Here is a 56,446-nt window from a genome sequence, read left to right as displayed (position 1 = left end):
CGAACCCCGCGATGGACAATGAGCTGAGCTTTGTTCCGATCGACCTTGTGCTGTCTCAGCTTTCGCTTCAGACGGGCTCCAACCACCACATCGAACTGAAAGCGGCACAGACTTCACCCGGTGCTCCGGTTCTGGTCCTGCGCACCGGGCACTGGACACTCGACATCCTTTCCAGGCAGCTGGAAGAGCTCGGCAAAGCCGGCGTCCTGTCAAGGGCGGGGCAGGTTTACAGAGCCAGTCTGCCGATTGTCATCTGGCACCAGGCCGAGCTGGCGGTTTCGGACGGACAGACCCTGATCCTTGACGGACAGTCCGGCGCCTTTCTGGTCAATTCGGGCCTGTTTACGCTGGAGCAATCGGTTCTCAAAGGCGCGGGCGGCAATGCCGAAGTCGAAGACTATCGCCCCTTTGTCCTGACCGCCCTTGGCGGGAGGACCCATGTCGCCCACAGCACGCTTTCGGATCTCGGGTTTGGCGATCGACCGCATTTGCGCGGGCTCAGCTTCGTTTCCAGCGATTTCTTTCCGCGAAAGAGCCGGGTGCTGATCCGCGACAACCGGATCGAGCGTGTGTTTTCCGTCGAACTGTCCGACATGGAAGGCGGACTGATCGAAAACAACCTGGTTCTGGGCGCCCGCGGCAGCGGCATCCGCATTCAGCGGTCCAGGAACACCGTGATCCGTGCCAATACGGTCGCAAGCAGCGAGGCGCACGGCATCGTGCTGGCCGCAGGGGCAAGCAAAGCGCTCGTTGCGGACAACCTTCTGGTGGGCAACGCACGCGCCGGTGTGTTTTCCGGTGGCGGTGTCGTTTCCAGCCAGGTTGCCGGGAATGTTGTCGTTGGAAACGACAAGTCGGGCATCTTTTTGAGAGGGACGGGCTGCGTCGACATCCGCAACAATCTCGTCGCACATAACGGGCTGTGGGGCATTGCGGCCAAACGCAGTTTCAGTGTCTCGGTGAAGGACAACCTGCTGGCGCGAAACACCGGACCGGGGCTGGTCATCGGCGAAAGCGTTGCTTCCAGGGATCGCCACAGGATTTCCGGGAACCGGTTCTTTGCCAACCGCTCGGGGTTTTCGGCGGATGCCTTCGTCACGATCGAAATGTCCGGAAACGATTTTTCCGGACAGCGGCCGATCCTTTTTTCCGGAGAACTCAAGGCTCACACCGCGCGCTATCTGCGCTGGTCCGAAGTGGAGCGGGAGGGAGATCTCGCCTCCGTGTTCCTGGCGCGCTCGGCGCACCCGACGGCTCCGGCGGACCGGGAACCGGGGGAGCTGGCGGTGTTTTCCGTCACCGAACTCGCCAATTGCAAACCCTGAGAGGCAGGCACCATGGTATTTTCTTCAGAGCAATTCCTGTTTCTCTTTCTGCCGCTGTTTTTGCTGGCCTATTACCTCACGCCGGTCAGCAAACGTTCGTGGACGATCGTTGCCGGCTCCTACGTATTTTACGCCTGGTGGCGTGTGGACTTCCTCCTGTTGCTGATCGCAACAACCGCATGGACCTATTTCTTCGGATTGAAAATCCAGCAGTTTGAAGGCCGTAAGGCGGCCAAGACCTTTTGCGCGATCGGCGTGGCAGGCTGCCTGGCGGTGCTCGGGGTCTTCAAGTATCTCAATTTCTTCATCGACAGCTTTGCCGCGCTGGTCGGCACCACGCCGGAAGCGCTGGGCGTCCACTGGCACCTGATCCTGCCGATCGGAATTTCCTTCTATGTGTTCCAGTCGATCAGCTACTTGGTCGACATCTACCGGAAGGATGCACCGGCCACCAGGAGCTTCATCGACTTTGCGGCCTTCATCGCATTGTTCCCGCAATTGATTGCCGGCCCGATCCTGAGGTTCAAGGACCTTGCGGACCAGATCGTCCAGCGCGAACACTCGCTGGACAAGTTCACCGGCGGCATGAGCCGATTTACGATCGGCCTTGCCAAGAAGGTGTTGCTGGCGGATGCGGTGGCGCCGATCGCGGACGCTTCCTTTGCGCTCAGCGACCCGACTTTCGCCGAAGCGTTTCTTGGCATGCTCGCCTATTCGCTGCAGCTCTATTTCGACTTTTCCGGCTATTCGGACATGGCGATCGGGCTGGGCATGATGATGGGCTTCAGGTTCATCGAGAATTTCAACCGGCCCTATATCAGCAAATCGATCACCGAGTTCTGGCGCCGCTGGCACATTTCCCTGTCGGTCTGGCTGCGTGACTATCTCTACATTCCGCTGGGCGGGAACCGCAAAGGCGTGCGCAGAACCTATGTCAACCTGATCGCGGTGATGATGCTGGGCGGCCTGTGGCACGGGGCCAGCTGGACCTTCGTTCTCTGGGGCGCCTGGCATGGTGTCTGGCTCGCCATCGAGCGGGCGACCGGCTGGAGCGCGGTCAGTTACAAATACTGGTTTGCCCTGCCTTTTACCTTCCTTCTGGTGATGATTGGCTGGGTCATGTTCCGCTCGGAAACCGTCGGCATCGCCTTCACCATGTATGGCGGTCTGATGGGTCTCAACGGGGTCTTGCTGCGGCCGGACTTCCTCGTGTCCCTGACACAGGACAGCTTCCTGTTCCTGCTGTTGAGCCTCGCAATCGTCGCCCTGGAGGGCCGGTTCGCACTGATGTTCCGCTCGGACGACCTGAGGGCGGAAGCGGCCGGCAACGGCGGCGCGGTGCTCGCCTCGCAATCCGGCCTGCATGTCTTTGCGAGCTCCATTTTGCTGTGTGTGCTGATGGTCATGACGGTGGCCAAGCTCGCGGAACAAAGCTTTTCACCTTTCCTCTATTTCCAGTTCTAGGGACCCGGCCATGTTGGACAGACTGACGAAAGCATCGCGATATCTGCTCCCCGTCTTGTTTTTCGGCTATGCGGCTGCCGCCAATACCAGCCTGGTCCTGTCGGGCAGTTGGCAGGGCATGCACTCCGATTTCGATGGCGTGCTGAAGGGATCGGTGACCCGTGAGGTTGAAGAGGTCTACAAGACCGAACTGCCCCATCGGGAACCGTCGATCGGCCTCCTGGGAGCATTGCGTTACCAGCTGCTGGGGATCGGCAAACCCGGTGTGGTGGTGGGTTCCAGGGAGTGGTTCTATACCAACGAGGAGTTTCTGCCGACCGTCAACAAGCCGGACCGGATCGAGCAATCCGTGCAGGAAATTCTGCGCGTGAAAGACCGGCTGGAAGAGCAGGGGACCTCGCTGCTGCTCGTGCCGCTGCCGCACAAATCGGACATCTATGCGGAAAACCTGGGAGGCATGTTCAGCAGCTCGGACGGCCGGGACGCCTATACCAGTTTCATTCAACGGGTGACCCAGGCTGGCATCGATACCGTCGACACGCGGCCGGTGCTGATGGACGGCAAATCAGAGGCACCGGTCTTTTTCAGGACCGACACCCACTGGACGCCTCATGGCGCCGACATCGTGGCGGAAGAGATCGCCCGGGCTGCCAAGGCTTACAGCAGCTGGGAAGCGGCTCCCTACGCGCTGGCCGAGGCCGACGAAGTGTCGTTCTGGGGCGACCTGATCAGCTTCATAACGGATGAGAATTATGGCCGGCTCGCGGGCCTCGACCAGGAACAGGTGCGGCTGTGGCAGGCCTCGGAAGCGGACACGGGCAGCATTGCCGATCTTTTCGGCGCGGACAGTACCTTTCCGGTGGTTCTAGTCGGATCCAGTTACAGCGCCAACCGGAACTGGTCCTTCGCCGAATTCCTCAAGGCGCATATGTCCGTGGATGTGCTCAACGTGGCCGAGGAAGGACAGGGACCGGGAACGCCCATGTTCACGTTTCTCGACAGCGACGAGTTCAAACAACAGCCGCCGCGTCTGGTCATCTGGGAATTTCCGACCCGATACATCGCACAAGACCTGCTCTGGGAAAACGCTCCGGCCCATGCCGATGCCCCGCAGCATATCAGCTTTGCTTCCACGCCGGCCGGGAGGGTCTTGAAGTGAGCCTTTCAATGCCGGCCCTGACCGTGCCCTGCGCGTTGTTGCTTGCGGTCACCAGTCTGCCCTTGCCGGCCGGGGCAATGTCCCCCGCTGCCCCGTTCCCGGTCCTGTCATCCCCGGGGCTGCAGCGCCCCGCAGGCGCACCGGTCTTGCCGGTGGCCTCGGTCAGTCCGGCCAACCCGGTGCTGCACGACATCCGCCGCCGGCTCGTTCACAAGCAAAGGGTGTCGTTCAGCGAACTCCGGCAGCTGGCCGATACGGGCGACGGCCTGGCCGCCTATCGGCTTGCCGAGCGGATACTGCGTCTGGAAAGACCCGACCTGCTGGTCGATGCGGCGCACTACTTTTCCATCGCGATCACGGATGGCCGCGTCTACGCCATCATGCCGCTGGTCGCCATTCTCACGAACCCCCGGGTCGAGATCAAACCATCGCGCCTCAAGCATATCGAGCGCGCTCTGGTGCAGCAGGCCCGCAGCGGGCAATTGCGGGCCATCGAGGCGCTTGTCCAGATGTACAAGGTCGGTGCGCCGTTCGGGGCGAAGCCCGAAGAGGCGACGACGCTCATGAAGATGGTCGTCGAGCGCAAATTCGATGGCGAGATCGCCCTTCAGCTCGCTGTCAATATTGCGGCCAACACACCCTTGTCGGCTGACGAAATTCAGGAAATCCGCCGTTACCTGCTGATTGCGGAAGCAAGCGACGTACTTGGAACGCGCGCTGCCGCACAGAACCTGCTGCGCAGCTACCCGGATCCGAACCCAACGAAGGAAGCGGGATGAGAAAGGCAAGAAAGATGACTGTTTCAAAGAGTGTTGCCGGCCTCCTGTTCGCCGCCGGCCTGCTGCCTGCACCGCTCATGGCGCAGGACGCCGCCGTGACCTCGGCCTTCGGCTGCAAACATCTCGAAACCCTGGCCGAGCCCCGGTCGATCGAGGGCAAGGACGGTTTCTTTTTCCGGATTTTCGCGGATCTGAGGCTTCAGCACACGTTTACCGACGAAACCGTCGGCCATCTGGCCAAATTGTCGGAGATCCTGAAACAGCACGGGACGACCCTGGTCTATGTGCCGGTTCCCACCAAGAGCCAGGCAATGCCGGAGCACGTGCCAGAGCGGGCCGCACTCTACGGTTATGACTTTGACGTTGCCAGCCACGTCTATCAGAACGTCATTGACCGGCTGCGCGCCTCCGGTGTTGTCGCGGTCGATCTGCAGTCGGCGCTCAGGAAGGCCGAGGCGGACGCTCCTCCATTCCACAAGGCGGACTTTCACTGGAACTCGGACGGTGCGCGTCTGGCCGGCCAGGCGATCGGAGACATGATCCGGTCGCTGCCGGAATACCAGGAAGCCGATCCGACGGAGTTCGAAACGACACGGCTCGAGCAGACCATCTCCTTTTCGGGCATGCGCAAAAGCCTTCAGACGGTTTGCACGGACAGCCTGCCGGCGGTGGAGAGCTATGCCTACGAAACCACAGCGGTTTCGACGGATCTGCTCGGGGGCGGCGCGGTCGACCTTTTTGGCGAAAACACAACGGTTCCGATTGCGCTGATCGGCACGAGTTTCTCCGATTCCGATGTCAACAATTTCGACGGTTTCATTCAGCAGTACAGTTCCCTGTCGGTGACCAACTACGCCATCACCGGCGGCAACCAGTTCGGTGCGATCCTGTCCTATGTGACCTCTAACGAGTTTCAGGAAAGCCGGCCGCGTTTTCTGGTGTGGGAGAACCCGATCTACAACAATCTGGGACAATACGGTCCCGCCCCCTGGATGGAACTCCTGGCCGCGGCGGCCGACAGCTGTTCGGCGGTTCAGTCCGCGGAAGCCGGCGCCAACACACTCGAATTCGAAGTCAATTTTAAGAGCAGAGAGATCCCGCGTGACACCGTAATCCTGGCGGACGCGCAGGACGAAGCCGTGCGCGCGGCCGCATTTTTCGCCAGCGACGCAAGCGGAAACCGGCGGGAGATCTCCATCAGGCGCAGCGACCGGCTGCGCGCCACCGGCCGTTTTTTTGTCCCTGTCCAGGCTTTCGGGGGATCGGAGATCGCCCGCCTGCGGGTGGTGCTCGACCGGCCTTCCGAAGGCCGGCCGGAAGTTCAGTTGTGTCAGTACTAGGAAAGGAATGCGGGATGACAAGACGTGGTTTGATGGCCTCCATCACATATCTGCTGCTGGCCTCGGCGGCCGCCGCTCAGGATGGCGGACTTTATGAAAAAGCGATCGATCCGAATTCGGCGTTCATCCGGGCGCTGCTTCCGGAGAATTCCGTTGCCCGCATCGAATCCAAGTCGTTTTCGAATGTCGAGTTCGGCCTGACGCCCTACGTGATCGTCGATCCGGGCGAGGTTGAAGTGTCCAGCGGTTCGGCAACGGAGAAGGTCTCCGCGTCATCCGGCAGGTTTTATACAGCAGCGTTTGATGCGAGCGGTGCGGTCAATGTTATCGAGGACAAGGTCACGACCAGTCCGTCCAAGGCCAACCTGACCTTCTACAACCTGACAAGCCACGGAACGGTCGACCTCTTTGTGCCTCAGGCCAAGGCAAACGCGCTGTCGGGCGTTCCGGCCGGGCAAGGCCAGACCGTGGCCCTGAAAGCGCCGCTGACACTCGATTTTGCGGTTGTCGCCGACGGCGAGACCAAAGCCACCGTGAAGACCGTCAAGCTGACCCGCGGTGGCGGAACCACGATTATCGCGGCGGAAGACGGAGGGGAAATCAGCCTCTGGTCCGTCGAGAGCACGATTTCGAGATAAACCATTTTTGGAGTGGATGTTATGCGTTTGATGAGATCAACCAAGACCCGCCTGGCAACCGGTTTGTCCGTCGGCACGGTTTGGCTGTGTCTGTCCGGAGTTGCCGCATATTCCACTCCAATTGCTCTTGAATTCCGGCCGCCGGAAATCGAGGCCACCAGGATCTGCACGCCGAAACGGCCGGATTCGGAGATCCTGCGCGAGTGGATCGACTGGGACCGCACGGCCCTGCCTTCCGGAAAGAACATAGACACGATCGCGCGGGATCTCGTGCGGTTGCGCGACATTGATGCCGCCGGCTATTTCGACACCATCATGGCGGGCCTCGAACAGCTGCGCCGGAGCGATCCCGGCTACAGCGACAGCCGGTACCTGATCGACCGGATCAATGTCTATATCAATGCCGGCCGTATCGCAGACCTGAAAAAGGCGCGGCTGATCGCGGAACTGCAGGCCAGCGGGTACATGGCGTCGCCGCGGGCGATCGACTTTCTGGCCGATCTGCATTTGAACGGGATTGTCGTTGAGAGGGATCCTGAACTGGGACTGAAGCTCAAGGTGCAGGCCGCTTATGGCGGCAACGCCAACGCGCTTTTGCACCTGGCGGCGCTGACAAGTTCCGGCGAAGAGGTGCCCGGATGGGATGTCGATGCGCCGGTGGCGGTCACGCTCGCTTTCGGGGCGTTGCTCGGCAAGCTCAATCCGACCATCTGCGACCGGATCGGACGTATTGCGCGGGAATACTCCAGCGGAGAGGTGGTGCAGAAAGACCATGGCCTCAGCGAGACCTGGTACCGTTTTGCCGCGGATCTCGGGGATACCAATGCGGCCTGGAAGGTCGCCGAATATCACCTCGACAGCGAATTCATCGAAAAGGACAATTCGGTCCTTCTGAAATACTTGAAGGAAGCCGCATCCGCCGGTGTCGTTTCCGCCAAGATCGAACTGGGCCGCATTTACGAAACGGGATCGCTCACCGAGCGCAATGCAGAAGCCGCTCTTGAGCTCTACAATTCGCTCGCGGCCTCCGGTCTGCGCGTGGGCTATATCCGCAGCATCCTGTTGCGGGAGAAGCTGGGCCAGACCGATGGCGCGGATTTCGACAGCTATTTCCAGTCGCTCGTGGAGTTGTCCGAACTGCCGGATGCGCCAGGCTGGGTCTTCACCAAGCTCGGCAAGCTGGCCCAGGACCAGGACGGCATCTGGGACAGCGCCGGGAAAGCGGAAGAGCTGTTCGCCCGGGCCGCAGCGCTTGACGATGTCGACGGCAAATACGAATTGGCACGGACCTATCTGCTCAAGGCGCAGGACCGGACCAGGTTCAATATGGCGCTGGACCTGCTTTATTCCGCGGTTTCCGACAACGGCAAGATTGAAGCTCTTTCGGAGCTCCGCCGGGCTCATCTGTGTCTGAACCCCGACGGCCCCGATGTCAGCTCAGAGCACTACTGGCGGGCTGCCGAGAGCGGTGCCGGCAACGAAACGATCAGCATCGGTGTGGCTGAGGTCGGCGACCTGCAGAATGATCTGCCGCCGATGCTGCTTGCCGAAGTGCAGACCCAGGCGCTCTACGGGCGTGCGGAGGCGCTCGGCAACTTCGCCAATCTTCTCGAGCGGGTGCTGGAGAACGTTCCGGAACCGACAAAGGCCTTCTGGCAGTCCTACGCCGCGCGCTACGACGGAGGTGAGGCATCCATAGTCGTGCGAAGCTTCGAAGCGGCGGAAACGGAAGAGGATCGTTCCGAGGCGATCGACAGCCTGCGCCAGCTGATCGACGACGGTGATCAATACGCCGCCCTGGAGCTTGCCGACATTTTCCTGCGCCATTACGCGGAGGATTTCGAACGCGTTGCCGAAGCGGAATATCTGCTGGCGGCCTTCAATGGCGGCACGCGCGGCAAGATCCTGCGCCTGCTGGAAAACATTCGCGGCGGCGGGCAGGGCGATCCGTTCCAACTGACCGCAGAGCAGGTCGACCACATCACGGCACATGGCGATGCGGACGCCTTGCTGTTCCTGGCGGCACACGAGGCAAACGGGGAACAGCGGCAACAGCTTTATTTTCAGGCACGCGGCATCATGCGGTGCAATTTCGACACCGTTTATCAGTTTGCCGAATTTGCCGCGGAAAACGATCTGAGAGATGAGCTGAACCACTGGCTACGCGTCTCCATGGCGCTTCTGGAGGGCAAAGCTTGGCAGCTTGTAAAAGTCGCCGATCTCTATGCGGGCATGGACACGGATGCGGGCCATGAGGCGGCGTTTAATCTCTATGTATCCGCCCATGACCTTGGCTACGACATAGCATCCTTCCGCCTGCTCGACCTCGTTTCGGAGCCGGAGCGCGCAACCTACGATCCGGTGCTGGGGACCGAAATCTTCTCCAAGCTGCTCGCCAAGGCAGACGGCAACCAGCTTTACGGCGTCATCAGGCGCGTGCAGAAAGCACCGGACGCCATTCGCAATCCGGTGCTGGCGCAGCATGACATCAAGGCCCTCTACCGGCGGGCGGCCGAAGCGGAATATCCCGCGGCCATGCGGGAACTGGCCAAGCTGATGCGCTCTTCCGATGCGTCCCATGAGGACATCCGGGAGGCCAGCGACTGGCTTAAGAAATCGGCAGCGGCCGAGGATGTCGAGGCCATGGTCCTGTTGGCCCAGTCCTATGCATTCGGAATTGGTCTCGAACCGTCGCGTTCGGACGCCTTGAAATGGCTGAAGGCGGCCTCCGAGGCGGGCGATGATTCCGCCACAAAGCTGCTGCAGATCATCCAACTTCAGTAAGACCGGCATTCACCGGGAAACCCGTTCCGAGAAAGGATCCACCATGTCCCGTATCGACCTCCTCAAAAGCCGGCTTGCAGGCTGCTGCGTTGCAGCCGCTGCGGCTCTGCCGCTGCTCGTGTCCGCGGAAGCTGCGCACGCCTTCACCTGCCCGGAATTTCCCGCCCCGACGGTCTCGCTCGAATTCGGCAGCCGTTACAAGGACGACAGCAAAACCAGATCGGAGAAGGATGTGCGCTCCGATGCCGAGGTCACTGCGGCCCTGAAGCCGTCCGACGACTTTGTGCGGCAGTTGACCGAAGTCAGCAACATGGCACTGGAGGACCCGGAACTGACGGAGGCCGCGACGCACTGCGTGGTGGAGGGGGTCAGGGCGTGGGCCGAGGCGGACGCGTTCAGCGACATGCGCACCATCACGGCGAAAATCTCCTACCCGGCCCGGGTCGGCGGCATTGCGGTTGCCTATCGGCAGGTGCGGCCATTTGCGGATGCCATGGCCGATGACCGGCAGCTGATCGAGAGCTGGCTGCGCGTCCGCGCCGACGAGATCGTGGAGTTCTGGGACACCGATGCGCCGACCAAGGCCAAACAGGCGAACCTGCGAGCCTGGGCGGCGCTGGCCATTACGCAGATCGGTCTCATTCTCGACGAGCCCGCTTATCTGGACTGGGGGCTGCTGAGCCAGCGAATAATCCTCGATACCGAAGACCCGGACGGAAGCCTGCCTCTGGAAATGCGCCGCGGCAAGTGGGGGCTGCACTACCAGCTTCATGCCATGGCTCCGATGAGTGTCACCACCGCGCTGCTGTGTCAGGCCGGTTACCGCAATTCGCCCTACTATGAAACGCTCCTGGAAAAAGCCGTCAGATTTTCGCTGAAAGGCATTGAGGATCCGGGCATCGTCGAAGCCATCAACGGCAAAAAACAGACGGTGGAACCGGGCCTGGACAACCAGAAGACCTTCGTTCTGGCCTGGCTGGAAGCCTATTTGAACTTTAACTATGACCCAGGGCTCGACGAACGTCTGGCAACGTTCCGTCCGTTGAACAATTCAAAGCTTGGCGGAAACCTCACCCTCCTGTTCCGGGACAATCTCGACCGCCCCCTCGGCTGCCGGGAGCGGGACAACTCCTAGGCCCGGGCAGAGTATTTTTGATTTATGACGTTTCAAAACGCTTGGAAACCACGCCATGACCTTGCTTGCCGACCCCTTCACAGAGATTGCCGTGAAACCCTTTCCGGATCAGAAGCCCGGCACGTCCGGCCTTCGCAAAAAGGTCGCCCGGTTTCAGGAGCCGCACTACATCGAGACCTTCGTCCAGGCGATCTTCGATACGGTGCCGGCGCTCAAAGGCGGGCGGCTTGTGCTGGGCGGTGACGGTCGGTACCTGAATGCCGAAGCGCTCCAGATCATCTTGCGCATGGCCGCTGCAAACGGGGTCAGGGACATTCTCATCGGCAGGGACGGTATCCTGTCGACGCCGGCAGCGTCTCATCTGATCCGGCTGCGTGGCGCCGATGCCGGAATTATCTTGTCGGCCAGCCACAATCCCGGCGGACCCGGTGGGGATTTCGGTATCAAGCTGAACATGGAAAACGGTGGTCCCGCTTCCGAAACGGTGACCCGGAGACTGTTTGAGCGCACACGCAGCCTGACAAGCTACAAGACTCTGCATCACTCGGATCTCGACCTGTCGTGTCCGGGCCAGGTGAAGATCGGGCCGGCGCGTGTCGAGATTGTGGATCCGGTCGCCGATTATGCGGACCTGATGGCAACGCAATTCGATTTTGAGGCGATCCGCCGTTATGCCGCGAGCGGTGCGGGCGTTGTCTTCGACGCGATGAACGCGGTCACCGGTCCTTACGCGAAGGAGATTTTCGAGCAGCGTCTCGGGTTCCCGGAAGGCACGGTCTGGAACGGCGAACCGCTGACGGATTTCGGAGGGTGTCATCCCGATCCGACGCCGGTTCATGCAAAGGCGCTATTAGAGTTCATGACGTCCTCCGACGGGCCCGCATTCGGCGCGGCCTCGGATGGGGATGGCGACCGCAACCTCGTGTTCGGCCGAGGGGGCCCGGTCAGCCCTTCGGATTCGCTTGCACTGCTCACCGAACACGCCCATCTCGTGCCGGCATTTCGCAACGGCCTGACGGGTGTCGCCCGGTCGATGCCGACCAGCAGCGCCGTTGACCGGGTTGCCGAGGCGCTCGAGCTGAGCGTCCATGAAACGCCGACCGGGTGGAAATTTTTCGGCAACCTTCTGGACGCCGGTCTTGTCGGCCTGTGCGGCGAGGAAAGCGCCGGCACGGGCGGCGCCCACATTCGCGAAAAGGACGGGCTTTGGGCGGTGTTGTTCTGGCTGAACATCCTGGCGGTAACCGGACAGACCGTTGAGGCCCTCTTGAAAGCTCACTGGAGCCGTTTCGGCAGGACATTCTATGTCCGGCACGATTACGAGGATCTGGACCAGTCCCTGGCTCAGGAAACCATTGACCATCTGGCTGCCTCCGTCAAAAGGTACGCGGGCGTTTCACTTGGCGGACTGCAGGTGAAGACTGCTGATGTGTTCGAATATCAGGACCCGGTCGCAGGCGAAGTTTCGAAAAACCAGGGATTGCGGTTCCAGTTCAGGAACAGCGAGCGTCTAATCCTGCGCCTGTCTGGAACCGGCACGAGCGGCGCGACGCTGCGCATTTATATGGAGCGCCACGAAACCGCCGCCAAGACTTTCGGGGCCCCGGTTGCCACTGTTCTGGCACCCTTGCGCCGCGCTTACAAAGATCTGTTGGCCTTGGAAGACCTTTTCGGCCGTTCCAAGCCTGACGCGGTAGTCTGACGGTTTCACGTGCTTGAAGCCTGAGACTGCCGAAGACACCCCTTGGCAACAAGGAAGCTGGAAGAGCAGCCCTGGATTCTCAGGCGCATTCCGTCTTCATTTTGAGGCCAGGAAACCATGATGGTCATGTGCGATATTACCGGCATTTTCAAGTGAAACTCGCTGTCCATCGACTTGGAGCAGAGAACACTACAGACAATTGACAACCCATTCGGCACGAGGTTGTAACCTATGTCTCCGGATCGGACACACTAGAAAATGGTAGCTGAGAAGGGACTCGAACCCCCGACACGCGCATTATGATCCCGCTGGTCATTGTGTGTGGTGTTTTGCTCGAGAGAGCCGACACCCACTAAAAATTGCAAGATTGCGCCGTTCTTCTTCAAGCAACAATCGTGCATCATCAGGCAGCATGTCCGCTTTTTTGATTTTCTCAGTCGTAAGCCGCCTGTCCCCTCCCGTGAAGAGTTTCGGGTGCCGTCAGGCGTACGAAAGTCCCCGAGGACCGAACCCGCGTGCCGCAGACACTTGGTTATGGGGATTTCTATTTCCGACCGGTCTTGTTCCCGGCGTTGGTCGCTTGAGGGAGCGTATCATCTGATACGTTTGCACTGCCAACTGCTGATTTGGTGTGTTGCCAGTGATGTGGCCACACGGTGCTGATGATCATCACAGCGCTTGGAATGGCTGCTTGGGCACAGCGGAGCCTTCGCCGAAGTGTAAAGGCTCCGGGATGGTGTCCAGTCTTTCCATGCCGGGTCATGGCGCGGTCTCCCGGGTCGAAGCGGCGCAATTTGGCGGAGCGCGGGGTTGTTGCCAGCGGGCGAAGGCCTCGATGATGATCATGTGGCCACCACAGCAAGGGCATGGCGGCCGTGCATCGGACACCTCTGGTTCGTCGTCCTCGGGCTGTGGGTCAACGTTCAGCAATTCTCGAGCGCGATCGAGGCTGGCCTTGCGAGAGGTGCCGGCAAGAAGGCCGTAGTGGCGAATGCGGTGAAAGCCGCGCGGCAGGACGTGAAGCAGGAATCGGCGGATGAACTCGTCTGCGGCGAGCGTCATAACCTGCTGCTGGTCGGCACCAGTGCGACGGTAGTCCTTGTAACGGAAGGTGACCTCGTTCTCGTCGAAGCGGATAAGACGGGGGTTGGAAATGGCGACCCTGTGGGTGTAGCGGGACAGATAGGAGAGCACTGCTTCGGGCCCGGCGAAGGGGGCCTTGGCGTAGACGGCCCACCGCTTTTTGTGCACCAGTGACAGATGCTTCAGGAAGGCCTGCCGCTCGGCCAATGGGGCCAAGGATCCGAAGAAGACGAGCCGTCCTGTGTCGTAAAGAGCGATCAGCCGGCTCAGGAACAGGCGGCGGAACAGCTTGCCCAGGGCGCGCACGGGCAGGAGGAAGGCGGGGCGTGACGATATCCAGCGCGTTCCGTCGAGCGAGATGCCGCCGCCCGGCACGATCATGTGCACATGGGGATGGTGCATCATCGCCGATCCCCAGGTGTGCAGCACAGCTGTGATGCCGATGCGGGCGCCGAGGTGCTTCGGGTCGGCGGCGATCGTCAGCATCGTCTCCGACGCGGCGCGGAACAACAGGTCGTAGACAAGCGCCTTGTTCTGGAAAGCGATGACGGCGACCTCGGCGGGCAGCGTGAAGACGACGTGGAAGTAGCCGACCGGCAAGAGGTCGGCCTCCCGCTCGGCGAGCCAGCCGCGCGCGGCGGCGCCCTGGCACTTCGGGCAGTGTCGGTTGCGGCAGCTGTTATAGGCGATGCGCCAGTGCCCGCAGTCCTCGCAGGCCTCGACGTGTCCGCCCAATGCAGCTGTGCGACAATGTTCGACCGCCGACATCACCTTGAGCTGGGCGAGGCTCAGGTGTCCTTGATGAGAGGCCCGATAGGCGGGCCCGGCAGCGCGGAAGATGTCGGCGACCTCAAGCGAGGCGGACACGCCTCAGCCATCGGGCGCTGTGTCCGCGACAGTGAAGATGCCGAGCTTGTCGAGGGGGCTGATGACGGTGCGCACCGTTCGTGTCGCGACCTTGGTATAAAAGGCGGTGTTCTCCAGCTTTGCATGCCCGAGCAGGACCTGGATCACCCGGATATCAATGCCGTCCTCCAGCAGATGGGTGGCGAAGCTGTGGCGCAAAGTGTGCGGACAGACCCGCTTGCCGATGCCGGCGGCTCGTGCCGCTTCAACGACGATACGGTGGAGCTGTCGCGTGCTGATCGGCTTCGAGTAATGCTGTCCCGGAAACAGCCAGCCGTCGCGATGCATGACGCCCGCTTGATGTCCGACTTTCCACCAGTGCCGCAGCAGGGTGAGCAGGTCTTTGGACAGCATGGCATTGCGATACTGTCCGCCCTTGCCGCGCTCGACCCGGATCAGCATGCGCTCGCTATCGATGTCGCGGACCTTGAGCATCGATATCTCCGCCACACGAAGGCCTGCGCCATAGCCGACCGACAGGGCCGCCTGGTGCTTGAGGCAGGTGGTCGCATTGAGCAGACGGGTCACTTCGTCCCGGCTCAGAACGACAGGGAGCTTGCGCATGCTCTTTACCCGAACGAGCTTGCGCGCCAGATCCGGCCGGTCGACCGTGTTGGTGAAGAAGAAGCGCAGCGCCGACACAATGCTGTTCATGGTCGGCACTGGAACGCCGGCTTCGCGCTGTTCGATCTGGAACCGGTGAAGATCTTCAGCCGTGGCCGTGTCGGGAGGGCGACCGAGATAGGTCGCGAAACGCCCGACATCGCGCGTGTAGTTGCGCTGCGTCTCCATGGAAAAATGGCGCAGGTTCATGTCTTCGATCAGCCGCTGGCGCAGCCGGCTGACAGGGATAGTGGAAATAACTTCGGTCATCGTCTGGTTCCTTCTGGTTGAAAGGAACCAAATGGTCCGCTCAGGACCGGCAACGCTCAATCAAAACACGACCGTCAAGGATTTGCCGAGACATTGCCACTTGCGCCCTCCCGCGCAGCGGGTTCGTTCTTCGGCCCCTTCTGGTCATTCGGTTTGCGTTGTCATCTGCTTGTAGCTGAAACAGGCTGACAAACCGGACTGAGCTGCTAACATGGCGTCGGCGGCGCTTTCACTGCTGTCGTTGCTATTCAACGGCTAACCGGGCACCACTTCCCGGGCCGCTACCTCGCCCCAAATGCTGCAAGAAAAGTGCGGTCGATGGCCCGTGCCAATCCAGAATTCGGGCGCCAGGGCTGTTCCTGCAAGGCCTGAATGGACTGTGCGACGCAGGGCGCAGGACCGACTATCTCTTGATCAAAGCCTGCGCTGTCGCCTTCAAGACATCTCTGCTCTCTGACGGTACCTGGCTGATAAGCTCGACCAGTTCCAAGTCCTCTTCGGGCGCTTCATTTCGATCCCACATGTCAAGTACCAGCTCGCACTGGCGGTCATCAGTGAGAGTGGCGTAATGCTCCATCGTCGTGCCGATGTCTTCATGGCCCAGGTTCTGGCTGAGAGCCTTCAGTTCTTCTGGTGATCGCGCCCAAGACAAACACATGCGGCCAAGAGTAGCCCTGACTGAATGAGGCCGAAAGTAGCGAATGCCTGCGGCGTCTGTGGCCTTCCTGATTATCTCTCGCACAGGAGAAGTGGTTTTCCAGAATTCATCCATGTGAAGCGGATGGCGAGCACGAACTCCGCTGGGGGCCCTTGGAAACAACGGATCATCGTCTTCAGCACCGGAGGCACGTCTCTCCCCGATCCAATCTGTCACGATCGTGGCGATGTCGTTTCCGACCGGGAACCAGCCAGTTCGCATGGTCTTGGAAAATTTCGTATTCACTTCCCGGGCATCCTGGTGAACGGATCTGCCCTCTATGTCCATATGCTTGAGGCGCAGGCTGACGAGAGCCCCATCCCGAACACCTGTAAGGAACAGGCAGGCAATCACCGCGCGATCCCTTCGTTCAAACGCTGTGTTCGTCGGCATGGCTTTCAGCGTGGCGACGATGTCCGCTGCTGATGGCACGTGTTTTGTCTTCGGTGCGTGGGCGATTGCGGTCAGGCGACGAGGCGGAGTGCAATAGTCCGCCAGGTCCCTCTGAAGGGACCGATAGCCAGATTGCTTGGGAAGCCACTCGAGGAAGGCCTTCAGATCGTTACAGGTCTGCACGATGGTCGGAGCCGCCAAACCTCTGTTTCCAGGGCTCTCTCCGTGATCCGTCGCATTCAGTGTCTTTTTGAAGTTTATGATGTCATCCTGCGTCAGTCTGGTGAGCTCCTTGTCTCCAAGGCTGGTCGCGAACTGCCCGAGGTGCCGCATCCTGGCGCTGATTGTCTTGGCATCCAGCCCACGGGCCTCTTTCATGTGCATTTGGTAAGAATAGAGCATCCGCGCCGTAGGGCCGTGCATGTGGTCGTCCTCCGATAGTCCTGATCCGATGAATTGCAGCGTGGAGAAGAGAGATTCCCTAATCGGGAGTCTGGGCGCTGCAATTGCGTTTCTGCAGGTCTCTCAATCGGCGCAGATCGCTCTCACGGACAAACTTTGTCGTCCTGCCGCCAGTCTCGGGGCATTGGACGGAGACAAGCGTAAAGAGCTTGCCTTTTTGCCCGACCGTGAAGGGTTCGATGAGAAAGGAGTGCTTTTGCTTGCAGCAGACGCAGTAGATTTCCTCAAAGGTGCAGGGCACCTTGGCTTCCTTGCGCCGCCGGGCATGGAATTCGTTCAGATCCTGCCCGAGAAACAGGGTCCTTTGAGCCTCAATGGCTTTCAATCCGTAGCGCATCCAGTTCCGGACGGTCTGCCTGGAAACCAGATAGAGTGCAATCACGTCTTCGATCGAATAGAGCCAGTGGGCACGCGCCAGCCGCGCGCTCTTGAGGGTCTGCCGCCTTGCCGGTTTTTCTGTCGTGGGCGCCCTCATGAGGTCACACCCCGCAGCTTCAGGCAGTACTCTTCAATCTCCACCCGATACCAACGGGTCGTTCCGGGGGACAGTTCATGGCCCTTCGGAAACTCCGGATTGTTTCTGTTCCACCGCCAAATGGTGGGCACACTCACGGCAAAGAAGGCGGCCACTTCTTGAACCGTCATCCAGGGGGAAGGGTAGCCAGTCTGTTTCGGGCTGCGTCTCTGGGCCGCGCAGGATTGCCTTGATTTTGTCTTCAGCCGAGCAGGGGCTGGCCGGGCCGGACGGGAAGCTCCGGCTGTCTGTTCGGATGGCGCTTCCGGGATGGAAGGATCAATGGCTGGAAAGAGATCAGTCTGCCGTGCCGCGCACATGCAAGCCTCCAAAGTCGCGCTCGGGTAAACGAGCGGTTTCGGTTGGCGAGCACGTCCTGCGCAAGCTGGTGATAAACCCGGATGACATGAATGAACCGAGTTACATATTGGGTAGGCCCTGCTGCGATGTCGTGCAAGAGCCTGCGGCGAAAAACCTTGATTGAACGCCAGGGCCGTGAATAAACCTTACGACTGATGGGCTAGGTGATGGGCCGAGAGAACAAATCGTAAATAAACTTCTAAAACTCAATAGCTTATCAAGAAAAATGGCGGACAGAGAGGGATTCGAACCCTCGATACGGTTGCCCGTATACACGCGTTCCAGGCGTGCGCCTTCAGCCACTCGGCCACCTGTCCGTTCCAAGCGTCACCCGCTGGAGTGGGCGCAATATACCCATGACGCGGGCAAGCGCAAGCGCCTGAAGAATTTTTTTTAGTCTTTCTGTTCGCTGTGGATTTCTGCTTAAATCCCGGCAGAATTGCATATCGGCCGAACCAAATTTTTGAAGTCCTGTTCAGCAAAAGTCACAGGAATGTGTTGCATATCAATTCTTGAAGGCCGGCGAGGCGCTATTACCCTAAAGGAATGCTCAAGATCCTGACACTATCCTTTTTCAGCCAACAGGACTGCGAGCTTTTCGAGTATTAGACAGACAAGGCGTGACGTGCAGCAATGTTTAGTGTCGTAAAATTTTTATTTCGTGTTCTGGGCTACGGCTTTCTTGCCATGGCGATTATTGCCGGCATCTCCGATGCAAGCTCGTCCATCGCGCTTTCAAAGGTCCATCTGGCGCCGCTCGGACAGATCTGGTCGGAGCTGTCTCCCCAAAGTTTCGAGGCGGCCGGCGCCTATCTGACGGCTCATGTTCATCCGGCGCTCTGGGGCAGTCTCGGTGAGACCCTCCTGGCATGGCCGGTCTGGGCCGTGCTGGCTCCGATGGGGCTGCTGCTGCTATGGCTCGGCGCAAAACGCCGCCGGCGGCGGGTGCAATACGCCTGAGCGTTCCTGAAAAAACACAGACCCGTGAAACCCCTTGGAATGCCCGGGCGCCTGCGCCACATTAGGGCCTGACAAAGTCCGACCTGCGGCGGCGCCGGCACTGACGGTTGCGCCCGGTCTTTCAAGGAGGCCCGCCATGTCGTTCATGACCATGTTGACCAAGAAATTCTCGCTTCCGGCCAAGGAAGAGGCGCTTCCAGGACGTGCTGACGCGATCCGGCCGGTGGAAACCCATTTCGTCAACGGCAATCCCCTGACCGGGCCTTATCCGGACGGACTGGAAACCGTTCTCTTCGGTATGGGCTGTTTCTGGGGCGCGGAGCGGCTTTTCTGGCAGCTGCCCGGCGTTCATGTCACTGCGGTCGGCTATGCGGGCGGCCACACGCCGAACCCGACCTATCACGAAACCTGCACCGGCCGCACCGGTCATACCGAGGCGGTGCTGGTGGTCTATGATCCGGTGATCGTGTCTCTGACGGACCTTCTGAAGGTGTTCTGGGAAAACCACGACCCGACCCAGGGCATGCGCCAGGGCAACGACACCGGCACGCAGTACCGGTCGGCAGTCTATGTCAAATCCGCCGAAGACCTTGCGCTCGCTGAGACCTCCCGAAAGACTTATCAGGAGGCGCTGAAGGCGGGTGGCGTCAACGCCTCCATCACGACGGAAATCCGTCAGCTGGAGGAATTCTTCTTTGCCGAGGACTACCATCAGCAATATCTGGCCAAGAACCCGGCCGGTTATTGCGGTATCGGCGGTACCGGCGTCTCCTGCCCGACAGGTCTCGACCAGGAGGCCTGACATCGGTTCCCATTGACCCTGGATTTCTGCCCGGCCTTTGCGGCAGCTGCCGCAAGGGCCGTTTTTTTGTTCAGGCAGGGCCGCCATTTCAGTGTTTGTTAAATCCGGCTTGAGACCCTGTTCCTCACGCGCACCCGCGTTGAGGACTGATTCGGTGACCCGTGCGGCAAAGATCTTCGGCTCGGCCTATTTCGTGGCCTGCTGCCTGCTGGTTCTGATGACCAGCGTGCTGCCGTCCGGTAAAGGTGGTCCGGTTGCGGTTTTCGCCAGCCCCTGGAGCGGGCCGGCGGTCGAGATCGTGGCCGAGGCGGACGGCCGGATTGTGCATGCCGGCAAGCTGTCCTGGATCGCGGTCACCGATCAGAGCGACCCGGATCTCATCGCCAGGCTCTATCGTGCGGGTGCGGTATTTGTTGCATCGGCCATTGTCGCGCAAGCCTGCGCGGCCTGGACCGGTGCCTCGCTGGAGAAGGCAAATGACTGACGTGGCAGTGCAAGAAACCGGATTGGACGCGTTCCGGGAGAAGTTTTCCAGGATGGTGATCCATTTCACCTGGTTCAACGTTTTCCTGGTCATGGCAACTGCCTTCTGGGTGGGGCACGTGTCGCTGGTGGCCATGTGCGGCGCGGCGCTTTTGCTCGGTGTCGCGGCAACCGCAACCTGGCTGAAATTCGGCGCGGGGCTTGAAACAAGGCTGGCGACGGCGATGTCTCTGGCGGGCCTGGTGGCGCTCTTCGTCGCGTCCTTGTCCGTGCCTGCGGGCCAACCCAGTTACCAGCTCGACGGGCACATGTATTTCTTTGCGGTTCTGGCCATTCTGGCCGGCTGGGTCGACTGGCGCGCGCTGGTCGGCTACGCGGCCGTGGTCGCCGTGCATCATCTGGTCCTGAATTTCACGCTGCCCTGGGCCGTGTTTCCGAATGGCGCGGATTTCAGCCGGGTGGTGTTCCACGCGGTGATCGTGGTGGCCGAGGTAGGCGCGCTTTGGTGGATGACCCACAATCTCGCCCAGGCTTTCTCAACCTCCGACCGCGCCCGCAAGGACGCGGAAGCGGCACGCGGCGAGGCGCTGCGCCTTCAAGCCCAGACGGTCGAGCTGGACGAAGAGAAGCTGGCGAAACAGCAGATTGTCAACGATCGGATCGCAGCGTTCCAGACAGAGATTTCGGCCAAGCTGGACAGCGTCGGCCAGAAGGTGCGCGAGATGCGCGGCGCCGCCGAGGAGCTGGGCTCGGTCGCGGAAAACACCACCGGACAAGCGGCCTCGGTTTCCGAAGCTTCCGAAACCGCCTCCTCCAATGTCCAGATGGTGGCCTCGGCCGCCGAGGAGCTGTCCTCGTCGATTGCCGAGATTTCGCGCCAGGTCGAACAGACGACCGGGATTGTCGACCAGGCCACCGCCAATGCCCAGACGTCCAACCAGAAGGTCGCCGGACTGGCCGAGGCCGCCAACCGGATCGGCGAAGTTGTGACGCTGATCCAGGCGATTGCCGAACAGACCAATCTTTTGGCGCTGAACGCTACCATCGAGGCGGCAAGGGCCGGCGAGGCGGGCCGTGGCTTCGCGGTGGTTGCCGCCGAGGTCAAGGAACTCGCGACCCAGACCTCCAAGGCAACGGAAGAGATTGGCGCGCAGATTTCGGCGATCCAGGCCGAAACCAAGGGGGCTGTGGAATCGATCGGCGCGATCGCCGCCATCATGGATGAGGTCAACAGCTACACGGCCGCCATTGCCGCGGCAGTTGGTGAGCAGGGCGCGGCAACCCAGGAGATCTCGCGCAATGTCGCCGAGGCGGCCAACGGCACCGGCCGTGTCGCGGCCAATGTCGGCGGTGTGCGCGAATCCGTCGAGCGCACCAACCGCTCCGTCGGCGAGATGTCCGGGGCCACCGAAACGCTCGAACACGAAGCCCAGGACATGCGCCGCGCGATCGACGCCTTCCTGAAGGATGTCGCCGCCTGACAACCCGCGCACAGAATGCTGAAGGACCGGCCGGAAACGGCCGGTCTTTTTGTGACCTATAACGTGTACTGAAGCTGCAGGCTTGACCTGATGTCGCATGAGTGCCATGAGCCGCTCCTTACAAGCCACACGAACTGATCGGTCCAGGGCATGATACGGACCTTCAGAACCTGAAAACTGTCAAAGGCAATGTCTGAGCGCGTGTTCCAGCCTGGATCGGTCCTGCTCCTTGATCTTTTGAAACAGCCCGAAGCGCTGCTGTTTCAAAAGCCGAGGGAGATCGTCACCTGCACGCGCCTGGACGACGTGGCGGCCTGCCTCACGCGCCTCGAAGCCGCGCAGGCCGAGGGGCTTTATGCCGCCGGTTATCTCGCCTATGAGCTCGGTTTCGCCTTTGAGGAAAAACTGCGCCGGCGCTTCCGGGAAACCGGAGAGCCGCTCCTCTGGTTCGGTCTTTACGGCGCGCCGGAACGGCTCAGTCCCGATGCGGCCCGGGCTCTTCTGTCGGACGCTGCGGGTGACGGAGTGGCCGTAACAGGTCCTCTCGACTTCGACATGGACCGAAGCGCCTATGATGCCGCCTTCGGCGAGGTCCGCGACCACCTTGCCAAGGGTGACATTTACCAGGTCAACCTGACCATGCGGGCCCGCTTCGGCCATGAAGGGGCACCGGAACGCCTGTTCCTGGATCTGCTGCGCCGCCAGCCGGTCGAATTCGCCGCCTTTATGCGCCTGGAGGACCGGACGGTGCTGTCCCTGTCTCCGGAGCTGTTCCTGGAGCGGCGGGGTACGCGCCTGACCACCCGGCCGATGAAGGGCACCGCGCCACGTGGCCGCTATCCGTCCGAGGACGGGCGTCTCTCGCGCGAACTGGCGAGCGATCCGAAACAGCGCTCTGAAAACATCATGATCGTCGACCTCATGCGCAACGACCTGTCGCGCATAGCCGAGACCGGCTCGGTTCAAGTCACGAGCCTGTGCGAGGTCGAGCGCTATCAGAGCCTGCACCAGATGACGTCGACGGTCGAGGCAACGGTTCCTGCCGATCAGGGCTTTGCCACGGTGATCGAAAATCTCTTTCCCTGCGGCTCAATCACCGGTGCGCCGAAACTGAGCGCCATGCAGATCGCCCATGATCTGGAGACCGGTCCGCGCGGGGTCTATACCGGCTCGATAGGCTATCTTGCGCCCGGCGGCGACTTCCGCTTCAACGTCGCCATCCGCACGCTGGTTCTGCGCAGGGACGGCAGCGGCGAGGCCGGGGCCGGGTCCGGCGTCGTCTTCGACAGCGGCGCGGCGCCCGAATATGACGAATGCGCGCTGAAGCTGAAATTCCTCTCCGAAGCAGTGCCCGAATTCGAGCTGATCGAGACGATGGCGCACGACCCGGTGGACGGCTATCTGCTGCTGGACCGGCATCTGCGCCGCCTGCAGCAATCTGCGGACTACTTCGGGTTCTCCTTTGACGAGGACGCCATCCGGTCGGCGCTGTGCAATGCGGCGGCCACCTTTACCGGCGCGCAGCGGGTTCGGCTTCTGTTGAACGCCGAAGGCAAGGTTTCCGTAACGGCGACGGATCTGGGTCCTGTCGACCGCACGACCGTTTTCAATCTGGTGATGGCGTCCGAGACAACGCATTCCGGCGACCGGTTCCTTTATCACAAGACCACCAACCGGGCGTTCTACGATGACACCAGGATGCGCTATCAGGCGGAGACGGGCTGCCAGGAGGTGCTGTTTGAAAACGAGAACGGATTCCTGACAGAGGGCAGCTACATGACGCTGTTCCTGAAAAAAGACGGCCGGTTGCTGACCCCGGCGCTGCGGCACGGCCTGCTGCCGGGCACATTCCGGTCGGGTCTGCTGGAACGCGGTCTTGCCGTCGAGGCGGATCTGACACAGGACGATCTTTTGACGGCGGACGAGATCCTGGTCGGCAACTCGGTGCGCGGTCTGGTACGCGCGCGCCTGATTTCGAACCGGCAAGGGGCGGCGGGCCACACAGTGGGCGACGACACACTTCTGGTCAAACGGCAGGCAGGCTAGAGCGCGTCACCGTTGGATTGAAGCTCTCTGGGGTCATGATCCTAGGTCCTTGGCCGGCGGGCGGGTCTTTCAGCTTGCCCCATGTTCGACATTGATCTACCAGTTTGTAGAACTTCTACCTAGGTGTCGAACCATGTCGAACTCTCCCTGGCACTATCCGCGCACGGAATTTGCTGATCGTGTCATTCAGTCCTTTGTCTCCGGCGGATCGACGGCGCTGACCCTGTTTGCGCCCCGCCGGACCGGCAAGACCCAGTTTCTGATCCATGACCTGGCGCCGGCGGCGGAACGGCTGAACTGCACGGTGGTTTATGCCAGTTTCTGGCAAACCGCCGACACGCCTGTCGACACGCTGATTCACGCGATCGAAAGGGCGACGGAAAAACCGGGTTTCTGGCAACGGGCGCACTCCGCGCTGACCGGCATGAAACCCAAGATCCGGATTGCGCCGATGGGTATTGGCGGCGAGGTCGATCTCTCCGGTGCGCAGAAACCGGAGGTCCAGCAGGATCCGCTGTTGACGCTTGACGACAGGATCGGAGGCCTGCCCGCGACCGAAAAGACACCGGTCTTGTTCATGCTGGATGAGGTCCAGGGTCTTGCCGCGCCGGAACACGGCGCCTTTGTCGCCGCATTGCGTACCAGCCTCGACAAACGCCGGGACACGGTGCGGACCATCTTCACGGGGTCAAGTGTGGATGGATTGCGGGCGATGTTTTCGAACAGGCAGGCGCCGTTTTTTCACTTCGGCAGCAATATCGATCTGCCTGCGCTGGGGGAGGACTTCGTCCGCCACATGCTGAAGGCCCACAAGACGGCAACCAGCCGGGATGTCGCCTTTGAAGCGGCAATGGCCTTTTTCCTAGAAGTCGACCGCTCTCCCTACATGATGCGCAATGTTCTGGAACGTATGGCGCTCAATCCGGATTATGATTTTGCGACCGCCGCCACCCGGATCCGTGAGGAACTTGCCGAGCGACAGGGCTTTCCAGTGCTCTGGTCGGAATTGAATGCCCTGGCACAGGCGGTGCTTGTCGAAATCGTCCGGGGTGAAACAGCCCTGACGTCGATGGCTGCCCGCAAGCGGCTGGGCCAGGCCACCGGCGAGGACGCCATCTCACCGGGGAGGGTTTCCGGGGCGATCAGGACCCTTGGCCGCAAACACATCATTCACAAGATAGACGGCAACTGGGCGCTGCAGGACTCGGATTTCGGCCGGTATGTCGACACGTTGATACCGATGGCAAATACGTCGCCTTCAGTGTGAGACTTCGGCTTTGCGCTTGGTGGGCGCCGGCAATCCAGAGCCCGGCACTGCGGTTTAGTTGACTTCGCTGCCGGTCTTGTCGGAACTGTCTGCCTCCGCCTTTGAAGCAAGGAGCTCCTCAAAAGCGGCCTGGAACCGTTCAACGACCCAGTCTGGCGTGTCGAGGTTGAAAGCAAAGTTCAACTGAACGGTATCCGCAAGAAAAACCGGTTCGTAGTCAGAGGGATCGACACCTGCCCGGGTGGCAAGCCTTTCGAAATTCGCCCACTGAATCGGGATGAAATCGATGCGGCCTGCATCCAGCATCCTGATATTGAGGATGCCTTCGCTGTTGAATGTGGTGTTTGCTTCCGGAATGCCGTGCCTTTTGGCGAAGATGGCGCTGGCACTGTCGATGACGACACCGACCTTGTATTGATGCAGGTCTTCCGATTTCTGAATATTGAAGTTTTTCTCTTTTTTGCCAATGAAATAGGATTCGAACTTCAGGATCGGTCCTGCCCACTTGAACAGCTTTTCCCGTTCGGGGGTGCGGCTGGTCGAGAACAGGACCGTGTTTGGTTCCTGCTGCGCCTGACGGTAGGCACGGGCCCAGGGCAGAACAACGACATCGTCTCGGCCCTGTGTCGATCCGACCTTGCGCAAGATGCCGACCAGAAGATCGATCGTTTGCCCCTTCACCACCCCGTCTTCCAGATAGTGGTACGGTTTCCACTCTTCGGTCAGGAATGTGAGGTCCGGGAACGCGGTTTCTGCCTGAGCCGCCGCCGGCAGGGTGAAAGCTGGTGCAGCGAACAGGATCAGGCAGGCGACGGCGACCGCTTCCAATCGAAGGGTCAAGCCTTTCGCAAACCGTCTGGGGAATATTGGATCTGCCTTGTTCAACATCAGTCCCATTGTGCACTTCAAGTATGAATCCGGCGCCTCCCATTAAATGAGAGTGCCGAGGTCAAGTAAAGTAAACAAAGGGGATTAATTGCAATAAAATGACGAGCAAAATGTGTTATTTTGATTGTGGAAAAATCTGCCCAAATATATTTTCCCTTTTAAAGAATTTTAGGATTTTGCATCAGTATTTTCCGCAAAAATTACTATCTGTGGTTGACGGAGGCCTCAACGAGTATCGCTCACCTTGGCATGCTCTAAGGCGGCAGGGCCAGGCTGACTACGCCCGCTCTCCCCAGGGCACGACCGACAGTTCCGGCCAGAGCACCTTCATCCGCTCCGACTTTTCGATATAGGTTCGCTCATTCGGCTGCACGTAATTGGGCACGAGCCGCATCCCGAACAGGTTGGCGAGGCCGAAAGGGGCATGCACGGCGATCCTGCCGGTCTTGTCGAGCCGCGCCGCCACCGCGTGGGTGCGGGAGGCATAGGTGGTGAGACTGTCCATGGCGCAGTCCAGCGGCCGGTAGGGCCGGCCGAAGCGCTGCTCGTACCAGAGATGTACCCGCGCCTGGTTCCGTGTCTCCAGCAGATCGGCGAGGTCGGGCAGGGAGGCATTCACCCTCTTGATGACGGCATCCTCCACCTCATAGGACAGATCCGTGCCGTCGAAATAGATGATGTCGAAATCCTTGATGCCGTGCAGGAGCGGCCGGCCGGTCAGCACGTTCCAGACGGTCTGGTAAATACCGCCGGAGACCAGCCAGGCATCTGGCAACTCCAGGGCCTGGATCGCACGCAGGATGTCCATCACATGCGGGACGGTTTCCAGGATCTGCGCGAGCCTGTCGAGGCGCACCTCTTCGCAGACTGCATAGGCATCTCCCAACCGGGCGGTGTCGATCAAGAGGCCTGTTTCGCTGGTCATCGCCGGTTCCTTTTGCTGCAAGTGCGGACCCTATCCGATTCTGCGCCTTGCGGAAGCTGGGGGGGGGCCGAAATGGAGGACTGAACCAGGCCTGCAAGCGTCAAGCGGCCGCAGGCCCAAACCTTGACACCCCGACGGGCAACGCCATCTCATTTGGAGCGCTTTAATTTCGGGAATTTCCTATGAGCAAACTGCTGACAAAACTGGCGATAACCGCACTGGCCGGAAGCTCACTCCTGGCCGCCACGACCCTTGCGGGGGCGCAGTCCGGGAGGCCGAACACGACGTCTATGTCCTGCGGTCAGGTCCAGTCGCTGATCCAGCAGCGCGGCGGCGTGGTGCTGAGCACCGGCCGTTACACCTTTGACCGTTATGTGGCCAACAGGAATTTCTGCCAGCATGGCGAGGTCACCCAGCGCGACTATGTGCCCACCAGGGACAACAACCGCTGCATGGTCTGGCGCTGCGTCAATCCTCAGCCCTGGCGCTACGACTGAGCCGGGCGGCTGTTATGGGAGGGCCGGAATGGCGGAGAGCATGGCGAAGATTCCAATTCGGCAATGGATCAGGGGCGCGGCTCTCACGGCGGTTTGCCTGGTTTTGACCGCGTCCCTGGCGCACGCCCAGGCTGGCCGCCCGGACACCCGCAGGCTGACCTGCAATGAAGCCCAGCAGCTGGTCCAGAAGAGCGGCAGCATCGTGATGACGACCGGACCGTCCACATTCGAGAAATTTGTTGCCAACGCCAGTTACTGCCTGCCGCAGAGCAATCAGGTGCGGGCGAATTTCGCGCCGACCAAAGACAATCCGGAATGCGCCGTGGGCAATCGATGTTACCAGAATCGAGGCAGCCGCTAGGGCGCGGCCATCGCGTTTCATCCGTTGCGTTTCTGTGCGCTTGAAGCGGGTATCTGCTTTAGACAATTTATCGGTTGTTCAGGTTTTTCCGGCAGCCTCTTGAGGCGGAAGCTTGGTGTAACGCCGTTATGGAAGGGCGTTTCACAAATATGAAATAGGGATTGCCTATTTCTGGCAGGCATGCCCATTTACTACATCAAATAACCTGAAAAACACCGGACAGAACTTGCGGCTAGCGGGAAAAACACAATGAAGCAACTTTTAATTGCGGGCTGTGCCGGTAGATTTTTTGTCTTCTCTTTTATTTGCTTATCCCTTGTTTCCGCTGTGGAGGCACAAACACGCCGGCAGCCGGACACCACGAACCTGACCTGCGAAGAGACGCACGCCCTGATCAACCGGTTCGGCGCCATTAATCTGAAATCCGGCCCGCACAAGTTCGATCGCTATGTCACCAACCGGAACCAGTGTTTCACCGGCCAGACCGTGCGCAACACATTCGTGCAGACCGAGGACAACAAGCGCTGCACGGTGCTGATTTGCGCGGAAACCGGCCAGCGCAACAATTGAACGCGACAAGCTCCAGGCATGAAAAAAACCGCACGGTTTTACCCGTGCGGTTTCGAATTCGTGACGGACCTCAGCTTCTCAGCGAGCCGCCGGTCGCCTTTTCGACATTGGCGATGATCTTCTTGGCCACCGCGTCGATTTCCTCATCCGTCAGGGTCTTCTGACGCGGCTGCAGCAGCACGTCGACGGCGACGGACTTCTGGCCTTCCGGCACGCCCTGGCCTTCATAGATATCGAACAGGGTGACCTCCTCGATCAGGGTCTTGTCCGCGCCGCGGGCGGCTTTCAGCAGCGTTTCCGCGCTGACGTCCTTGGCCATCAGAAAGGCAAAGTCACGCCGCACCGGCATCAGGTCGCTGACATTGAGAGCACCCTTGGAACGGCCGCCCTTGCCCTTCGGCTGCGGCAGGGCGTCGAGATAGATCTCGAACCCGACCAGCGGGCCTTCGATGTCCAGGGCCTGCAAGGTGCGCGGATGGATTTCGCCAAACACCGCCAGCGTGTTTTTCGGTCCGAGCTTCAGACAGCCGGAGCGGCCCGGATGGAAGGTCGCCGGGGCATCGGTGTAGATCTGCAGCTTTTCGACCGGCGCGCCGATGGCGGCAAGCGCCGCTTCGGCATCCGCCTTGGCGTCATACACATCGACGGCAGCGGAGCTGCCCGCCCAGTGACGTCCGGCCCCCGCCAGTTTGGCGGTGCCGCGGCGCACGCCCGCGGCGACCATTTTCTGGCCCTCCGGCGTATCGTTCTCAAACACCTGACCGACCTCGAACAGGGCGACGTCGCCATAGCCGCGGTCGGCGTTACGCTGCGCGGCCGCCAGAAGGCCTGGCAGCAGGCTCGGGCGCATGTCGGACATCTCGCTGGAAATCGGGTTGGCCAGGGCGAGGGCCGCGCTGCCGCCGCCGAACAGCTCGGCCTGGTCCTTGGCGATGAACGACCAGGTCACGGCCTCGTTGAAACCGCGCGTGGCCAGCGCCCGGCGCGCCTTGCTGCGCCGGATCTGGCCCGTGGTCAGCACCTTCTGGCCGACGGAGCCGGTGGGCGGCAGCGGCGTGAACGGCACCCGGTCGAGGCCGAGGATGCGCACAACCTCTTCGACCAGATCCGCTTTGCCTTCAATATCCGGACGCCAGCTCGGCGCGGCAACCTTGACCGTATCGCCGGAGCCGGACACCCAGAAGCCGAGCGACTTCAGCGTGACATTGGCTTCCGCCGGCGTGACGTCGACGCCGCTGAGGCGCTTGATTTCCGAATAGGGGAAATTGATGATGTTGCTGCTGTCCGGGATTTCGCCCGCCTGCAGCGCCTCGGACGGTTCGCCGCCGCACAGGTCCAGCACCATGCGCGTTGCCGCTTCCAGTCCCGGCATCATGTAGTTCGGGTCGACACCGCGCTCGAACCGGTAGCGGGCATCGGTGTTGACGCCGAGCTTGCGGCCGGTGGCGGCAATGCCGTCCTCGTCCCAGAGCGCGGATTCGATCAGCACATTGACCGTGTCCTCGGTACAGCCGGACGGTTCGCCGCCCAGGATGCCGCCGAGGCTTTCCACGCCGTTGTCGTCGGAAATCACGCAGACCGTGTCATCGATGTCGTAGGACTTGCCGTTAAGGCCGTCGATCTTCTCGCCGGCCTTGCCCCTGCGGACCACCAGATTGCCATGGACCTTGTCGGCATCGAAGACGTGCAGCGGCCGGCCCTGGTCGAAGGTCATGTAGTTGGTGATGTCCACCAGGATGTTGATCGGGCGGAGGCCGATGGCGGTCAGGCGGTCCTGTAGCCATTTCGGCGACGGGCCGTTCTTGACGCTCTTGACCAGACGCAGACCGAAAGCCTTGCACATCGGCTTGGTGTCGCCGAAATCGAGCGTGACGGACACCGGGCAGGGGTAACTGCCGCGGATCTGTTCGTGGCTGCGTTCCTTCAGCTTGCCGAGGCCGGCGGCCGCCAGGTCGCGGGCAATGCCGTAGACACCGGTGCAGTCCGGGCGGTTGGGCGTCAGACCGATCTCGATCACCGGTTCGTCAAGGCCGGCCCATTCGGCATAGGTCATGCCGACAGGTGCGTCCTCGGGCAGGTCGATGATGCCGTCATGTTCTTCCGAAAGTTCCAGCTCGCGCTCCGAGCACATCATGCCGAAGCTTTCCACGTCGCGGATCTTGCCGACAGACAGGGTCACATCGAGGCCGGGAATATAGTCGCCCGGCTTGCCCAGCACGCCGACGAGGCCGGCGCGGGCATTGGGGGCGCCGCAGACGATCTGGATCGGGTCGCCTTCGCCGGTGTCGACTTTCAGGACACGCAGCCGGTCCGCATTCGGGTGCTGCTCGGCTTCCAGAACCTTCGCGATCCGGAAACTCTTCAGCCGGTCGGCCTTGTTGGTGACTTCCTCGACTTCCAGGCCGATCATGGTGAGACGTTCGACGATCTCATCCAGGCTGGCATCGGTCTCAAGATGTTCCTTGAGCCAGGAAAGGGTGAATTTCATAATGTTGTCTCTTCAAATCTCAAGCAGCGCACGCGGGCTGCGAAACGGGAGGAATGGCGGATCAGTTGTTGAAACGGTCGACTTCGGGCAGGACCGTCGCGGCACCGTAGTTTTCGGCAAAGCGCCGGCCGATCTCGGAAAAGTCCTTGGTCCAGCCGCGCACGATTTCCGGCGTGATCTGCTGTTTGGTTGCGATCGCCTGGGCCGCTTCGGTCTCGATCCGGTCGCGCAGGATGCCAAGCTCGACCTGAGCGGAATATTCCGCCCGGTATTTGCCGAGCCAGCCCATGGCGACGATGACGACCATCACCAGAAGCGCCGCCGTTGAGGTCAGGCCGGCCCATTTGGCGGTGCCGCCGATGCGCCGGTCGCTGGCGATCAGTACGATCGAGGCGATGGTCAGGAAAGCAACGATATAGATCGCCTGCAGAAAGCTTTGATACTTTTCCGCGGAGCTTGCCTCATGACCGGCGCGCAGCCGCGTGATCCGGTCGCGCAGGTACAACAGCGCATCGGCTTCGGTGCCGAGCTTGTCGCGAAAGTAGGTGTCGCAGAAGCGCAGGCGGCCGCGGCTTTCGATCTTTTCCGCGCAGGCCTCCAGGAAGGAGGTCGGCGAGGCAACGCGCGACTCCTGGTCCGCGGTCGTCGCGGTCTGGGCGGCGGCAGGCAGCGCCGCGAAAAGGCTCAGCAGAAGAACAAGACTGATGCGGATCAGCATGGACATGGTGGTTGCCCCCGTTCCGAAGGTTAACTGGACAGACCGCCGAACAGGGTCGGCAGGTCGAGAGGGCGGAAGCCGTAATGCTGGATCCAGCGTACATCCGCGTCAAAGAAGGCACGCAAGTCCGGCATGCCGTATTTCAGCATGGCGATGCGGTCGATGCCCATGCCCCAGGCAAAGCCCTGATAGACATCCGGGTCGAGGCCGCAATTGCGGATCACATTCGGATGGACCATGCCGCAGCCGAGGATTTCGAGCCAATCCTCGCCCTGGCCGATCTTGACCTCGCCGCCGGACCGGTCGCACTGGATGTCGACTTCCATGGACGGTTCGGTGAACGGGAAGAAGCTCGGCCGGAACCGCATCTTGATATCGTCGACCTCGAAGAAGGACTTGCAGAACTCGTGCAGGATCCATTTCAGGTGGCCGAAATGGCTTTCCTTGTCGATGACGAGGCCTTCGACCTGGTGGAACATCGGCGTGTGGGTCTGGTCGCTGTCGCAACGATAGGTCCGGCCCGGGATGATCACGCGGATCGGCGGTTCCTGGTTGCGCATGGTGCGGATCTGCACCGGGGAGGTGTGCGTGCGCAGCAGCAGGCGCTCGCTGTCTTGCCGTTCGTTGAAGAAGAACGTGTCATGCATCTCGCGCGCCGGGTGGCCTTCAGGGAAGTTCAGCGCGGTGAAGTTCAATTCATCGGTTTCGATGTCCGGGCCTTCGGCGATGGAAAAGCCCATGTCGGCGAAGATCGCGGTCAGTTCGTCGATCACCTGGCTGACCGGATGCACCCGGCCGGTTTCGGCGGGCGACGGGCGCAGAGGCAGCGTGACGTCGACGGTTTCGCTGGCCAGGCGGGCTTCCAGGGCGGCCTCGGCCAGAACGTCCTTGCGGGCGGCGAGGGCGTCGGTGACCTTGGCCTTCAGGCCGTTCAGCGCCGGGCCCATGACCTGGCGCTCTTCCGGGCTCATCTTGCCGAGTGTTTTCATCTGCTCGGAGATCTTGCCCTTCTTGCCCAGGGCCTGCACCCGGATCTCTTCCAGGGCGGCTTCACTCGCGGCGCTCTCAATGGCGGCCAGAAGTTCGGATTCAAGTGTATCGAGATTGGACATGCGTACTCGGTCGTCGGTTCGCGCGATGCGCGCGGAGGTGTCGAAACAGAAAGTCGGGGTCTTTTAGCGAATAATGGCGTGGAAAGCCACGGCCTGAAACGCATTATTGCGTGACGCACCGGTGAAGAGAAAAGCGCGGGAATAAAAGCGCCTTAGCGCATAAATCGGCCGCAGGCAGGGCCCTGCAGCTCGATGAGGCGCGCCGCAGCCATTGCCAGGCCCGAGGTGCCGGTCATGTCGCCCTTGCGGCGAATATCTGCGCTGCGGTTGCTCATGGGCGTCAATGTACTCAATGCCGGACGGATGGCAAGCGGAAATGGCGCTATCGCGGGTGCCGGAAGGCGCACCGGGGCGCATGCAGGTCGGCGGGCAAGCGGAACCCCCGGCGTGCGTGCGCGTTTACTCCCAATGTTGGCAAGGCCGCGGCTGCTTTTCATTGGCTGCGGTGCCGAAGATCGAAGGGGGAAGCATGTCACGTGGCCGCACGGCGGAGACACCCGCAGAGATACCACCGCTGGGATGGCTGGATGTCGCCTATCGTGTCTGGCTGGCCATGGAGCGCGACCATGTCGGCCTGATAGCGGCGGGTGTGGCGTTTTACGGTCTTCTGGCGATTTTTCCGGCAATCACTGCCTTGATGGCGCTTTCGGGTCTGGTCGTGGAGCCGGTCGAGATCGCAAGGCAGCTTGAATTGATCAAGTCGGTCGTTCCGCAGGAAGCGGCCCTGATCATACTGGACCAGGCGCAAAGCGTTGCGGGCGCGCGCGGCACCGGTCTCGGGCTGGCTTTCGCCTTCAGTCTGGTCTTGTCCCTCTATTCGGTTTCAAGGGGCATCGCCAGCATGATGGAAGGGCTCAACGTCGCTTATGGCGAAACCGAAAAGCGCGGGTTCTTCCAGCTTAACGCCCTGACCCTTGTCCTGTCACTGATCCTGGTCGTGGCTTTCATCATGGGATTGGTGTCGGCCTTGCTGCTGCCGGCCGTCTTCAGCATCGTGCAATTGCCGGCCTGGATGGAAGCGGCTTTCTCCGCGTTTCGATGGCTTGTGATGGCACTGCTGACGGTCACGGGCCTGTCGCTCGTCTATCGGTTCGGGCCTTCAAGGGCGGACGCCAAATGGAAATGGATCACGCCGGGGGCCGTGCTTGCGTGCCTGCTCTGGATGGCCGCGTCTTACGGCTTCTCCGTCTATGTGGCCAATTTCGGCAGCTACAACAAGACCTTCGGTAGCCTGGCCGGCGTCATCATCCTGCTCATGTGGCTTTGGATGTCCGCCTATATCGTTCTGTTCGGCGCGGAACTCAACGGCGAGTTGGAGGCGCAGACGCGCAAGGACAGCACGACGGGGAAACCCCAGCCCATGGGCATGCGCGGCGCGGTCAAGGCGGATGTTCTCGGAAGATCCATCACTGGTGTGGACTAGATGTGAGCCTTTTTCAGTTAGGCTTCCACCACATCAGCCCCCTTCGGCCGGCCGATCGAGCTCTGCAGCTCCTCCTTCAGCCAGTCGCCGAACGCCTGCTTGGCCTTTGTACGCGGCGCGTTTTTGCCGCTGATCAGCCAATAGGCACTGCCAGTCGCCGGGCGCTCCGGGAAGGGGGCGATCACCTGGCCGGATTTGACCGCGTAGACGGCAAGGGTCTCCCAGGCGAGAAAGACGCCCTGGCCGGCAATCGCAGCGTCGAGGCACAGCGAGCCGTCGGAAAAGGTCGGGCCGTCTTGCAGGATGCTTTCGTCGAGACCGAAGAGATCGAGCCAGGTTTTCCAGGTGAACATCTGGCCCGGGTCGCGGATGATCGGCAGCTTGCCGATGTCCTTTGGCTCCCTGATCTCCCTGGCGAGCGCCGGGCTGCAGACGGGGAAGATCCGCTGGTTGAGCAGTTTTTCGGCATTGAGGCCGGGATAGGGGCCGTTGCCGACACGGATGCACAGATCGACATCGCTGGTGTCCGGGTCAACCAGATCGACCGTTGCCTCGACGCGCACCCGGATCCCCGGATGGGCCTTGTTGAAGTTTTTCAAATGCCAGACCAGCCACTTGCCGGCAAAGACGGGCGCGACGGAGATGGTCAGCGCGTCCTCGCGCCCGCGCTGGGTGGTGGCGATTGCCGTCGACAGGGACGACATCGCACTCGTCAGGTGTGGCTGCATTGCCAGCACATGGGCCGTCGGCAGCAGCGCCCGGTTCTGGCGCTCGAACAGCTGCACCCCGAGCTGGGCCTCGGTCTTCTGCACCTGTTGGCTGACGGCGCCGACGGTGACGCCGAGCTCGTCGGCTGCCGCCTTGACCGAGCCGAGCCGGCCGACGGCCTCCACGGCCCTGAGGCCCGAGAGATGAATGCGACTGAGGTTCTTCATTTTAGAAAAACTAAAGCGAAACTCAGAAGAAGTCGATTTTTTTTGGAGAAGATGCGCCGTATATAGTCAGCATAGCTAAATTCAAGAAAAGGAATTTGGCCATGAGAAAAACAACAAAAAGGAGATTGAACCTCATGATGAAACTGTTTATGCGCCGCCAGTTCCGGGCAACCCCGGCTTCGGCCTATGACCGCACCGACCCGCTGTCCCATCCGGCCGTCGTCCGCATGAGCCAGCGTGAACTGGCCGACCTGCCGCTCAACCGGCGCTAAGGCATCGGACGGGCCGAGAGGCCGGTCCCTCAAGAATTCTGATCGGCCCCCGACAATGCTGGCCGGTTGGACAGAACCAGGACCAGAAAACGGCGCCTGGGCTTCGGCCCGGCGCCGTTTCTGTTTTGCAGCGTTCAAAACCCCTGGAACAGGAAATCCGTCGCAGCCGTAATATCGTCCCGGTGCTTGCCGAGATTGCAGACCACGTCGCCGAGCTCGGTCGTGGGCACCGCGGCCAGGTGCTGGGTCAGCATGACATAGGTTCCACCGCCAATCGTGAACACCGGATTGAGCCGTGAGATATGGCCGCCAATATCTTCCTTCGGGATCAGCGGTGCCACGACCCTTGTATTGAACCCGTCCAGCAGGTCAGCCTGCAGTTCCAGCGCCAGATAAGCCGAATTGTCGAGCCGCCGGACGTCGAACCGGGCCATCAAAACTGCCGGTGCCGGTCGAAGGGCAGGCCGTTTTCATCGACAAAGGCATTGGCCGCTTCGATGGCGCCGGCGTTTTCAAGCCGCCACAGACGTTCCCGCTCTTCTTGCACCGCACGTGTGAGGCCGTCCTCGGCCGCTTTGCTGAGGTCGACCTTCAGGTCCCCGGCCTGTTTTGCCAGCCGGGGATCCACCGGAATGGAAACGGGTATCTTGGGTGCCATCGAACTCTCCGCCAAACTGGCGCAAGAGTATAATGAAAGCTTCGGTCTGCAAAGCGCTGCAGCCTCAAGCCATTGCCGGTGCCCTGTCCGCGTATTGCGCAATGCCGTTCCCGAAGGACCAGTTCTCCATCCTGGTCTCCACCAGATTGATGAAGATGTCTTCCGGGCGCACGCCGAGTTCCCGCACCAGGCCGGTCGCGATCCGCTTGAACAGCGCCTGTTTTTTCTGAACCGTGCGTGTGTCGCTGACGGTCAAGAGGATCAGGATCAGATCGTCGGAGCGGGCAATGTTCATGTAATGCCGGCCGAAGACGAAGTCTTCCGGGGCGTGTTCGGTGATGGTCATGAAGCGGTCGTCTTCGGGCACGTCGAACGTCTCGCGCATGGCCTGGTAGATCTCGTTCAGAAGCGTGTTTTTCTGCGCTTCCGTCTTCGAGCCCTTGCGGATGGAAACTTGTGTCAGCGGCATGGTGGCCTCCGTGTCTTGTCTATGATGCAGACACGCTAACTCTCATCCTTAAATAAGAAAAACAAATCTTTGATATTTCAAAAATCCGATTTTATAATGATTGCATGAACGATCTCGACATGGACCTTTTGCGCGCTTTCGTGCGTGTCTCGGAAACCGGCAGCTTCACGCGCGCCGGGCAGATGCTGGGGGCCAGCCAGTCTGCGGTCAGCGTGAAGATCCGCAAGCTGGAAGACAGGCTGGGCGATGCGCTGCTTGCCCGCTCGCCGCGGTCCGTGCAGCTGACCCCGTTCGGGGCACGGTTCCTGAACGATGCCCGGGAGCTCATCGATCTGCATGACAGGGTGGCCGCGCGTGTCGCCGGCACGGAGGCCGCAAGGCGCTATCGTCTCGGCATCAGCGACCACGCCGCCGGAGACCGGCTGCCGCGCATCATCGCGAGCCTGAGCGACGCACTGCCTGGCAGCCAATGGCATGTCACGGTTGGTCTCTCGGACAATCTTTTCCGGGACTACAAGGCGGGTCTCTTCAATGCGGTCATGGTGCGCTCGGAGGATGTCGAGGCCAATGGTCTGACAGCCTTCGAGGAAGACCTTGTCTGGACGGCTTCAAAGGATTTTGTCTGGGAGACGGGAGCGGCCTTTCCGCTGGTCGCGTTGACCGGAAGCTGCGCGCTCCGGAAACTGGCGACGGCGACGCTGAAGGAAGCCGGCATTGTCCACGAGGACGTTTTCACCGGCACCGGTGTCAGCGCCGTCCAGGCGGCCGTTGGCGCCGGACTCGGCATTGCCTGTCTCGACCGGCGCAATCTGCCGGCAGGCAGCCGGGACGTTGGCGAGACCTACCGTTTGCCGGAACTTCCCAGAACACGGATGGCGCTGTTCTGCCGGGAAGGGGAACCGGTGACATCGGCGATTCTGAAGGCATTTCGGGAGACCGGCTGACGGTCTGAAAGGGTGGCGGTCGTTCGGGGGAAACCCGTGTCAGGCTTTTTTCACGAATTCGGTCAGGATGACGATGCGCTGGTCGTTGACGCGGCCTTCGATCTGCTCCGCATTGTCGGCAACCAGGCTGATATTGCGAACCGCGGTGCCTCGCTTGGCGGTGAAGCCCGCGCCCTTGACCTTGAGGTCCTTGATCAGGGTGACGGTGTCGCCGGCACTCAGAACCGCGCCATGGGTGTCCTTGTGCACCACTCCGGTGTCGTCGCCGGTCCCGCCTTCCTGGCCGGCCTTTGCCCAGGCAAGCGTCTCGTCGTCCAGGTAGAGCATGTCCAGAAGATCCCGTGCCCAGCTTTCCTCCGGCATCCGCGACAGCAGGCGGTAGGCCGTCACCTGCACTGGCGGCACCTGGCTCCAGGCCGCCTCGTTGAGGCAGCGCAGGTGGTTCGGGTCAAGGTTCGCCATGCCAGAGATCTGCTCCGCGCAGGTGGTGCAAACCAGGACAGCCATATCCGCCGTACCGTCAGAGCCCGGGCCGACGTCAAGTTGCTTGAGGGCTTCGGTAGCGCCGCAGACTTCGCAGGCGTTACCGGCGCGGTCGCGGAGGGATTGTTCGAGGCTCATTGCGGGTCCTTGTTGGGTGGGGCTCGGGTAGACAGAACTCCGCCGTTCTACGAGGTTTCGGACGGGAACGGCAAAGCCTTCTCCGTTTGTCTTCCCGGTTTGGCGCAGCCAGGACTGAGACCTCGTAAACGCAGGCGCTGGATTTGTTGTTTGGCGCTCCGTTCAGGTCGCTTGCCCGCTCGACGGCGCTGCGCGCCTTACCCTCACGGGCGTTCGCCCCTCCAATCGATCCACCGGATCGATTGGTCACGCGAAGCGTGACCGGGGCTCACTCATCCATCTTCAGGGCTTGAATGAAGGCTTCCTGAGGGATCTCGACCTTGCCGAACTGGCGCATCTTCTTCTTGCCCGCCTTCTGCTTTTCCAGCAGCTTGCGCTTGCGGGTGGCGTCGCCGCCGTAACATTTGGCGGTCACGTCCTTGCGCAGGGCGGAGATGGTCTCGCGGGCGATCACCCGGCCGCCGATGGCGGCCTGGATCGGGATCTTGAACATGTGCCGCGGGATCAGTTCCTTCAGCTTCTCGCACATGGCGCGGCCGCGCCGTTCCGCCTGGCTGCGGTGCACCAGCATGGAGAGTGCGTCCACCGGTTCGTCGTTCACCAGGATCGACATCCTGACCAGATCGCCCGCCCGGTAGTCGGAGAGCTGGTAGTCGAAGGAGGCGTAACCCTTGGAGATCGATTTCAGCCGGTCGTAGAAGTCGAAGACCACCTCGTTGAGCGGCAGGTCATAGGCGACAAGCGCACGTGAGCCGACATAAGAAAGGTCCACCTGCAGGCCGCGCCGTTCTTGGCAGAGCTTGAGGATGCCGCCCAGATAGTCGTCGGGCGTCATGATCGTCGCCCGGATCCACGGTTCGCGGATTTCGCTGATCTTGACCACGTCCGGCATGTCCGCCGGATTGTGCAGGTCTATGTTCGACCCATCCGTCAGCGACATCTCGTAGACGACCGACGGTGCGGTGGCGATCAGATCGAGGTCGAATTCACGGTAGAGCCGTTCCTGGATGATTTCCAGGTGGAGGAGCCCCAGGAAGCCGCAGCGGAACCCGAAGCCGAGCGCCGCGGACGTTTCCATTTCGTAGGAGAAGCTGGCGTCGTTGAGACGCAACTTGCCCATCGCGGCGCGCAGGTCGTCGAAGTCATTGGCGTCGACCGGGAACAGCCCGCAGAACACCACCGGCTGCGCCGGCTTGAAGCCCGGCAGCGCTTCGGCGCAGGGTTTCTTGTCGAGTGTGATGGTATCGCCAACCCGGGTGTCTGCGACTTCCTTGATCGAGCCGGTGATGACACCGATCTCGCCGGCCTTCAGCTCGTCCACCTGCAGGAATTTCGGGGTCATGACGCCGACACGGTCGACGTCGTAGGCAGCGCCCGTGCCCATCATCTTGATCTTCTGGCCCCGCTTGAGGGAGCCGTTGATCACGCGAACCAGCACCATCACGCCCAGATACGTATCGTACCAGCTGTCGACCAGCATGGCTTTCAGCGTGTCGTCCGGGTCGCCTTCCGGGGGCGGCAGTTTCTGGACGATCGCTTCCAGCACGGTGTCGACTCCGAGCCCGGTCTTGGCCGAGATCATGCAGGCTTCGGAGGCATCGATGCCGATGACATCCTCGATCTGTTCCTTGATCCGGTCCGGTTCGGCGGCCGGCAGGTCGATCTTGTTGAGGACCGTGACGATCTCGTGATCATTGTCGATCGCCTGATAGACGTTGGCGAGCGTCTGCGCTTCCACGCCCTGCGAGGCATCGACCACCAGCAGCGAGCCTTCGCAGGCCGCCAGAGAGCGGGACACTTCATAGGCAAAGTCGACGTGGCCCGGGGTGTCGATCAGGTTCAGCGTATATTGTTCGCCGTCCTTGGCATTGTAGATCAGGCGTACGGTCTGCGCCTTGATCGTGATGCCGCGCTCGCGCTCGATGTCCATCGAGTCGAGCACCTGCTCGGTCATTTCACGGTCGGTCAAGGTGCCGGTCATCTGGATCAGGCGGTCGGCCAGCGTCGACTTGCCGTGATCGATGTGCGCCACGATGGAAAAGTTGCGGATGTTGGAAAGCTTCTGCGTCGTCATGGCCGCCCCTTTACCACCGCAATTCGCTTTCGACTAGTGGAATGACGCGCCAGAGGGCTGAATTCCGGTGGTTTTTTGACGTAGAGGCGGCCGGTGATCGAACCGCTGTGCAAGGCGGCGGAGCGTGCGCCGGCAAATGACGTATCTCGCGAGCGGTTTTTGCCGTGGCAAATCAACTTCAAATGAGAATAAGAGTGACTTCCGATAACAAGAGATTGTCCCGAACCCGAGATCGACATGCACATCCGTGACGCCAAAGCCGAAGACGTTCCCGCCATTCTTGCGCTCTACAATCACGCGGTGCGCGAAACGACAGCGGCCTGGACGAACCGCGAAGAAACCTTGAACGACCGGCTTACCTGGTTCGAGGGCCGGAAAAACCAGGGCCTACCGGTGATCGTCGCGGTGAACGGGGAAGACAAGGTCGTCGGCTTTGCCAGTTATGGGCCGTTCCGCGCCAAGGAAGGGTATCGCTTCACGGCCGAACACACGGTCTATGTCGATCCGGCCGAACACCGGAAGGGCATTGGCCGCGTCCTGATGAACCGTCTGATGGAGATTGCTGAGGGCAATGGCATTCACCTGCTGGTCGGCGGTGTCGACGGGGCCAACAGCGCGTCCATCGGTCTGCATCAATCCCTCGGCTTCGAAGTGACCGGGCGCCTGCCCCAGACCGGCACAAAATTCGGCCGCTGGCTGGATCTGGTGTTCCTGACGAAGGTGCTGAAGGAAACCGACGCGCCGGAAGGGTGAGGCGGCTGGCCTGCCTCTCCCCTCCGATCACCGATCCGGAATGACGGTGGTTGAGGTTGGGGATCTGTTTCCCCAGATGTTATCCCCGCGGAAGCGGGGACCGGGAACCTTCATAATTTGCGTCTATTAATACGAGTTCCGCCCGGGAGTCCTTTGTCCCGGTTCTACGCTGCGCTGCGTCCGGGAAGACAACAGGAGCAATTTCCCGATCACTGCGCGGTCAGCACGTTGCGGCACTCGTTCGGCAGGGCGGCCAGCGCCATCGGCCGTTTCTTGACGACCTTCGGCTTCTCACCGGGTTTCGGCGGGTTTTTCGGCACCCAGGGTTCGTCCGACAGCCAGTAGGTCAGGTTTTCGCCACAACCGTCGCCGGGGGGCGGCGGGTTCTGGTCCTTGCAGCCTGCGCTGCCCTTGGGACAGGCAAGGCGGACATGGAAGTGATAGTGATGGCCCCACCAGGGACGGATCTTGCGCAGCCAGGCCCGGTCCTTGCTCTTCTCGAAGTTGCACAGCGCTTTCTTGATGGTCGGATTGACGAAGATCCGGGCGACCCGCCTGTCGGACGCCGCGCGCCGGATCAGCCTGGCGTGGGTGTCTGTCCATTTTTTCGGATCGACCCGGCGGTCGGCGCCCTTCACGTCCATCGGGCCGATCAGCATTGAAATCGCCGAAATCTCTTCGCGCTGCTCCCGGCTGAGCCGCTCTTTCGGCATTTCCGTCAGCCAGATATCTGCGTCAAGGCCGATCTGGTGGCTGGCATGGCCCGACAGCATCGGGCCGCCGCGCGGCTGCGCCAGATCGCCGACCAGCAACCCGTTCCAGCCGATCTTGGGCGCGTCTTTGGCAAGGTCCTTGAGATAGTCGATCAGTTCGGGATGGCCCCAATTGCGGTTGCGGGAGAGGCGCATCGCCTGCCAGGTCGGGCCATCCGGTGGCAGCGCCGCGCCGCCCGCAAGGCAGCCCTTGGCATAGGACCCGATGGCGCGCGCCTTCAGCGGGGCCGGGCCGTCGGTATTGCCGAAATAGTTCTTGGCGGGAAAGTCCGAATGGAGAACCAGCTTTGGCCGGCTGGCGACATAGCCTTCCGGCACCGCGCGTTTCTTGATCGGGATCGGCGCGCCGGCAACGATCTGGACGCTCGGCGTATAGTCCTCGACCACCGTCCCGCCAGGTTTCGGTGACGGCACCGGAACGGCTGCGGCAGTGTTTGCTGCCGCCATCAGGGCCAACCCGAAACCGGCGAGCCCGGTCAGGAGCTTTTTTCGGATCAGAAGCGGCAGGCGCTCCATCTGGACATTGGCTTTGGTCACGTCGAACCCTCAAGTGCCGGTCTCTTCGCCAGTCCGGGGCACGTGCAACGCTGATCAGCGGCCCCGAGGCCAGTGTGCTCTTCAGGCAGCATGCACCAAATCGGGCGTGTCCGCACCCGTTTCCGGGGAATTGACATGCTCTGTCAACATATCAGCGAACGTGTCCAGAAAGACCGTGTTGTCGCGGATCACCCGGTCGGCGGCGCCATTCAGGGTGATGATGTTGCCGGGCCGGGCATTGTCCAGGTCTTCCGCTTCCGCCGGCAGATCGGCCTCAAGCCGGTAATAACTGACCTTCGGCAACTCGTTGAAGAGATGCGCGGCCTGGTAGGCGGCGGTCTGCGACTGGCCGTCGGCAAGGATCGACAGGATCGGCACACCCTTGGACGGCTGCATCCAGCCGAGTGCACCCCAGCCGATCGCGTCTTTATAGGCAAAGCTGCGTTCGCTCGCCCGTCCGGTGCCGAGCGACAGGATGACGATCTCGTCCTCGTCCCAGCCGAGCTTGCGCGTTTCAAGATAGGCAGCGATCGCCGGGTCCTTCATGAAGACCCCGCCATCGACCATGGCTTCCTCCGTGCGCCGGCTCAAGTTCTCAATGCGGGCCGGTTCGAAATAGGACGGTGCCGCCGTCGTCGCGCGCACGGCCTGCCAGAAATAATAATCGTCCGGGCGGCCGCCGTTTTCCTCAAGACCATTGGTCATGAACACCGCCTTGCGGTGCTCGATGTCATAGGCGGTCAGCACCAGCCGGGTCAGCCCGCTGGCCATCGAGGTCCAGCCGAAGCGTTCCTTCAGCAGCTTTTCCAGCGGCCTTGCGTCATAGGTTTCGTCGAAGAGACCCAGCGGGTTGCTGATGGTGCGTGCCAGCCGGGCGGTGATCGAGGACTTGAAGATGTCGCGGCTTTCGCGCTCGTAGAAGGTCCTGAGTTCGGCAATCGTCGCGGCGGCTTCACCGGCTTCGCCGCCCGGGCGCGGTGCGCTGAGCCCGGCCGCGATCAGGCCGCCGGTGGACGTGCCGGCCATCAGGTCGAAGATCTGGTGGAAGGGCGTGGCAACGCCGCGCTGGCTGAGCCGGCTTTCCAGCGTCTCCAGAATGCGCACGGGAATGAGGCCGCGCACACCGCCACCGTCAATGGAAAGAATAAATCGTTTTGTCATAGCCATGATCGCGTCCCCGGAATGGTCGAAAGGAAGGGGCAACACCTTCCCGCGTCAGCGGGAGGCGCTTCTTGTTTTCAACCTAAATGTTTGTCATCAAATGCGACACTGCAATGGCAAACGGCCACTTGGAGCTTCCTTTTTTGGAAATGGCGAGCAATCGGTTAAGGCGCTGACGCAAGTTTGTGTCGATCGAATGCTTCAATCCGAACGCGAAAGGTTCTAGGATCGCCGCGTTTTCAAATTCCCCAACAGGACTTTCCATGAATATCGATCTGCTGCGCCGCCTTTGCGAAACCCCAGGAGTGCCGGGTCACGAACACCGTGTCCGCGAGTTGATCCAGGCCGAAATCAAGGGTCTTTTCGACGAGGTCACCGTCGATCCGATGGGCTCGCTCCTGTGCCGCCGGGACAGCCGCAAGGCCTCCAAGAAGGGCACGCCGAAAAAGGTTATGCTGCTCTGCCACATGGACGAGATCGGCTTTCTGGTCTCCCATGTCACCGACAAGGGCTTTGCCCATGTGCAGCCGGTCGGCGGCTTCGATGCGCGCAATCTCTTCTCCCGGCGTGTTCTGGTTTCCACCGACGAAGGCGACTTCAAGGGCGTAATGAACCCGGGCGGCAAGCCGCTCCACATTTCCTCGCCCGAGGAACGCAAGAAGGTTCCGGAGCCGAAGGACTTCGTGGTTGATCTGGGTCTCGGCGAAAAGACCAAGGACGTCGTCAAGGTCGGCGACATGGTCACCATGGACGAACCGCTGATCGAGATCGGCGACAAGATCGTCTCCAAGGCGCTCGACAACCGCATCGCCTGCTGGCTCGGCATCGAGGCGATCAAGGGCCTCGGCAAGGCCAAGCATGATTGCGAGATCCATGTTGCCTTCACCTGTCAGGAAGAAGTTGGCCTGCGCGGCGCACGCACAGCTGCCTTCGCCATCAAGCCCGACATTGGCTTCGGTGTCGACACCACGCTTGCCTGCGACACGCCGGGTGTGCCGGAACAGGACCGAACCACGGTCCAGGGCGAAGGTTTCGGTCTTCATGTCAAGGATTCAAGCTTCATTGCCGACCGGGAGCTGGTGAAGGAAATCGAGGCCATTGCCGAAAAGGCCAAGATCCCGTTCCAGCGCACGATGCTGGCCGCCGGCGGCCAGGACGGCGCCGCCGCCCAGCAGGCGGCTGCCGGCGCGAAAGCCGTCGGCATCGTCGTCGGCACGCGCTACATCCACACGGTCACGGAAATGATCCACAAGACCGACCTCCAGGCCGCGCTCGACATTCTGGTGGCGTATCTGAAAAAGGCCTGAGCCGGATGATCAGGGCAGGGCGGACAGACGCCCTGCACCAGTCTTTCCAACCCCGTCATGCCATGGCGCGACCATGGCATCCATGCCGTTTCGTTTCCAAACGGAGAAGCCTTGCATGAGGCTCAGGTCACGGCATGGATTGCAGGGTCAAGCCCTGCAATGACGGAGTGAAGGGGAGTTAAAGAAGGCTCAGGCCGTCAGTCCGAGGAAATTCGAAACCTGGTCGCCGGTGCCCGCAAAAAGCTCGCTGACCGAGGCGGTCTGGCTGCTGAACGAGCCGTAGCTGAAGTCGCCCTCGATGGACGAGGCATTGGCGGCGCGGACCGAGAGGCCGGTCGCGCTGTCATAGGACACTCGCTCGAAGGACACGAATTGCGCCGAAAGGGTTTCGCCGCCGATTTCCGCCTCGATCGTGGTTGTCGAAATGGTCGCGCTTTCATAGACGATATTTGCGGAGGGGCCATCCGCCTCGCCGAGCGCGGCTTTTATCTTGCCGGCGGTCTTCTGGTAGTCCTCGACGGTCGCAAGGCTCTTGTCCTTGTCGTCGTCTTCCTTGCCCTTGCCTTTTTCGACCGCGTCCTGAAGCGCGGCGATCACGACCGCGTCTTCCTCTGCCTTCTTGCTGGCCGCTTCCAGGAGGCTTTCCGCAGGCGCCTTGTCATGGCCGTTGCGCTGACCGATCTCGTGGCCATAGGCGTTGCCTTTCGGCGCAGATTTGTTTCCCTCTGTACCGCCACTGGCAAACGACGCCGAATAAAGGCTCGTGCTTTGCGTGGTGGTTTCGATGGATATCTGCATGGCCCTGGATCCTGACTTGTCCGGCCCTTCCTGGTCCGGCACAGGTCTTCAAAGCATCCTGCAAAACTCTTAACAGGCCATTAACCAAATGGAACAGGCACTCAAGGCAGTGCCGCGGCGGCGAAAGCCTTTTCAAGGAACCGTCCGCCCAGCACCATGCCGCGTTCGTCGATGGAATGGCCGAGACCGGAAAGCAGATGCAGGTCCGACGAGATGCCGGCCTGTGCCAGCGCAGTCTGTGCCGCTTCGGCGTGATAGGCGGGCACGACGTCGTCATCCGTGCCATGAACGACCAGCACGGGACTGGCGGTGTTGACGCCGTCAAGGCGGCCGGCCCCCGGCAACAGTCCGGAATAGCCGATCAGGGCCGCGGGCGGGGTCTTGCGGCGCAGGCCGCATTGAAAGGTCATCATCGCGCCCTGGCTGAAGCCGACAAGGGCAAGGGAACGCTCATCAAGGCCGAGCGCGGCCAGTTCATTCTCCAAAAACCGGTCCAGCACGGGCTGTGCCGCCTCCGCGCCGATCCGGTATTCGTTCGGAGTTCTTTCCTCCAGCGCAAACCATTGCCGTCCACCCAGGGCTTCGAAGGGCAATCCTTCCGGCGCGTCCGGGGCGATGAAGGCGGCATCGGGCAGCTGGCCCTGCCAGGCGCGGCCCAGGTCGATCAGGTCAGCCCCGTCCGCGCCATACCCATGCAGGATCACGACCAGCTGCCGGGCTTGCTTTCCGGAGGCTGGGGCAAGGCGCGGGCCGTCAAGTTGGGTGTGGGGAGACGATGCTGTCATGTTATACCAACCTCATTAGATAGGAACCGATCTGACCGTGTTTGGGGCCTGTTCGGCAAGGAGCAGGTTGCAGGGCGATATGGTTCATCGTTCAAAACCTGGGACGCGGCTGACCAGTCCCCAAACACGGCCTCCGGTGGCCTGCTCCGGCCGGCCGGTCAGCGTTGTGCCGCTTGAAAGGTCAACCAGGCCGTGCTGCGCAACGCGCCTTGCTGGACAAACCGGATCAGCGCCATCAGATGGGTTCCTATCTATTGAGATTGGTATTACTCCGCTGGTGTCTTTTCTTCGGCGGAGACCGGGCTGGTTTTCAGTTCCTTCCGAATGAAGGGGAGCGCGATCAGCAGCGAGGCCAGGATCAGCAGGCCGGCAAGCGCGAAGGGCGCGCCGGGAAACTGGACCGTTGCGGTCGGGCCGGAGAATTCCGCGAAAATCTGGGTCATCACAAACGGGCTGATCACCATGGAGAGGCCAGCGGCGCTTGAAATCATGCCCTGCAGCTCGCCCTGGGCATTGTCGGGCACGCGGTTCGACATCAGTCCGGTAAAGGCCGGTGTTGCCAGGGCTCCGAAGGCGGCGAAACAGATCAGCGAATAGGCCATCCAGCCACTGCTTGCGACTGCCAGACCCGCAAAGGCGACCAGATTGGCGACAAGGCCGATCAGCAAGGTGCGGCCTGACCCGAGTTTCGGCTCCAGCACCCGGATCAGATAGCCCTGGACGAAGGCGAAGCCGATGCCGACAAAAGCCAGCGACAGGCCGATGTCGCCCGGGCTCCAGCCGAAGACTTCCTCCGAGTAGTAGCTCCAGACGGCCGGATAGACGTAGTGGGCGATGTCGAACAGGAACACCGCCAGCAGCAGGGTGCGCACGGCCGGATGCGCGGCGAGCTGCTTCAGCGCGCCGAACGGGTTGGCCCGTTTCCAGTCGAAGCTGCGCCGGTTCTCGTCCTTGAGCGTTTCCGGCAGGACAAACCATCCGAACACGAAATTGACGAAGGACAGCGCCGCTGCGGCGTAGAAGGGCGCGCGGGGGCCATATTCACCCAGGAAACCGCCGATCATCGGGCCGAGCACAAAGCCGATGCCGAAACCGGCGCCGACAAGGCCGAAATTCTTGGCCCGGTCCTTCTTGGACGAGACATCGGCGATATAGGCCGAGGCCGCCGAGAAGGTCGCGCCGGCCACGCCCGACAGGGTGCGGCCGATAAAAAGCACCGCCAGGTTCCAGGACAGCGCCATGATCAGATAGTCCAGCACCATGGAGAACATGGACACCAGCAGCACTGGGCGGCGGCCGAAACGGTCGGAGAGGTTGCCGAGTGTCGGGCCGAAGACGAATTGCATCAGCGCGTAGACGACGCTGAGTGCGCCGCCCCAGCGGGCGGCCTCGCTGACGGGTAGACTGGTGAGCTCTGTCAGAAGCGACGGCATCACCGGCATCATCAGGCCGATGCCCATGGAATTCAGGGTCAGGGTGACCAGGATGAAGCCGAGCGCGCTGCGCTTGGAAGGACCGGACTGCACAGGAATTTCCTGGATGCTGGTTGAAACGAGCCGGAAGGCGGCTCGCTTCTCATAGCCGACCTATTCGGCCGCGACCAGAGTGGGTTGTTGCCAATGGCCTTTTTCGATGTCGGCGATCTGCTTGTCGATCTGAGCGATCACGAAGCGCGAGAACGGGCCAAGGTGAACATAGAGCGCCAGCATCATCATCACCGGCTTGATGGCGTTGAAATTGGTGAAGGCGGTCTTGATCAAGGTCTTCCAGAAGGGCCAGCGATAGGTGGTCTCCTTGAAGGTCATGGCATACATCAGCCGGCCGAACTGCTTGATGTCGTGGAAGAACCCTGCACCAAAGATCGATCCGTTGGCACCGCTCATGTCGAGCATCGATGCGACCCTCTGGACCCGGCCGAAATAGGCTTCCGGACCGTAGACACGGTCGATGATCTGCTTGAAGTCTTCCAGGATCTGTTCGCGCGGACGCACCGTGGAGAAATTGAGCCCGGCGGTGCACTGGTCGCCATGTTCGGTGTCCGGGTCGTCGGTGGCGAAATCCGCGTGCAGACGGCCTTCCTTGGCGAGGCGCCGGGTTAGCTGGGTGTTCGGCAGGGCGTAAAGCAGTCCGGTCATGGCCACGGGGATGGCCGCCTCCTCGATCAGCGCCGAGATCTCGTCGGCCACCCTGTCGTTCTCCTCGTCGAAGCCGACGATGAAGCCGGCCAGCACGAAGATGCCCGCCTCGTAGATCTTGTGGACGCTCTTGGCGATGTCGCGGCGGGTGTTCTGCTTTTTGCGCGTGGCGACCAGCACGTCCGGATCCGGGCTTTCGATGCCGATGAAGACGGAGAAATAGCCCGCGTCCTGCATCATCTTCAAAAGCGCCTCGTCATCGGCGAGATTGAGCGATGCCTCGGTGGACATTTCGAACGGATATTTGCGGGCCTTCTGCCATTTGGCGAGCTCGGGCAGGAAGCCCTTCACGGCCTTCTTGTTGCCGATCAGGTTATCATCGACGAAATCGACATGACCGCGGTAGCCGAGCTCATAGAGCCGGTCGAGTTCAGCCAGGATCTGGTCGTTGGTCTTGGTGCGCGGCACGCGGCCGTAAAGCTCGATGATGTCGCAGAATTCGCAGGTGAACGGGCAGCCGCGCGAATATTGCACCCCGATCTGGACATAGTCCTCGAATTTCAGGAGGTCGAAGCGCGGGATCGGGCTGGAAGTGACGTCCGCCTTGAACTTCTCGGCGGTGAAGCGGCCTTTGCGGGCGCCTTCGTTCCAGGCGTCAATGAACGTATTGAGAATGCCTTCGGCTTCGCCGAGCACCAGGAAATCCGCAGCTTCGTAGACTTCGGGAGAGGATGTCGCGTCCGGGCCGCCGACCGCGACGGGAATGCCCTTTTCCTGAGCCTGGCGGATGACACTGAGGCAATCGGCCTGCTGGGGCAGCATGCCGCCGGTCATGATCATGTCGGCCCAGTCGAAATCGCTATCGGTCAATTCGCCGGTGTTGCGGTCGACCAGGCGAACATTCCATCCCTCCGGCAGCATGGCGGCCACGGTGATCAGCCCGAGCGGCGGAGCCGGATATTTGGCGCCGACCATCTCGCAGGTGGCGCCGTAGTTCCAGAATGATCCAGCGTTAAAACGCGGGTAAACCAACAAAACATTGCATTGCGACATGCACGATCCCTTCAGACGGACATCTGTCCCCAGTGGCGACAACGTAACAACTTTCCGGCGTGGTACAACCGCCTATTCCTGATCCAATTTGTTTCCAGGATCCAATCCGCAAGGTTCGGTGTCATGTCTGAATACCTAGGGCCTGCGAACATGGAAGACGAGGCCATGCACCTCACTGCCGAGTTCCTGGCGGAGAACCACGGGCTTTTCGCCTTCGTAGATCAGCCCGGCCTCCTCTGAGCAGGCACGGAGATAGGCCGGTGTGTGCGCATACCGGCCCGTCGGATCGACCCGATAATCCGGACCGGTGTCATCTGCGAGGTGCTCGACGCTGGCGATTTGTACACCGCCTGGCTTCAGCGCGGCGAACAATGCGTGCATGAAAGGCTGCAAGTCACCGAGATAACACAGCGTGTCCACACAGACCGCGAGGTCGAAGCGGGTCGGCAGGTCCGAGTTCAGGAACCCGACCAGCTCGCCCTCGACGAGAAAATCGTAGACCTCCAGCCCGGCGGCCTTCTGCAGCATGCCCGGGGACAGGTCGATGCCCGTTAGGCGCGCGCAATGCGCACGGATAAGGGGTCCGCACAGGCCGGTGCCGCAGCCGAGGTCAACCACGTCCGCGAACGGCTCGGTTCGCCCGGCCGCAAGCGCGGCAACTTCTTCTGCGACCAGCTCGGGAGCGCGGTAACCAAGGTTCTTCAGCACCTCGTCGAAGCTGTCGGAGAAACTGTCGAAATGGGTTTTGACATAGTCCTCCGGCGCCTGGTCCATGTCGTCGCCGCGCACCGCGGCCAGCTGATAGCGCACGACCGCATTGTCAGGATCCGCGGCGGCGAGCTTTTCCAGATGCTCGATCGCCCGGTCTTGACGGCCGAGGGCACATAGAACGCGCGCGTGCCAGATCGGGTCGGACCAGACATCGGCGCCGAATTTCAGGCAGCGCTCCAGCGCGTCGGCGGCCTCATCGCGGTGACCGGCCAGCATCAGAGACAAGCCGTAATTGTGCCAGGCATTCGGGTTTTCAGGGTCCAAACGAACGATCTCGGTCAGGATCGGCAGCAGGTCGTCATTGTTGGTGGCGCCTTCCAGCATCCGGTTGATGTTGCTCCAGGCGTCTTCGTGGCGCGGCTCGATCTCGACCGCGTGCACATAGGCCTCCAGGGCCTCATCGGACCTCTCCGACAGTTTCAGGATGTTGCCGAGATTGTTGTAAGCAGCGGCGTTGCGGTCATTCTGGTCCAGGGATTTGCGGATCAGGATGATGGCATTGTCGGGTTTGCCGGCGTCGAAATGCAAAAGCCCGAGGAAATGCAGGCCGTCCGCGTGATCGGGATCTTCGGTGAGAACGTCCTTGTAGGCGGCCAGCGCCGCCTCCAGATTGCCGCTTCGGTGGGCCTTGATCCCTTCCTGCAGTCTGGCATCGATCCGCATCGCGTTCCCCCAATAAAAAAGGGCAGTCGAACCGCCCTTGGTGCCGGAAAGACGCTGTTACGTTACAGCACTTTCAGGTCTTCAGCCACCATCTGACCGCGGCGCCACTCCAGATCGAAAGCCACAAGCTGGCCTTCCTTCAGAGTGTCGATGCCCGACCGGCGCAGGGCCGTGATGTCGACGAGAATGTCCTCGCCGTCCTGGGGTTCGATCGTGCCGATACCTCGGCGCGTGTCGAACCATTTTACGTTTCCATGCAGCATGGAGTCTTCTTTCCAATCTTTTGCATCAAGGCATGTAACCGGCACGTCTAGCCGTCTTTTTCAACGCCTTGATGACAGCGTTTCAGATAATACTAAAGTACTTGCCAGATCCGGGCCGACCATAAACACGACGATGCGCAGTCAAAACGGACTGCGTCACATTCAAGTGCAGGTCCTCGATGGCTGGGGTCTGGTTGCCCGGCTAACAAGCGCGGGCTTTTTCACAGTGTCTCTTAGTATGGTAATGAATTTGTTAATTTCAAGACTTGGAGCCAATCCGAAGGGGATAAGCTCCAGATTATCGTGTCAGATTAGCGATCCAGTTTGCCCTGAATGACATATTTGAGGATCGCGACCACTTGCTCTGATGTTTCCGCGACCGCAAGGGCTGCCGCGTCCACTTCCTTGAGCGGGTGGGTCAGCGAGGGATCATGCAGCACGATCAGCGATTTGCCGAGCGCGGAGGCATAACCGGCGTCGAAGGCGGCGTTCCACTGCTTGTACTTGTCGCCGAAACGCACCACGACGATGTCGGCCTTCTCGATCTGGCTGCGGGTCCGGATCGCATTCATCTTGGCACCCTTGTGGTCGTACCAGAATTTCTGGTCCTCGCCGCCCAGGATGACCGCACCGCAATCGTCGCTGGCATCATGGTCGGTCACGGGGGCGGAAAACGCCACCGGCAGGTCCAGCGCCTTGGCGCCTTCCATGATCCGCTCGCGCCAGTCGGTATGAATCTCACCGGACAAATAAACGCGCCAGGTGTCCATGCGCTCCTCCCTTGAAGTTTCTGAATCTTTTGCAAATTGCATTTTTGTTCTGGTGCAAAGCTGGTGTCTTTGCATTGAACCGTCAAGCCTCCGGGGCTGCGGCATGTAGGGTATGGACATTTGTGTCCAGACGCTGAAGGGTGTGGCGCAGCATCGCACAACTTTTCCCGCTGCGACCGCAAGTTTCCTTCCGCGATCTCCTGTCGCGGATCTTTTCAGGTAAGGAGAGCATTCATGTCTGCATTGCTGATCGGTGACGAGGCTCCGGATTTCGAGGTCGACACCACAGAAGGTCCACTCCGCTTCCACGACGCCATAGAAGGTTCCTGGGCGGTCCTGTTTTCCCACCCCAAGGATTTCACGCCGGTTTGCACCACTGAACTGGGTATGACCGCGAAGCTGAAAGACAAGTTCGAAGCGCGTGGCGTCAAGGTCTTTGGTGTGTCCGTCGATCCGATCGAGGATCATCGCGCCTGGGTGGGCGACATCGAGGAAACGCAGGGCGTCGCCCTGAACTTTCCGCTGATCGCCGATCCGGCGCGCACGGTCGCCACCGCCTACGGCATGATCCATCCGAATGCCAATGACACGCTGACCGTGCGGTCGCTGTTCGTGATCGGACCGGACAAGAAGATCAAGCTCAAGATCGAATACCCGGCTTCCACCGGCCGCAATTTCGACGAGGTCATCCGCGTGATCGACAGCCTGCAGCTGACAGCCAACCACAAGGTGGCGACGCCGGCCAACTGGGTGTCTGGCGAGGACGTGATCATCGTCCCGGCCGTTTCCGACGAAGAGGCCAAGGAAAAATTCCCGGAAGGCTGGAAGACCCTGAAGCCCTATCTGCGCGTCGTGCCGCAGCCGAAATAACGGCACCATGACGGTAAGCGGCACACAACATGGAGTGCCGTTTACCGGTCCTGTTCGTTGCAGTCACACTGTTTCGAGCAGGGCCTTCAGGGCAATCCGGTAGTCCGGATAGCGGAATGCATAGCCCAGCTCGTCCTTGACGCGCTGGTTCGAGACGCGCTTGTTCTCGCCGTAGAAGGAGCGCGCCATAGGTGACAGGTCCGCGGTCTCGAAGGGGATCTCCGGCGGCGCCTCGACGCCCAGCAGTTCGGCGGCATATGCGACAACGTCCTGGGGCGGAGCGGGTTCATCGTCGGTCACGTTGAAGATCCGGGTCGAGGGGGTCGCCAGGGCCGCGCTCAAGGCACCGGCGATGTCGGCCACATGAATGCGGTTGAACACCTGGCCGGGTTTGACCAGCCGCCGCGCCGTGCCCTTTTTGAAATTCTCGAAGGCGTTGCGGCCGGGGCCGTAAATGCCGGACAGGCGGAAGATCTGGACCGGCAGGCCATTCGCTTCGGCAAACTCCAGCCAGGCCTGTTCCGCGGCCACCCGCTGCACCGAGCGTTTGGAGACCGGTTTGCAGGGCGTTTCCTCGTCCACCCAGGCGCCGTCATGATTGCCGTAGACGCCGACGGTGGAGAGATAGCCGATCCAGTCGGGGCGGCCTTTGGCAAGGTCATCGCCGTGCTGCGTCAGAACCGGATCCCCGGTCTCGTTGGGCGCAATCGACACCAGTACATGGGTTGCCGTTGCCAGGGAGGCCGAAATGCCGTCTCCCGGCGTTTCGCCGTCAAAAAGAAACGGCTCGACTCCCATGTCTTTCAGGGCCTGGGCTTTCTCTGCGGACCGGGTCGTGCCGCCGATCCAGTCGAACTTTTCGCGGGTCTCCTTGATGAACGCCCTGGAGGAAAAGCCAGCGCCGAATACGAACAGTCTCACGTGTCAAAGCTCCAGATGCTTGCGGCGGATTTCATAAAGGGCGATGCCGGTGGCGACCGCCAGGTTGAGGCTGTCCGCCTGACCGACCTGCGGAATGCGGATCAGGGTGGGGCAGGCGGCGGCCATGTCGTCTTCGAGGCCCTTCTGCTCGTTGCCCATGACCAAAAGGGCGGGCTCGGAATAATCCGGCTCCCGGTAATCGACGGCGCCTTTGAGATGGGTCGCGGCGACGGTGCCCGGCCATTTGCCGGCGAGCGCCTTGAACTCGTCCTTGCTCATCTTGGCAAGGGGCACATGAAACAGCGAGCCCATGGTGGCGCGCACGGCTTCGACGGCAAAGGGATCGGTGCAGTCGCCGACCAGCATCACACCGGCGCCGCCGACCGCGTCGACTGTGCGGATGATCGTGCCGAGATTGCCCGGATCGCGCACCCGGTCGAGGGCCACCCAAAGCGTTGTCCCGGTGGGGTCGATGTCCTTGGCACCAAGCATGTTTTGTTCATAGACCCCGACAACCATTTGCGGGTTGTCCTTGCGGGTCATGGCCGACATCACCGCGGTCGAGACTTCCAGGATCAGCGCGCCGCGCGCCTTTGCGGTCGCCGCTGCCTTTTGCGCAACCGGATTGTCGCGCGCCTCCGGGCCGAGGGCGAGATATCGCACGCCCCAGCCGGCCTCAAGCGCGTCAGTCGCCAGTTTCAGGCCCTCGGCGACAAACAGGCCCGACTGACTGCGGTGCTTGCGCTGGGCGACAAGCCCTTTGATTTCCTTGACGATCGGATTGGCGTGGCTGGTGATCTGTTTCACCGCGCCTGTGCGCTGTTGCGGCATTGGGTGCTCCGGACGCTCCCACAGGAGCCGGGAAGGAGGTGTTTCAGGGTTCCGCTGGCTTAGGCGCAGGTCCGCGCCGGGTCAAGAGCCTTGCGGTTCGGGCCGGGGTGGCAACAGGCGTTCGGTCGCCAGCAGGATCGACTGATCGATGTCGACCGGAAAGGCGGTAACGTCGAGCTTGCCGTCAATGGCAAGGAACGACAGGCCATGGACCTGGGTCCAGAGCGGGAAGGCGGCCTGGAGAACCTCTTCCGTGATGTCGTCCTCGCCGAGATAGCGCGCCACCTCCCGCAGAAGCACACCATAGGCGCCGCGGCCGACGGTTTTCAGCTCCTCGATCCGGCCGGCATGGGACTTGGTGCTGAACATCAGCCGAAAGGTATGCTGCTCGCGCATGGCGAATTGCACATAGGTCCGTCCGATGGCGGCGAGGGACTGGACCGTGCCGCGCGGATATTCGGCCGCATGTTGTTCCATCTGCGCGCCGAGCCGGGCAAGCCCGTCCATCGCAACCTCGGTCAGGAGGTCTTCCTTCGATTTGAAATGGCGGTAGGGCGCGGCATTGCTGACGCCCGCCAGCCGGCAGGCATCGGACATGGAAAACCCGTCCGGGCCGTGTTCCTCGATCAGGTCCCGCGCGGCGGAGATCAGCTGGCCGCGCAGATCGCCGTGATGGTAGCCGGTCTTTTTCTGGATTTTGGCCTTGGCCATCGATGGGTCCGTTTCTTTTTTGCCTGTGAGTCCTTGCGAAAGTTAATTCTTCTAACATATGTTAGCAACGATAACATAGTTAGAGCTGTTCACATTGGGCTCGGCCCGAAACGGCTCGGCGACACCGCCAGACAAAGACCGCCAGACAAAGGATGAGGGCGTGGCCATGCGGGACAAAGTGGATGAAGCCGACGGGCAGGGGAGCGGTTCAGGCCGCCTCAAGCGCCTTGCAAGAGGCCTCCTCAGCCTCACCACGTTTTCAGTCAACTCGGCGCTCGCTGTTGCCGCGGTGATGCTGGGCGTCACCACCATCCAGATGCGCGCGGAAGAAAAGCCGCAGATCAGCGCCGCGCCGCTGATCGAAGTGGCTGCGTTCCGGCCGGATTTTCAAGCCGGATATGACGTCGCCCGCAGGTTCACCGGCCGGTTGGAGCCGGCACGGCAGACCGATCTGGCCTTTGAACTCACCGGTACCATCCGTGAGATCATGGCCGACGAAGGCGGTACGGTGGGTGCCGGCGATATCATTGCGAGACTCGATACCAGGTCACTCGAGGCGGAACGCCGCCGGCAGCAGGCCAACCGGTCGGCCGCGGAGAGTGATCTGGAGCTGGCGCAATTGACGCTGGACCGCCGCCGCAAGCTGCAGAAGGCCGGTCATGTCAGCGACGAAGTTCTCGACCAGGCGCGCCTGGCCCTCAGCCGTCTGAACGCGAGCCTTGCGCAGATCGACGCCGCCATCGAGGCGATCGACATCAATCTGGACAAATCGGTGCTGAGGTCCCCGTTTGGCGGGCGCGTCGGCGCACGTCTCCTGGATGAAGGCGCGACCGCGACGCCCGGTCAGCCGGTGCTGTCGGTGCTGGAAAGCGCCCGGCCGACCGTGCGCATCGGCCTTGCGCCGGATGTCGTCAAAAGTCTGGATCCGGACGGGACATTCACGATCGAGATCGGCGGACAGCCTTTCAAGGCCCGGTTCGCCGGCCTGCGCCCGGATCTTCAGACCCGCACCCGCACCATCGAGGCCTTGTTCGAGCTGGAAGCGCCGCCGGCCCTGCCGGGGTTCGGTCAGCTTGCCGAGCTGAGCGTTGAAGAACATGTCGCATCGCCCGGCTACTGGGTTCCGGCTGCTTCGCTCAAGGAGGGGCCGCGTGGGCTCTGGACCTTGTTGACGCTTGTGGACGCGCCGGACGACGGAACCCATCTGGTGGTGCGTGAAGCGGTTGAAGTGCTGCACATGAATGCGGACCGGGCTTTTGTCCGTGGCACGATCACGCGCGACACACAGATTGTCGCCGAGGGTGTGCATAGGGTTGTGGCCGGCCAGCCGGTGCGGCTCCAGGGCAGCGGGGCCTGATCCATGGCAACGCTGTTCTTTCGCCAGCCGCGTCTTGCGGCCCTCATGGTCCTCGTCATTCTGGCCGCCGGGGCGTCCGCCCTGATCGGCATCGGCCGACAGGAAGACCCGACCATCACCAATATCTTCGCCAGCGTGACCACGGTCTATCCGGGCGCCGACCCGGCACGGGTCGAAGCTCTGGTAACTGAAAAGATCGAGGAGCAGCTCCGCGAAGTGGAGGAGATCGACACGATCGAGTCCACCTCCGCGGCCTCCATTTCGATCCTGCAGATCGAGCTGCTGGATACGCTTTCCGAAGACGTCATCGAACAGACCTGGTCCGAGATCCGCGACAAGCTTTCCGATGCCGCGCGCGACTTTCCGCAAGGGGTTCAGG

The 56,446-nt window shown here is 61.3% G+C and carries 54 protein-coding genes and 1 tRNA gene (2 of these 55 running past the window's edge); 26 read left to right on the top strand and 29 right to left on the bottom strand.

What is annotated here, in order from left to right:
* The 9 genes in view from M0H32_RS18495 to M0H32_RS18455 are tightly spaced (at most 55 nt apart) and all read left to right on the top strand, a layout consistent with a single transcriptional unit that may run on beyond the window.
* On the top strand, positions 1-1,325 hold the 3' portion of the coding sequence (locus M0H32_RS18495) for a right-handed parallel beta-helix repeat-containing protein (protein WP_248156588.1). 274 nt of this gene lie to the left of the window's left edge; the window shows 1,325 of its 1,599 coding nt (coding positions 275-1,599); its start codon lies beyond the left edge, outside the window; its stop codon occupies positions 1,323-1,325.
* A 12-nt stretch (positions 1,326-1,337) separates the two neighbouring features.
* Entirely contained in the window at positions 1,338-2,789 is a 1,452-nt protein-coding gene (locus tag M0H32_RS18490; protein ID WP_248156587.1) for an MBOAT family O-acyltransferase, read from the top strand.
* Between the two features lie 10 nt (positions 2,790-2,799).
* Positions 2,800-3,948, top strand: coding sequence for an alginate O-acetyltransferase AlgX-related protein (locus M0H32_RS18485; protein WP_248156584.1), 1,149 nt, complete (start codon positions 2,800-2,802; stop codon positions 3,946-3,948).
* A gap of 8 nt (positions 3,949-3,956) precedes the next feature.
* Positions 3,957-4,727, top strand: coding sequence for a hypothetical protein (locus M0H32_RS18480; RefSeq protein WP_248156583.1), 771 nt, complete (start codon positions 3,957-3,959; stop codon positions 4,725-4,727).
* A gap of 14 nt (positions 4,728-4,741) precedes the next feature.
* Positions 4,742-6,067 carry an alginate O-acetyltransferase AlgX-related protein gene (locus M0H32_RS18475; protein WP_248156582.1) on the top strand — a complete coding sequence of 442 codons (1,326 nt, stop codon included), beginning with the start codon at positions 4,742-4,744 and terminating at the stop codon, positions 6,065-6,067.
* Positions 6,068-6,099: 32 nt separating this feature from the next.
* Positions 6,100-6,705, top strand: a complete 606-nt coding sequence (locus M0H32_RS18470; protein ID WP_248156581.1) for an alginate O-acetyltransferase AlgF — start codon at positions 6,100-6,102, stop codon at positions 6,703-6,705.
* Positions 6,706-6,726: 21 nt separating this feature from the next.
* Positions 6,727-9,489 (top strand): tetratricopeptide repeat protein, encoded by a 2,763-nt coding sequence (locus M0H32_RS18465; RefSeq protein ID WP_248156580.1) that lies wholly within the window; start codon positions 6,727-6,729, stop codon positions 9,487-9,489.
* Between the two features lie 43 nt (positions 9,490-9,532).
* Positions 9,533-10,624, top strand: a complete 1,092-nt coding sequence (locus M0H32_RS18460) for an alginate lyase family protein (protein WP_248156579.1) — start codon at positions 9,533-9,535, stop codon at positions 10,622-10,624.
* Between the two features lie 55 nt (positions 10,625-10,679).
* The gene (locus M0H32_RS18455; protein ID WP_248156578.1) at positions 10,680-12,326 is read left to right on the top strand and encodes an alpha-D-glucose phosphate-specific phosphoglucomutase; all 1,647 of its coding nucleotides are present in this window, start codon (positions 10,680-10,682) and stop codon (positions 12,324-12,326) included.
* A 759-nt stretch (positions 12,327-13,085) separates the two neighbouring features.
* On the opposite strand, the gene M0H32_RS18450 is transcribed toward M0H32_RS18455, so the two are convergent.
* The 5 genes from M0H32_RS18450 to M0H32_RS18430 all read right to left on the bottom strand — a co-directional run bounded on the left by M0H32_RS18450 (position 13,086) and on the right by M0H32_RS18430 (position 17,931).
* Positions 13,086-14,276, bottom strand: a complete 1,191-nt coding sequence (locus tag M0H32_RS18450) for an IS91 family transposase (protein WP_248156577.1) — start codon at positions 14,274-14,276, stop codon at positions 13,086-13,088.
* A 3-nt stretch (positions 14,277-14,279) separates the two neighbouring features.
* The gene (locus M0H32_RS18445; RefSeq protein WP_248156576.1) at positions 14,280-15,188 is read right to left on the bottom strand and encodes a tyrosine-type recombinase/integrase; all 909 of its coding nucleotides are present in this window, start codon (positions 15,186-15,188) and stop codon (positions 14,280-14,282) included.
* 403 nt (positions 15,189-15,591) lie between these two features.
* Entirely contained in the window at positions 15,592-16,701 is a 1,110-nt protein-coding gene (locus M0H32_RS18440) for a tyrosine-type recombinase/integrase (RefSeq protein ID WP_248156575.1), read from the bottom strand.
* A gap of 58 nt (positions 16,702-16,759) precedes the next feature.
* Positions 16,760-17,215 carry a hypothetical protein gene (locus M0H32_RS18435; protein ID WP_248156574.1) on the bottom strand — a complete coding sequence of 152 codons (456 nt, stop codon included), beginning with the start codon at positions 17,213-17,215 and terminating at the stop codon, positions 16,760-16,762.
* Positions 17,216-17,841: 626 nt separating this feature from the next.
* Positions 17,842-17,931: transfer RNA gene (locus tag M0H32_RS18430), tRNA-Ser, on the bottom strand.
* Positions 17,932-18,301: 370 nt separating this feature from the next.
* Here M0H32_RS18430 and M0H32_RS18425 point away from each other — a divergent pair.
* The 6 genes from M0H32_RS18425 (at position 18,302) to M0H32_RS18400 (ending at position 24,653) form a co-directional block, all read left to right on the top strand.
* On the top strand, positions 18,302-18,574 hold the full coding sequence (locus tag M0H32_RS18425; RefSeq protein WP_248156573.1) for a hypothetical protein: 273 nt from the start codon (positions 18,302-18,304) through the stop codon (positions 18,572-18,574).
* Positions 18,575-18,710: 136 nt separating this feature from the next.
* Positions 18,711-19,376, top strand: coding sequence for a peptide-methionine (S)-S-oxide reductase MsrA (msrA, locus tag M0H32_RS18420; RefSeq protein ID WP_248156571.1), 666 nt, complete (start codon positions 18,711-18,713; stop codon positions 19,374-19,376).
* Positions 19,377-19,530: 154 nt separating this feature from the next.
* The gene (locus M0H32_RS18415; protein ID WP_248156570.1) at positions 19,531-19,860 is read left to right on the top strand and encodes a hypothetical protein; all 330 of its coding nucleotides are present in this window, start codon (positions 19,531-19,533) and stop codon (positions 19,858-19,860) included.
* On the top strand, positions 19,853-21,340 hold the full coding sequence (locus M0H32_RS18410; protein WP_248156569.1) for a methyl-accepting chemotaxis protein: 1,488 nt from the start codon (positions 19,853-19,855) through the stop codon (positions 21,338-21,340). The genes M0H32_RS18415 and M0H32_RS18410 overlap by 8 nt, the downstream gene beginning before the upstream one ends.
* Before the next feature lie 189 nt (positions 21,341-21,529).
* A complete protein-coding gene (pabB, locus tag M0H32_RS18405) occupies positions 21,530-23,386 on the top strand; it encodes an aminodeoxychorismate synthase component I (protein ID WP_248156568.1) in 1,857 nt (618 codons plus the stop codon).
* Positions 23,387-23,519: 133 nt separating this feature from the next.
* Positions 23,520-24,653 (top strand): ATP-binding protein, encoded by a 1,134-nt coding sequence (locus tag M0H32_RS18400; protein ID WP_248156567.1) that lies wholly within the window; start codon positions 23,520-23,522, stop codon positions 24,651-24,653.
* A gap of 54 nt (positions 24,654-24,707) precedes the next feature.
* On the opposite strand, the gene M0H32_RS18395 is transcribed toward M0H32_RS18400, so the two are convergent.
* Positions 24,708-25,493, bottom strand: a complete 786-nt coding sequence (locus tag M0H32_RS18395) for a substrate-binding periplasmic protein (protein ID WP_248156566.1) — start codon at positions 25,491-25,493, stop codon at positions 24,708-24,710.
* A gap of 325 nt (positions 25,494-25,818) precedes the next feature.
* On the bottom strand, positions 25,819-26,466 hold the full coding sequence (locus M0H32_RS18390) for a nucleotidyltransferase family protein (protein ID WP_248156565.1): 648 nt from the start codon (positions 26,464-26,466) through the stop codon (positions 25,819-25,821).
* A 182-nt stretch (positions 26,467-26,648) separates the two neighbouring features.
* Here M0H32_RS18390 and M0H32_RS18385 point away from each other — a divergent pair, with 182 nt between their 5' ends.
* The 3 genes from M0H32_RS18385 to M0H32_RS18375 all read left to right on the top strand — a co-directional run bounded on the left by M0H32_RS18385 (position 26,649) and on the right by M0H32_RS18375 (position 27,894).
* Entirely contained in the window at positions 26,649-26,963 is a 315-nt protein-coding gene (locus M0H32_RS18385; RefSeq protein ID WP_248156563.1) for a hypothetical protein, read from the top strand.
* Between the two features lie 28 nt (positions 26,964-26,991).
* Positions 26,992-27,324, top strand: a complete 333-nt coding sequence (locus M0H32_RS18380; protein WP_248156561.1) for a hypothetical protein — start codon at positions 26,992-26,994, stop codon at positions 27,322-27,324.
* Between the two features lie 327 nt (positions 27,325-27,651).
* Entirely contained in the window at positions 27,652-27,894 is a 243-nt protein-coding gene (locus M0H32_RS18375) for a hypothetical protein (protein WP_248156559.1), read from the top strand.
* Positions 27,895-27,964: 70 nt separating this feature from the next.
* On the opposite strand, the gene pheT is transcribed toward M0H32_RS18375, so the two are convergent.
* From pheT to M0H32_RS29530, 4 genes are all read right to left on the bottom strand, one after another.
* The gene (gene pheT / locus M0H32_RS18370; protein WP_248156557.1) at positions 27,965-30,382 is read right to left on the bottom strand and encodes a phenylalanine--tRNA ligase subunit beta; all 2,418 of its coding nucleotides are present in this window, start codon (positions 30,380-30,382) and stop codon (positions 27,965-27,967) included.
* Between the two features lie 61 nt (positions 30,383-30,443).
* Positions 30,444-31,106 carry a phenylalanyl-tRNA synthetase subunit alpha gene (locus M0H32_RS18365; RefSeq protein ID WP_248156555.1) on the bottom strand — a complete coding sequence of 221 codons (663 nt, stop codon included), beginning with the start codon at positions 31,104-31,106 and terminating at the stop codon, positions 30,444-30,446.
* A gap of 23 nt (positions 31,107-31,129) precedes the next feature.
* A complete protein-coding gene (pheS, locus tag M0H32_RS18360; protein WP_248156553.1) occupies positions 31,130-32,212 on the bottom strand; it encodes a phenylalanine--tRNA ligase subunit alpha in 1,083 nt (360 codons plus the stop codon).
* A 152-nt stretch (positions 32,213-32,364) separates the two neighbouring features.
* On the bottom strand, positions 32,365-32,487 hold the full coding sequence (locus M0H32_RS29530; protein WP_282449432.1) for a hypothetical protein: 123 nt from the start codon (positions 32,485-32,487) through the stop codon (positions 32,365-32,367).
* A 194-nt stretch (positions 32,488-32,681) separates the two neighbouring features.
* On the opposite strand from M0H32_RS29530, the gene M0H32_RS18355 reads away from it, so the two are divergent.
* On the top strand, positions 32,682-33,635 hold the full coding sequence (locus M0H32_RS18355) for a YihY/virulence factor BrkB family protein (protein WP_248156551.1): 954 nt from the start codon (positions 32,682-32,684) through the stop codon (positions 33,633-33,635).
* 17 nt (positions 33,636-33,652) lie between these two features.
* Here the strand turns inward: M0H32_RS18355 and M0H32_RS18350 are convergent, their stop codons facing one another.
* Positions 33,653-34,570, bottom strand: a complete 918-nt coding sequence (locus M0H32_RS18350) for a LysR substrate-binding domain-containing protein (protein WP_248156549.1) — start codon at positions 34,568-34,570, stop codon at positions 33,653-33,655.
* 134 nt (positions 34,571-34,704) lie between these two features.
* Between M0H32_RS18350 and M0H32_RS18345 the strand changes: the two genes are divergently transcribed.
* On the top strand, positions 34,705-34,842 hold the full coding sequence (locus tag M0H32_RS18345) for a hypothetical protein (protein WP_248156548.1): 138 nt from the start codon (positions 34,705-34,707) through the stop codon (positions 34,840-34,842).
* Between the two features lie 134 nt (positions 34,843-34,976).
* Here M0H32_RS18345 and M0H32_RS18340 read toward each other — a convergent pair whose 3' ends face one another.
* From M0H32_RS18340 to M0H32_RS18330, 3 genes are all read right to left on the bottom strand, one after another.
* Positions 34,977-35,276, bottom strand: a complete 300-nt coding sequence (locus tag M0H32_RS18340; protein WP_248156547.1) for a CcdB family protein — start codon at positions 35,274-35,276, stop codon at positions 34,977-34,979.
* Positions 35,276-35,500 (bottom strand): type II toxin-antitoxin system CcdA family antitoxin, encoded by a 225-nt coding sequence (locus tag M0H32_RS18335; RefSeq protein WP_248156546.1) that lies wholly within the window; start codon positions 35,498-35,500, stop codon positions 35,276-35,278. Before M0H32_RS18335 ends, M0H32_RS18340 begins: the two co-directional genes overlap by 1 nt.
* 64 nt (positions 35,501-35,564) lie before the next feature.
* Positions 35,565-35,969 (bottom strand): tautomerase family protein, encoded by a 405-nt coding sequence (locus M0H32_RS18330; protein ID WP_248156545.1) that lies wholly within the window; start codon positions 35,967-35,969, stop codon positions 35,565-35,567.
* Between the two features lie 104 nt (positions 35,970-36,073).
* Here M0H32_RS18330 and M0H32_RS18325 point away from each other — a divergent pair, with 104 nt between their 5' ends.
* Entirely contained in the window at positions 36,074-36,913 is an 840-nt protein-coding gene (locus M0H32_RS18325) for a LysR family transcriptional regulator (RefSeq protein WP_248156544.1), read from the top strand.
* Between the two features lie 39 nt (positions 36,914-36,952).
* On the opposite strand, the gene M0H32_RS18320 is transcribed toward M0H32_RS18325, so the two are convergent.
* Positions 36,953-37,534 (bottom strand): PhnA domain-containing protein, encoded by a 582-nt coding sequence (locus tag M0H32_RS18320; protein ID WP_248156542.1) that lies wholly within the window; start codon positions 37,532-37,534, stop codon positions 36,953-36,955.
* Between the two features lie 268 nt (positions 37,535-37,802).
* Entirely contained in the window at positions 37,803-39,608 is a 1,806-nt protein-coding gene (gene lepA, locus M0H32_RS18315; RefSeq protein WP_248156540.1) for a translation elongation factor 4, read from the bottom strand.
* A 237-nt stretch (positions 39,609-39,845) separates the two neighbouring features.
* Between lepA and M0H32_RS18310 the strand changes: the two genes are divergently transcribed.
* On the top strand, positions 39,846-40,361 hold the full coding sequence (locus tag M0H32_RS18310) for a GNAT family N-acetyltransferase (RefSeq protein WP_248156538.1): 516 nt from the start codon (positions 39,846-39,848) through the stop codon (positions 40,359-40,361).
* A gap of 209 nt (positions 40,362-40,570) precedes the next feature.
* On the opposite strand, the gene mepA is transcribed toward M0H32_RS18310, so the two are convergent.
* Together mepA and M0H32_RS18300 are read right to left on the bottom strand one after the other, a co-directional pair.
* Positions 40,571-41,581 carry a penicillin-insensitive murein endopeptidase gene (gene mepA / locus M0H32_RS18305; protein ID WP_282449442.1) on the bottom strand — a complete coding sequence of 337 codons (1,011 nt, stop codon included), beginning with the start codon at positions 41,579-41,581 and terminating at the stop codon, positions 40,571-40,573.
* A gap of 171 nt (positions 41,582-41,752) precedes the next feature.
* Positions 41,753-42,838, bottom strand: coding sequence for a patatin-like phospholipase family protein (locus M0H32_RS18300; protein ID WP_248156534.1), 1,086 nt, complete (start codon positions 42,836-42,838; stop codon positions 41,753-41,755).
* A 257-nt stretch (positions 42,839-43,095) separates the two neighbouring features.
* Here M0H32_RS18300 and M0H32_RS18295 point away from each other — a divergent pair, with 257 nt between their 5' ends.
* A complete protein-coding gene (locus tag M0H32_RS18295) occupies positions 43,096-44,139 on the top strand; it encodes a M42 family metallopeptidase (RefSeq protein WP_248156532.1) in 1,044 nt (347 codons plus the stop codon).
* A 189-nt stretch (positions 44,140-44,328) separates the two neighbouring features.
* Here the strand turns inward: M0H32_RS18295 and M0H32_RS18290 are convergent, their stop codons facing one another.
* The 7 genes from M0H32_RS18290 to M0H32_RS18260 all read right to left on the bottom strand — a co-directional run bounded on the left by M0H32_RS18290 (position 44,329) and on the right by M0H32_RS18260 (position 51,377).
* Positions 44,329-44,937: a hypothetical protein gene (locus M0H32_RS18290; protein ID WP_248156530.1), complete on the bottom strand. Its 609-nt coding sequence runs from the start codon at positions 44,935-44,937 to the stop codon at positions 44,329-44,331.
* Positions 44,938-45,038: 101 nt separating this feature from the next.
* Entirely contained in the window at positions 45,039-45,722 is a 684-nt protein-coding gene (locus tag M0H32_RS18285; RefSeq protein WP_248156528.1) for an alpha/beta hydrolase, read from the bottom strand.
* A gap of 266 nt (positions 45,723-45,988) precedes the next feature.
* A complete protein-coding gene (locus M0H32_RS18280; RefSeq protein ID WP_248156526.1) occupies positions 45,989-47,248 on the bottom strand; it encodes a TCR/Tet family MFS transporter in 1,260 nt (419 codons plus the stop codon).
* 60 nt (positions 47,249-47,308) lie between these two features.
* Positions 47,309-48,910 carry a B12-binding domain-containing radical SAM protein gene (locus tag M0H32_RS18275; RefSeq protein ID WP_248156524.1) on the bottom strand — a complete coding sequence of 534 codons (1,602 nt, stop codon included), beginning with the start codon at positions 48,908-48,910 and terminating at the stop codon, positions 47,309-47,311.
* A gap of 135 nt (positions 48,911-49,045) precedes the next feature.
* Entirely contained in the window at positions 49,046-50,344 is a 1,299-nt protein-coding gene (locus tag M0H32_RS18270; RefSeq protein ID WP_248156522.1) for a tetratricopeptide repeat protein, read from the bottom strand.
* Between the two features lie 62 nt (positions 50,345-50,406).
* On the bottom strand, positions 50,407-50,607 hold the full coding sequence (locus tag M0H32_RS18265; protein WP_248156521.1) for a cold-shock protein: 201 nt from the start codon (positions 50,605-50,607) through the stop codon (positions 50,407-50,409).
* A gap of 311 nt (positions 50,608-50,918) precedes the next feature.
* Entirely contained in the window at positions 50,919-51,377 is a 459-nt protein-coding gene (locus M0H32_RS18260; protein WP_248156520.1) for a YtoQ family protein, read from the bottom strand.
* A gap of 234 nt (positions 51,378-51,611) precedes the next feature.
* Between M0H32_RS18260 and M0H32_RS18255 the strand changes: the two genes are divergently transcribed.
* The gene (locus M0H32_RS18255) at positions 51,612-52,247 is read left to right on the top strand and encodes a peroxiredoxin (protein ID WP_248156519.1); all 636 of its coding nucleotides are present in this window, start codon (positions 51,612-51,614) and stop codon (positions 52,245-52,247) included.
* A gap of 63 nt (positions 52,248-52,310) precedes the next feature.
* On the opposite strand, the gene M0H32_RS18250 is transcribed toward M0H32_RS18255, so the two are convergent.
* From M0H32_RS18250 to M0H32_RS18240, 3 genes are all read right to left on the bottom strand, one after another.
* Positions 52,311-53,168, bottom strand: coding sequence for an SDR family oxidoreductase (locus tag M0H32_RS18250; RefSeq protein ID WP_248156518.1), 858 nt, complete (start codon positions 53,166-53,168; stop codon positions 52,311-52,313).
* 3 nt (positions 53,169-53,171) lie between these two features.
* Positions 53,172-53,999 carry a TrmH family RNA methyltransferase gene (locus M0H32_RS18245; RefSeq protein ID WP_248156516.1) on the bottom strand — a complete coding sequence of 276 codons (828 nt, stop codon included), beginning with the start codon at positions 53,997-53,999 and terminating at the stop codon, positions 53,172-53,174.
* Between the two features lie 81 nt (positions 54,000-54,080).
* Positions 54,081-54,710 carry a TetR/AcrR family transcriptional regulator gene (locus M0H32_RS18240; RefSeq protein ID WP_248156514.1) on the bottom strand — a complete coding sequence of 210 codons (630 nt, stop codon included), beginning with the start codon at positions 54,708-54,710 and terminating at the stop codon, positions 54,081-54,083.
* A 166-nt stretch (positions 54,711-54,876) separates the two neighbouring features.
* Between M0H32_RS18240 and M0H32_RS18235 the strand changes: the two genes are divergently transcribed.
* A complete protein-coding gene (locus M0H32_RS18235) occupies positions 54,877-56,067 on the top strand; it encodes an efflux RND transporter periplasmic adaptor subunit (RefSeq protein ID WP_248156512.1) in 1,191 nt (396 codons plus the stop codon).
* 3 nt (positions 56,068-56,070) lie between these two features.
* Positions 56,071-56,446, top strand: partial view of an efflux RND transporter permease subunit gene (locus tag M0H32_RS18230; protein ID WP_248156511.1) — the start only. Its footprint extends 2,789 nt past the window's final position; 376 of the gene's 3,165 nt are visible here — the first part of the coding sequence; its start codon is at positions 56,071-56,073; its stop codon lies beyond the right edge, outside the window.

The sequence above is a fragment of the Roseibium sediminicola genome, assembly GCF_023156505.1.
GTDB lineage: Bacteria > Pseudomonadota > Alphaproteobacteria > Rhizobiales > Stappiaceae > Roseibium > Roseibium sediminicola.
Note: the sequence above shows the minus strand (reverse complement) of the source record. Positions and strands in the feature narration are given on the sequence as shown.

Coding starts and splice junctions, on each gene's coding strand:
- M0H32_RS18490 (WP_248156587.1), top strand. CDS start 1,338: ATGGTATTTTCTTCAGAGCAATTCCTGTTTCTCTTTCTGCCGCTGTTT.
- M0H32_RS18485 (WP_248156584.1), top strand. CDS start 2,800: ATGTTGGACAGACTGACGAAAGCATCGCGATATCTGCTCCCCGTCTTG.
- M0H32_RS18480 (WP_248156583.1), top strand. CDS start 3,957: ATGCCGGCCCTGACCGTGCCCTGCGCGTTGTTGCTTGCGGTCACCAGT.
- M0H32_RS18475 (WP_248156582.1), top strand. CDS start 4,742: ATGACTGTTTCAAAGAGTGTTGCCGGCCTCCTGTTCGCCGCCGGCCTG.
- M0H32_RS18470 (WP_248156581.1), top strand. CDS start 6,100: ATGGCCTCCATCACATATCTGCTGCTGGCCTCGGCGGCCGCCGCTCAG.
- M0H32_RS18465 (WP_248156580.1), top strand. CDS start 6,727: ATGCGTTTGATGAGATCAACCAAGACCCGCCTGGCAACCGGTTTGTCC.
- M0H32_RS18460 (WP_248156579.1), top strand. CDS start 9,533: ATGTCCCGTATCGACCTCCTCAAAAGCCGGCTTGCAGGCTGCTGCGTT.
- M0H32_RS18455 (WP_248156578.1), top strand. CDS start 10,680: ATGACCTTGCTTGCCGACCCCTTCACAGAGATTGCCGTGAAACCCTTT.
- M0H32_RS18445 (WP_248156576.1), bottom strand. CDS start 15,188: ATGACCGAAGTTATTTCCACTATCCCTGTCAGCCGGCTGCGCCAGCGG.
- M0H32_RS18440 (WP_248156575.1), bottom strand. CDS start 16,701: ATGCACGGCCCTACGGCGCGGATGCTCTATTCTTACCAAATGCACATG.
- M0H32_RS18435 (WP_248156574.1), bottom strand. CDS start 17,215: ATGAGGGCGCCCACGACAGAAAAACCGGCAAGGCGGCAGACCCTCAAG.
- M0H32_RS18425 (WP_248156573.1), top strand. CDS start 18,302: ATGGCGATTATTGCCGGCATCTCCGATGCAAGCTCGTCCATCGCGCTT.
- msrA (WP_248156571.1), top strand. CDS start 18,711: ATGTCGTTCATGACCATGTTGACCAAGAAATTCTCGCTTCCGGCCAAG.
- M0H32_RS18410 (WP_248156569.1), top strand. CDS start 19,853: ATGACTGACGTGGCAGTGCAAGAAACCGGATTGGACGCGTTCCGGGAG.
- pabB (WP_248156568.1), top strand. CDS start 21,530: ATGTCTGAGCGCGTGTTCCAGCCTGGATCGGTCCTGCTCCTTGATCTT.
- M0H32_RS18400 (WP_248156567.1), top strand. CDS start 23,520: ATGTCGAACTCTCCCTGGCACTATCCGCGCACGGAATTTGCTGATCGT.
- M0H32_RS18390 (WP_248156565.1), bottom strand. CDS start 26,466: ATGACCAGCGAAACAGGCCTCTTGATCGACACCGCCCGGTTGGGAGAT.
- M0H32_RS18385 (WP_248156563.1), top strand. CDS start 26,649: ATGAGCAAACTGCTGACAAAACTGGCGATAACCGCACTGGCCGGAAGC.
- M0H32_RS18380 (WP_248156561.1), top strand. CDS start 26,992: ATGGCGGAGAGCATGGCGAAGATTCCAATTCGGCAATGGATCAGGGGC.
- pheT (WP_248156557.1), bottom strand. CDS start 30,382: ATGAAATTCACCCTTTCCTGGCTCAAGGAACATCTTGAGACCGATGCC.
- M0H32_RS18365 (WP_248156555.1), bottom strand. CDS start 31,106: ATGTCCATGCTGATCCGCATCAGTCTTGTTCTTCTGCTGAGCCTTTTC.
- pheS (WP_248156553.1), bottom strand. CDS start 32,212: ATGTCCAATCTCGATACACTTGAATCCGAACTTCTGGCCGCCATTGAG.
- M0H32_RS29530 (WP_282449432.1), bottom strand. CDS start 32,487: ATGAGCAACCGCAGCGCAGATATTCGCCGCAAGGGCGACATGACCGGC.
- M0H32_RS18355 (WP_248156551.1), top strand. CDS start 32,682: ATGTCACGTGGCCGCACGGCGGAGACACCCGCAGAGATACCACCGCTG.
- M0H32_RS18350 (WP_248156549.1), bottom strand. CDS start 34,570: ATGAAGAACCTCAGTCGCATTCATCTCTCGGGCCTCAGGGCCGTGGAG.
- M0H32_RS18345 (WP_248156548.1), top strand. CDS start 34,705: ATGATGAAACTGTTTATGCGCCGCCAGTTCCGGGCAACCCCGGCTTCG.
- M0H32_RS18340 (WP_248156547.1), bottom strand. CDS start 35,276: ATGGCCCGGTTCGACGTCCGGCGGCTCGACAATTCGGCTTATCTGGCG.
- M0H32_RS18335 (WP_248156546.1), bottom strand. CDS start 35,500: ATGGCACCCAAGATACCCGTTTCCATTCCGGTGGATCCCCGGCTGGCA.
- M0H32_RS18330 (WP_248156545.1), bottom strand. CDS start 35,969: ATGCCGCTGACACAAGTTTCCATCCGCAAGGGCTCGAAGACGGAAGCG.
- M0H32_RS18325 (WP_248156544.1), top strand. CDS start 36,074: ATGAACGATCTCGACATGGACCTTTTGCGCGCTTTCGTGCGTGTCTCG.
- M0H32_RS18320 (WP_248156542.1), bottom strand. CDS start 37,534: ATGAGCCTCGAACAATCCCTCCGCGACCGCGCCGGTAACGCCTGCGAA.
- lepA (WP_248156540.1), bottom strand. CDS start 39,608: ATGACGACGCAGAAGCTTTCCAACATCCGCAACTTTTCCATCGTGGCG.
- M0H32_RS18310 (WP_248156538.1), top strand. CDS start 39,846: ATGCACATCCGTGACGCCAAAGCCGAAGACGTTCCCGCCATTCTTGCG.
- mepA (WP_282449442.1), bottom strand. CDS start 41,581: ATGGCGGCAGCAAACACTGCCGCAGCCGTTCCGGTGCCGTCACCGAAA.
- M0H32_RS18300 (WP_248156534.1), bottom strand. CDS start 42,838: ATGGCTATGACAAAACGATTTATTCTTTCCATTGACGGTGGCGGTGTG.
- M0H32_RS18295 (WP_248156532.1), top strand. CDS start 43,096: ATGAATATCGATCTGCTGCGCCGCCTTTGCGAAACCCCAGGAGTGCCG.
- M0H32_RS18290 (WP_248156530.1), bottom strand. CDS start 44,937: ATGCAGATATCCATCGAAACCACCACGCAAAGCACGAGCCTTTATTCG.
- M0H32_RS18285 (WP_248156528.1), bottom strand. CDS start 45,722: ATGACAGCATCGTCTCCCCACACCCAACTTGACGGCCCGCGCCTTGCC.
- M0H32_RS18275 (WP_248156524.1), bottom strand. CDS start 48,910: ATGTCGCAATGCAATGTTTTGTTGGTTTACCCGCGTTTTAACGCTGGA.
- M0H32_RS18270 (WP_248156522.1), bottom strand. CDS start 50,344: ATGCGGATCGATGCCAGACTGCAGGAAGGGATCAAGGCCCACCGAAGC.
- M0H32_RS18265 (WP_248156521.1), bottom strand. CDS start 50,607: ATGCTGCATGGAAACGTAAAATGGTTCGACACGCGCCGAGGTATCGGC.
- M0H32_RS18260 (WP_248156520.1), bottom strand. CDS start 51,377: ATGGACACCTGGCGCGTTTATTTGTCCGGTGAGATTCATACCGACTGG.
- M0H32_RS18255 (WP_248156519.1), top strand. CDS start 51,612: ATGTCTGCATTGCTGATCGGTGACGAGGCTCCGGATTTCGAGGTCGAC.
- M0H32_RS18245 (WP_248156516.1), bottom strand. CDS start 53,999: ATGCCGCAACAGCGCACAGGCGCGGTGAAACAGATCACCAGCCACGCC.
- M0H32_RS18240 (WP_248156514.1), bottom strand. CDS start 54,710: ATGGCCAAGGCCAAAATCCAGAAAAAGACCGGCTACCATCACGGCGAT.
- M0H32_RS18235 (WP_248156512.1), top strand. CDS start 54,877: ATGCGGGACAAAGTGGATGAAGCCGACGGGCAGGGGAGCGGTTCAGGC.